Below are 55610 nucleotides of genomic sequence, written 5' to 3' on the forward strand. Positions count from 1 at the left end.
CCATTTATGCCCTTGTCCGGGGCCATAAACGCCAGTGGCACGCAGGCTGACCGTCGCTTCCGCCTCCACCGCTAGTTTCACCTGCCCATAAAGTGTATCCGGGCGTGGCTGCATGCCTTCGGTCAAAACCGTGCCGGCAGGATAATCCCCGTAAACCGCACGGGACGAAAGAAACACCGTCCGCCCCCCGAACCCGCGGATCAACCTTAGGGAGCCGTCAAGATTTGCCGCGCGAAACCCCTCGGGATCATCGCCCTCTCCGCCGCGGAAACGTCCCGGCTCGTGGCGGAAGGCGGCATGAACAAGCACATCGGCGTCGATTGCCGGCGCCTCACCCAGCGTGAAGGGCTGGAAGCCAGCCCCCTCCACCGCGCGGCGGCCAAGAACCGTCACATCATGACCGGCGGCCAGAAGCGCCCTTGTAATGAACGTTCCGACAAAACCCGTCGCCCCGGTGACGGCAACCTTCATGGGGCGGGCATCGTGGACAGGTCTGGAACCTCTCCGCGTTCATACATGCGCCACAAGTCGATAAGGGGGCGCAGCTTGTCTGCCTTGTCGTGATCCTGCCAAGGCTTTTCGTATTGGTAATGGAGGATGCGGATGTCATCCCAACTCCACAATTCCGGCATGGCGAACCAGACATATTGCAGCATGTTGCAGAAGATCGGCAGACCGTGCCAGTCGGGGTAATAGGACTGCAGGAAGGTCTGGTCCGTCCGCCGCCAGAACGCGTCCGGCACGTCCAGCTTTGCAAGCATGTCGTCAAACGTGCCAGCCGAGGGGCGCGCAGTGAACACCCCTGAATTCATCCGGTGAAAATCCGCCAGCCCTTCATAGACATTGGGTGCGGCACAAAACTCCGGATAGTCGAACAGCTTGTCCACGTTCCGCAGCACCAGCGTGTCGGCATCAAGGAACACCACCCGTTCGTAGTCCAGTTGCCACAGGCGCAGCTTGGCAAAATTGTCCAGCGGCGTATGGAACGGGGGCTTTCCGCCCTTGGTGAAGGCGGCCTTGGCATGAAGCGCATCACGTGCATGGGCAACATTGAACGCATCCGACGTGGGCAGCAGATCGCAGCGAACAAGCCGCGCATCCAGCCCCTGCGCTTCGGGCACATCCGTATGCAGCACCACGATATCCGCGGTGGAACCGGTTGCACGGATAGAGTTGATCAGCGCCTTCGCCCCAAGCGCATAATCGGCATTGGTCACCAATGTGACGAAGGCCCGCGAACTTGTCGCGGGCCGGTCGGGATACAGCCCCTCCATTCAGGAGACGGAGCGCAGGCGCTTGCCCTCGGGGTCACGCTCGACCAGTTGAGCAATGTCCTTGGTCCAGGCCGAAACGGCCGGAACGCGCGAACGGTCGATGCGATGGGCATATTTCCTGGCCACGTCCACCACCTCGGACAGCAGGCCTTCGGCCAGAGTGGTCGGTTTCAGCCCCAGCGCAAGGAACTGTTCGTTGTTCACGATCAGGTCGTTTTCCGCCGCTTCCTTGCGGGGGTTCGGAAGGTTGGCGATCTTTGCGCCGGTGATTTTCGAGACCAGTTCGGCCAGATCGCGAACGCGGTGGGTTTCGGTCATCTGGTTGAAGATCTTGACCCGCTCCCCCGCTTTGGGGGCATCGCCCAGCGCCAGTTCCACGCAGCGAACCGAATCCTGAACATGGATGAAGGCACGCGTCTGCCCACCCGTTCCGTGCACGGTCAACGGATAGCCGATAGCGGCCTGGATCAGGAAGCGGTTCAGCACGGTGCCGTAATCGCCGTCATAATCAAAGCGGTTGATCAGCTGTTCATGGCGGCGCGTCTGGTCGGTATGGGTCCCCCAGACGATGCCCTGATGCAGGTCGGTGATCCGCAGCCCGTCGTTCTGGGCATAGAACTGGAACAGGATCTGATCCAACGACTTGGTCATGTGATAGACCGAGCCTGGCTTCGTCGGATACAGGATCTGCTGACTTTTCTTGCCGGTGGGCGTGTCGATCTCCACATCCAGATACCCTTCGGGGATAGGCGCCCCGACCGAGGAATAGCCGTAGACGCCCATCGTGCCCAGATGCACCAGATGCGCGTCAATTCCCGTTTCAACCATCGCGGCCAGCAGGTTGTGCGTCGCGCTGACGTTGTTGTTGACGGTGTAAACCTTGTGACGGTCCGTTTTCATCGAATATGGCGCAGCGCGCTGTTCGGCGAAGTGGATGATCGCGTCGGGCTTCACCTCTAGCAGCCAGCCCTTCAGCCGGTCGTACTCGGTGGCAAGGTTCAGAAGGTGGAAATGGATGCGGTGGCCGGTTTCCTGATGCCAGATGCGGCAGCGTTCCTGGATGGAGTCCATGGGCGTCAGGGATTGGACGCCAAGTTCCGTGTCGATCCAGCGGCGCGACAGGTTATCCACGATATGAACCTCGTGGCCGAGGTTCGAAAGGTGAAGCGATGTGGGCCAACCAACGAAACCGTCGCCGCCAAGAACTGCAATGCGCAAAGTCTTCCTCCCTCTGCACCGAACCAATCGGATGTATCGTCCGCGAACTATGACAGCCGTTACATGAAAGTCTAATGAAGAAACGATCTTCTGTTACAAAGGGCGTTATCCCGCCGGTTGCGCGGTCTCGACCAGCCGCGCGAAGAAGGCTGCACCAAGGGGTGCGATCTCGTCGTTGAAGTCGAATCCGGGATTGTGCAGTCCTGCCCCCGGCCCCGCGCCAAGGAACAGATACGCCCCCGGCCGCGCCTGCAGCATATAGGAGAAATCCTCGGCCCCCATCTGGCGCGGCGTGTCTGCATCAACCTCGGCCAGTTCGGCGGCAACACGGGCGGCGAAGGCTGCCTCCTCGGGGTGGTTGATGGTGGGCGGGTAGCCGCGTTCATAGTCGATATCGACCTCCACCCCGAACGAGGCAGCCTGACCGGCCACGATGTCGCGGATGCGCTGTTCGGCAAGATCGCGCATTCCCGGCGTGAAGGCGCGGATCGTGGCGGTCATCCAGGCTTCCGACGGGATGATGTTGGACGCACTGCCGGCATGGATCTGCGTGACGGAAACGACGACCTGATCCAGCGCCGGAACATTGCGCGACACCACCGTCTGCAGCGCCTGCACCAGCGAGGCCATCGCGATCACGGGATCCACCGTGGTGTGCGGCATTGCGCCATGGCCGCCCTTGCCCCGCAGTGTCACCGTCGCCGTATCCACCGAGGCCATGATCGGACCGGGGTTGGTGAAGAAGACGCCCTTCGGCAGGTTCGGCCAGTTGTGGATGCCAAAGACGCGCCCGATGCCGAAGCGCTCCATGATCCCTTCGGCGACCATCACCTCGGCCCCGCCGCCGCCTTCTTCTGCGGGCTGGAAGATCAGCGCTACGCGGCCCGAAAAGTTGCGCGTTTCGGCCAGATACTTCGCTGCCCCCAGAAGCATCGCCACATGCCCGTCATGGCCGCAGGCATGCATCTTGCCCGGAATGGTGGAGGCATGTGCAACTCCCGTCTCCTCGGCGATGGGCAGCGCGTCCATGTCGGACCGCAAGCCGATGGTAGGGCCGTCCCCCGTCCCGTTAATGATGGCGACGATGCCCGTCTTTGCGATTCCTTCATGCAGTTCGTCCACGCCGAAGTCCCGCAGGCGGGCCGCGATGAAAGCCGCCGTCCGGTGGCAGTCGAAATCAAGCTCGGGATGGGCGTGCAGGTGCCGGCGCCAGGCTGTCATCTCCTCGGCATGGGCGGCGATGCTGTTGGGGACGGGCATGATGGACTCCTGATCCGAGGGGGCTTAGCCAGTGTTCAACCGGAAAACAGAGGAAGCTGCAATGCGTGCCGAAACCGAACTGCGCCGCCTGATCGAGGTAATGGAGCGCCTGCGCGATCCCGAAACCGGCTGCCCCTGGGACGTGGCGCAAAGCTTCGCAACCATCGCCCCCTATACTATCGAGGAAGCCTATGAGGTTGCCGACACGATCGAGCGGGAGGCATGGGACGAACTTCCCGCAGAGTTGGGCGATCTGCTGTTCCAGACCATCTTCCACGCCCGCATCGCCGAGGAAGCCGGTCTTTTCGATTTTGCCGATGTTGCGCGCGGCATTGCCGACAAGATGATCGCCCGCCATCCGCATATCTTCGAGGGTGGCGAGAAACCGGACTGGGAAGCGTTGAAAGCTGCCGAACGTGCGGCCCGAAGCGAAACGCGCGTGCTGGATGGGGTTGCGCTTGGCCTTCCGGCGCTGACGCGGGCGGTGAAGCTTCAGCGCAGGGCGGCGCGTGTCGGTTTTGACTGGCCCTCCACCGATCAGGTGCTGGACAAGGTTGCCGAGGAAATGGCCGAACTGGTCGAGGCGCGGGATGAGAAGGCACAGGCCGATATTGCCGAAGAATTCGGCGACCTGCTTTTTGTCATGGCAAACCTTGCCCGCCATCTGGATGTTGACCCCGAACAGGCGTTGCGGGCGGCGAATGCGAAGTTTACGCGCCGCTTTTCCTTTATCGAAGACGCACTTTCCAAGGACGGACGCACCCCGGCCGAAAGCTCGTTGGAGGAGATGGACGGTCTGTGGAACGATGCCAAGGCAGCCGAACGTGCAACCGCCACGTAACACGTTTGCGATTTAATCGTGCACGAGAGTAATAACCTAGACTTTTAAGCAGTTTTACCTTCTGATCCCCCGCATGCGTCCAAAGGGGGCCATCATGACGACACAGAAGATCATCATCGACGCGGCGCCGGGGCAGGACGATGCAATCGGTCTGCTCGTCGCGCTTGGCAGTTCTGACGAGTTGGAGTTGCTGGGCGTGACCGTTGTCGAATGCCGTGTTCCATTGAAGGCTGCGCTGCACAACACGCGCCGCGTTTGCGAATTGGCCGGGCGGCATGACATCGGCATCTTTGCCGGATGCGACCGCCCCCTGATCCGTGAACCTGCCAGCCTGCAACGTCCGGGCGTGGATACCGGTCTGGACGGTTTCGAGGCGCCCTGCCCTGATGTTCCGGTTCAGGGGCTGCACGCTGCCGATTTCATCATCGAAACGCTGCGTAACGAAGAGCCGTCTTCGGTCACCCTTTGCTGCTTTGGTCCGCTGACCAATATCGCCACGGCGTTGCAACGCGCGCCGGACATCGCGCCCCGTATCCGCGAGATCGTGATGATGGCCGGAAGCCGTTGCGCAACCGGCATCCTTTCCCCTGTGGCCGAGCAGAACGCCTGGATCGACCCCGAGGCGCTGCAACTCGTGCTTGATTCCGATGTCAGTTGCACTCTGCTGCCACTGGATATCGCCCATCAACTGGTTGCATCCCCGCCGCGGCTTGCCGCTTTGCGTGCCATAGGCACCAAACCTGCCAAGGCTGCAGCAGCCTGGGCGGATGTGCTGACCCGCCCCTATCACGAAACCTTCGGGGCCGAAGGAATGCCCCTGCACAGCCCCCCCGTCATCGCCTATCTGCTGCGTCCGTATCTTTTCATGGGAAGGCACGTGAACGTGCAGATCGAAACCCGAAGCGAGCTGACGCGCGGAATGAGCGTCATAGACTGGTGGGGCATCACGCCGCGCAAGCCGAACGCGCTGGTCATGTCCCACGTGGAGGCGAACGGCGTCTTCTCGTTGCTGAACGAAATGATCGCGCAGCTTTAGTTCTGGGGCAGGATCACGGTAAAGACGCTGCCCTTGCCCTTTTCGCTTTCGATACGGAACCGGCCGCGATGCCGGTTCACGATGTGCTTGACGATCGCCAGCCCAAGCCCCGTCCCACCCATCTCGCGCGAGCGGTGGTTGTCCACGCGATAGAACCGCTCGGTCAGGCGGGGAATGTGGATCGGGTCGATCCCCTCCCCACGATCGATCACGTCGATCACGACCGTCGGGCCAAGACGCAGCGTGTCGGTATCGTCCCGCCGCAGATCGATGGTGATGCGCCCGCCCGTGGCACCGTATTTGATCGCGTTCTCGATCAGGTTCTGGAACACCTGAACCATCTGGTCGGGATCTGCCGGAATGACCAGGGGCTCCTGCTGGCCCGTGATCTCCAGCTCGGCCCCGGCCGCCGCAGCGGTTGGCCGCAAGGCCGTCACGGCCCCCGCCACCAGCGCCACGATATCGACAGGCGTCGTGGGGCGAACCCGCTCTTCGCTTTCGACCCGGCTTAGCGAAAGAAGGTCGCGGACAAGCCGGTTCATCCGCTCCGCCTCGCGGGACATGATCGTCAGGAACCGACCCCGCGCCGCGGGATCATCCTTGGCTGCGCCTTGCAGCGTTTCGATGAAACCCAGCAGCGAGGTAAGCGGGGTGCGCAATTCGTGGCTGACATTTGCCACGAAGTCACGGCGGATCGCGCCCACCTGCTCCTGCTCTGTGATATCTTCGAAAACGCACATCACCTGATCTTCGGGCATGGGCGAAACGGTCACGCGATAGGTGGCTTCCCGCGACGGGCCGGTGATAATATGGCGCCCGCACGCCTTCTGTTTATGGCGCAACGTACCTTCGATGGCGTCCAGAAGCCCGGGTTGGCGCATCGTCAGAATATAGTGCCGCCCGATGACGGCTTGTCCGAAAAGATCAAGGGCCGTCTCATTAGCAACTATAATGCGTTCATCGGAGCCGATGATCAGTGCAGGAACCGGGATGCCATCGACCACCATCCGCAACATCCGGATATTGCTGTCATCCGTCGCAGCCACTGTCTTGATACTCTGCATTATCCACCCGAATTCCGGCATCGTTGTTTGCCTTGCGCCGACGCTGCACCATACTTTATCCGCACCGGAACGGTTTGCATCGACAAGTTTGTATCTTTCGTGACACTTTGGGAAAAAAGCTAATTGCGGGGGGAAGCCGGTTGCCTGTCATGTCGCTGGCGGACTACAACCGGAAGACGCGTGCAGCGGACGCTCGCCCGCAGGGAGGAATGATGCGTTCGCCCATATCGGGAGTGAGCCCGCCACCGCTCGGCACGCCCGAGACATGGCTCGTGGTCGAAACTCCCCATGCTTTCATGTATATCGATCAACTACCGCGCCGCCCCTCCATTGTCATGGCACGGTTCCGCGACATGAGCGGATCGCTGGTGGACTGCGTGCGACCCGACTGGATCCTTTGCCCGCTTTTCACAGACTCCTTTGACGCCTTCGACATCCTCCGCCACGTCTCGGAAGCGGAACACCAGCCCAATATAGGTGTCCTGACGCAGAAGTTGCCCAATGGGAGGATGGTGGAGGAGGAGCTGAAAGCCAGAGCCGGCCCCCTGAACGTCAGGATTCTGGCACTTTGACGTCAAGTATGGACCAGCCCCTCACGAAACCGGCGCATGTTCATCCGATAATTCCGCGCTGACAGGCGCAGGCGCGCAATCTCTTCTTCCGAAAGCATCCGCACCACGCGCCCCGGGCTTCCCATCACAAGGGACCCGTCGGGAATCTCCTTCCCCTCGGTCACAAGGGCATTGGCCCCGATCAGGCAGCCAGAGCCGATCCGCGCGCCGTTCATGATCGTGGCGCCCATGCCGATCAATGTGCCATCGCCAATGGTGCAACCGTGAAGAAGCGCGCGGTGGCCGATGGTGCAATCGGCCCCCACCGCAAGCGGGAAATCCCAGTCGGTGTGCAGCACGGCGTTGTCCTGCACGTTGCTGCCCGCGCCGATGCGTATTTCCTCGTTGTCGCCGCGTATGACCGCACCAAACCAGATGCCGACCCCTTCGGCCAGCGCCACTTTCCCGATGACATGGGCGCCCGGCGCGATCCAGACATCGCCCGAGGCGGGGAGGCGTGGCGCGGTATCATCGAGGGTGTAGATCATCTTCGTTCAAACTCCGCATTCATGCCGCGCACCACCTCTGTCAGGTCCGGCTGACGGTCGCGGCGCAGTCGTTCGGCGGTAAGTATAGCACGCAATTGCGCTTCGGCATGATCAATATCATGATTTATCAGAACATAATCATACTCAGCCCAATGCCCGATTTCATCGCGTGATTTGGCCATGCGGTGTGAGATCACTTCCTCGCTGTCCTGCCCGCGCCCGCGCAGACGGCGCTCCAGTTCCTCGATCGAGGGGGGAAGGATGAAGATCGACACGGCGTCGCGACCGAGGGCAGAGTTGCGGATCTGCTGCCCGCCCTGCCAATCCACGTCGAACAGCGTGTCCCGGCCTTCTGCCATCGCCTGTTCGACGGGTGCACGCGGGCTGCCATAGAAATTGCCGAACACTTCGGCATGTTCAAGCATCTGGCCATGGGCGACCATCTCCTGAAACTGCTCGCGCGTGCGGAAAAAGTAATCCTTGCCGTCCACCTCGCCCTGGCGCGGTCCGCGGGTGGTGGCCGAGACGGAAAAGCTGATATCGGGATCCCATGCCATCAGGCGCTTCGACAGCGTGGATTTTCCCGCCCCCGAGGGAGAGGAAAGTATCAAGAGAAGTCCGCGCCGCATCATCTTGTCCGTTCTGGTTCCGTTACCGGCATCTGGCCCCGCCAGTGCAAGAGGTCAAGCAGGATCGACGCGCATGGCCGGCGGGGTGGTGATTAACGAATTGGTTACCATTAACTGTTCATTCATCTTCATGCGGAATTCCCCCTGATTGCTGCTATCTCGGGGCAAGTGGAAGCGTGGACAGAGTTTCGCGTTCAGCGAAAAGGTGTTTGGATGATCGTCGAATTTCCGATGGGCAAAGTTCAGGCAGGCATGGCGAAGCGGCACCAGGCCGTCACCCGCCTTCGCGCCTACTGGCAAAGCCTGCGCCGGAATGGCGATGTGCCGCATCGTTCCGATATCGCTCCTGCGAACATCCCGTGGGCATTGGCAAACACCTTCATGATCGAACGTCGGAAGGTGGGCGTTACCCGCTTCCGTCTTGGCTGCGCTGTTCTGGAAGAGGTGATGGGCATGGATCTGCGCGGCATGCCCTTCCTGTCGCTGATCGACCCTGAAAAGCGCGATGCCTGTACCCCGCAGATCGAGGAGGTGTTCGAAGCCCCCGGCGTCCTTGATCTTTCGCTTGAAGGCGTATCCCCGCCGGGGCGGGCGCGTCTGGGTGCGCGGCTGCTGCTTTTGCCGGTGCGAAGCGAGCGCGGCATCGATCTGGCGCTTGGCTGCATCGAAACCGAAGGGCTGGTCGGCGCCGCTCCGCGCCGGTTCCATCCCGTCCGCGCCGATTTCCAGCACGCTTTCGAAACCCTGCCGGCCGCCGCCGGCTTCGCCGAGCCGGCAACCCCCTTCCAGCCGACCTCGGCCGCTCAGGCAGGCCTGCGGCTGGCCCACCCCGTCGATCATAAAATTTCCAGTATCGACCTAGAATAACAATAAAGATGCGAACGGCCACTGGTTTGTGGAAATAAAGCGTTGACCCTTGCCGGATCCTCCCTTACCTACCAGCGGACGGCAGGTGGGCTGTTGCCCTGTGCATAACCGTTTGGCCGGTGATAACGATCACCCCGACGCGCCCTGCCCCGATAACCAGACGGAGAACCCGACGATGCGGATGAGCGGTGCGAAAATGGTGGTGCAGGCCCTGAAAGATCAGGGCGTCGAAGTTGTCTTCGGCTATCCTGGCGGCGCTGTCCTGCCCATCTATGACGAGCTTTTTCAGCAGAACGACATCCGCCACATTCTTGTGCGGCACGAACAGGGTGCGGTGCACATGGCCGAAGGCTATGCCCGTTCCACCGGCAAACCCGGGGTGGTTCTCGTCACCTCCGGCCCCGGTGCAACGAACGCCGTGACCGGCCTGACGGATGCACTGCTGGATTCGATCCCGCTGGTCGTTCTGTCGGGACAGGTCCCCACCTTCCTGATCGGCACGGATGGCTTCCAAGAGGCGGACACGGTGGGCATCACCCGCCCCTGCACCAAGCATAACTGGCTGGTGAAGGACACGGAAAAGCTTGCCGCGACCATCCACGAAGGATTCCACGTCGCCACGAAGGGCCGCCCGGGCCCGGTGCTGATCGATATTCCGAAGGACATCCAGTTCGCGGAAGGCACCTATGTCGCGCCGGATGCGATCCGCGTGCCCCATTATCAGCCCCGAACCGCGCCCGACATGGATGCCGTGGCGCAACTGGTGCAGATGATCGAAACGGCCGAACGGCCCGTGTTCTATACGGGGGGGGGCGTCATCAACTCCGGCCCCGAGGCAAGCCGCCTGCTGCGCGAAATCGCGGATGCGGCGAACATCCCCGTCACCTCCACTCTCATGGGGCTGGGCGCATATCCCGCCAGCGGCAAGGGCTGGCTGGGCATGCTTGGCATGCACGGGCTGTACGAGGCGAACATGGCCATGCACGGCTGCGACCTGATGGTCAGCATCGGTGCGCGCTTCGACGACCGTGTGACGGGCCGCCTTGCCGATTTCTCGCCCAATTCGAAGAAGGTCCATATCGACATCGATCCTTCCTCGATCAACAAGATCATCCATGTCGATCTTGGCATCGTGGGCGATGTTGGCAAGACGCTGGCCGAAGTGCTGCGCGTCTGGACCGAACGCGGCCGGAAGGTGAAGACCGAGGCGCTGGCCAGCTGGAACCGGCAGGTTGCGGAATGGAAGGCCGTGCGCTGCCTGACCTACAAACCCTCCTCCTCCACCATCAAGCCGCAATACGCGCTTGAACGGCTGGAAGCGCTGACCAAGGACATGGACCGCTATATCACGACCGAGGTGGGCCAGCACCAGATGTGGGCCGCGCAGTTCCTCGGGTTCGAGGATCCGAACCGCTGGATGACCTCGGGCGGCCTTGGCACCATGGGATATGGACTGCCCGCCTCTATCGGCGTGCAGATCGCGCATCCCGACGCGCTGGTCATCAACGTGGCTGGTGAAGCGTCTTGGCTGATGAACATGCAGGAAATGGGCACGGCGATGCAATTCCGTGCGCCGGTGAAGCAGTTCATCCTGAACAACGAACGCCTTGGCATGGTCCGCCAATGGCAGGAACTGATCCACGGCGAACGCTACAGCCATTCGTGGTCGGAAAGCCTGCCGGACTTCGTGAAACTGGCCGAAGCCTTCGGCTGCAAGGGCATCCAGTGCAAGGATCCTGCCGATCTGGACGATGCGATCATGGAAATGATCCGCTATGACGGGCCGGTGATCTTCGACTGCCTTGTGGAAAAGCACGAGAACTGCTTCCCCATGATCCCGTCGGGCAAGGCACATAACGAAATGCTGCTGGGCGAAGCGGAAACGCAGGGCGTCATCGAAACGCACGGCGCGGCACTGGTCTGAGGGGGAACGCCATGAACAAGAGCGCTTATCACATGCGGGACGCCAACGGAGAGATCATCGAGGCGCACACGCTTGCCCTGATGGTCGATAACGAAAGCGGGGTGCTTGCCCGCGTGATCGGCCTTTTCTCGGGCCGCGGTTACAACATCGAAAGCCTTACCGTGGCCGAGGTGGACCATGAAGGCCGCCGGTCGCGCATCACGGTTGTCACCACCGGCACCGCGATCGTGATCGAACAGATCAAGGCGCAGCTTGGCCGCCTTGTTCCCGTGCACGAGGTGCATGACCTGACAGTCGAAGGCCCCGCCGTGCAGCGCGAGCTTGCGCTTTTCAAGGTGGTCGGAAGCGGCGATGCCCGTATCGAAGCGCTGCGACTTGCAGAGATCTTCCGCGCCAATGTGGTGGATTCCACGCTGGAGAGCTTCGTCTTCGAAATGACGGGCACCGCCGAGAAGATCGATGCCTTCGCGGATCTTATGCGCCCGCTTGGCCTGCGTGAGATTGCACGGACGGGCGTGGCCGCCCTGTCGCGCGGCGTTTAACCCTTCAGGATCTGGTCCAGACGGGCTTTTTCCTTATCCGAAAGCGGCTCGGTCGGGCCGGTGCGGCGGCGGCGCAGGTAAAGCGCGGCAATGCCCGCCCCGCCCAGAAGCAGCAGCGGCCCTGCCGCCCAAAGCAGCAGGGTCGTGCCCCGCGCGGGCGGCGAAAGCAGTACGTATTCGCCGTAACGGTCCACGACGAAATCAGAAACTTCAGCGTCGGTGTCGCCCGCCTGCAGCCGCTCGCGCACCAGCAGGCGCAGATCGCGGGCGATGCTGGCGTTGCTGTCGTCGATACTCTCGTTCCGGCAAACGGGGCAGCGAAGGCCGGCACTGATGTCGCGGGCGCGGGCCTCCAGCACGGGATCGGAAAGTATCTCATCGGGCTGCACGGCAAAGGCAGGACCGGCCAGCACAAGCATCACAAGCAGCGCACGGATCATTCGGCACCCACCACGACAGGGGCACGCCGTGCCGCGCCAGCTGCCACGCGATACCGCCGATCTGTCAGGCTGATGATGCCGCCAAGGGCCATCAGGAAGGCACCGCCCCAGATCCAGTTGGCAAAGGGTTTGATATATCCGCGCACGGCATAACCACCCCCATCCTGTGCATCGCCGATCACCAGATAGATGTCGCGCAGCAGGCCGTGGTCGATCCCCGCTTCGGTTGTGGGCATTCCGGCAACCGGATAGATGCGCTTTTCCGGATGCAGGACGGTTACGGTCGCTCCGCCACGCTCCACTCGCATCTCGGCGATGGTCGTGAAGTAGTTGGAGCCTTCGCCCTCCCGCACATCCTGCAACGTGATGGTATAGGGGCCAAGATCATAGCTTTCCCCTTCGCGCAGCACACGAATATCCTCCACCTGCCAGGCAAGAATGGCGCTGATGCCGAAAATGCTGACGGCGAAACCGAAATGGGCGACGGCCTTGCCCCAGTCGGCCCGCGGCAGGCGGCGCAGGCGGCGAAACCTGTCGCCCAGCGCGCCGCGGCCCGTGCGCTGCCACAGGTCGATCAGCACCCCCGCCCCGACCCAAGTGGCAAGCCCGACCCCGATCGGGCCCAGCGCCGACCGTCCGCTTTGCATCGCCCAGACCAGCGCCCCCAGCGCAACGGCAAGCACCAATGCACCGCGCAACGTGCGCAGCGCGCGCCCCAGTTCGGCCCGCTTCCACGGGATCAGCCCCCCGATGGGCAGGGCCAGCGCGATGCCGATCATGAAAGGCGTGAAGGCCGCGTTGAAGAAAGGCGCGCCGACGGAAAGTGTACGGTTCCACACGATCTCGGCGATAAGGGGCCAGATCGTGCCGATGAACACCACGAAACAGGAAACCGTCAGCAGCAGGTTGTTCAGCACCAGCCCGCTTTCGCGGCTGACGGTGGAAAAGACGCCCTTCGCCTCCATCGTGCCGGCGCGGGCGGTGAACAACGTCAACGCGCCGCCCATGAAGATGCCAAGGATGACAAGGATGAACATCCCGCGATCGGGGTCGCTGGCAAAGGCGTGGACGGATGTGATGACACCTGACCGCACGATGAACGTGCCGATCAGCGAAAAGCCGAAGGCGAGGATCGCCAACAGGATCGTCCACGCCTTCAGTGATTCACGCTTTTCCACGACGATCGCGGAATGCAGCAGCGCAGACCCGATCAGCCACGGCATGAACGAGGCGTTTTCGACCGGATCCCAGAACCAGAACCCGCCCCAGCCAAGCTCGTAATATGCCCACCACGACCCCAGCGCGATGCCAACGGACAGGAACATCCACGCCGCCAGCGTCCAAGGGCGCACCCAGCGGCCCCAGGCGGCATCGACCCGGCCCTCAAGCAGGGCGGCAACCGCGAAGGAGAATGGCATGCTCATCCCCACATAACCGAGGTAAAGGAACGGCGGGTGGAAGGCGAGGCCGGGATCCTGCAGCAGCGGGTTCAGATCCTGCCCGTTGAAGGGCGGCACCGCCAGCCGCAGGAACGGGTTGGACGTCAGAAGCATGAACAGGATGAACGCCACCGCGATCATGGCCTGCACCGCCAGAACCCGTGCCCTCAGCCGGTCCGGCAGGTTGCCCCCGAACCACGCCACCAGCGCCCCGTAAAGCGCAAGGATCAGGGTCCACAGCAGCAAAGAGCCTTCATGGTTCCCCCAGACGCCTGAAATCTTGTAGATCAGCGGCTTCAGCGTGTGCGAATTCTCCACCACCAGCTTCAGCGAGAAGTCCGAGGTGACGAATGCATGCGTTAGCGCGGCAAAGGAAAAGCCGATCAGCAAAAGCTGGATCTTCGCCGCCGGACCGGCCATCGCCATCCAGCCGGACCAGCTCTTATGTGCACCCACCAGCGGGATCACCGATTGCAGGGCGGCAACAAACAGCGCAAGGACCAGAGTGAAGTGTCCCAGTTCTGTTAGCATTCAGGGCTCCCTTGCTGCGGCAGCGCGACCTTAAACGGGGATGCGCCGATATTGAATAGCATCCCGCGAAGGTGATCCTATGTTGCGACGGGAACTGCGAAGGAGGATAGATGAAACATTCCTGCATCCTGATCGGCGCTCCGGTCGACAGTGGCCAACGGCGCGCGGGCTGCCTGATGGGGCCCGCAGCTTATCGCGTGGCCGGGCTTGGCGCGACTCTGACCGCGCTTGGTCACGGGGTGGAGGATCGCGGCGACGTCGCCCTGCCCCCGCTGAGGGAGGTTTCGGGCTCCAACGCCGCCGTGCATGACCTTGCCGAAACCGTCGGCTGGACCGAGGCCTTGTCGGCCACCGTCCAGTCCGCCCTGTCCGACGGCGGCTTTCCGGTGGTGATGGGCGGGGATCATTCGCTTGCCCTCGGTTCCGTTGCGGGGGCTGCGGCCCATGCCCACGCGGTGGGGCGCCCGCTGTTCCTTCTGTGGCTGGACGCCCATTCGGATTTCCACACCCCGCACACCACGACATCGGGGAACCTGCACGGAACGCCCGTCGCCTATATCGCCGGGCGCGAGGGGTTCGAAGCCTTCCCCCCGTTCCCCGCCCCGCTGCCGCCGCGCAACATCTGCCTGTTCGGCATCCGGTCGGTCGATCCCGAGGAACATGCTGCCCTTCTGGATCATGAGATCGAGATAAACGACATGCGGGTGCTGGATGAATTCGGGATCGTCGCCCCCCTGCGCTCGTTCCTTGACAAGGTGCGCGAGGCGGACGGGATGCTGCACGTCTCGCTGGATGTGGATTTCCTTGATCCCTCCATCGCACCTGCCGTCGGCACCACGGTTCCGGGCGGCACCACCTTCCGCGAGGCGCATCTGGTGATGGAGCTGTTGCACGAATCCGGCCTTGTCACCTCGCTTGACCTGGTGGAACTGAACCCTTTTCTGGATGAACGCGGGCGCACGGCGAAGATGATGGTGGATCTTGTGGGGTCCTTGATGGGACGCAAGGTTTTTGACCGTCCGACCCGCAGCTTCTGAGGGTCGTTTTACCCGCCGCCATTGTGCCGACTGGCCCCTGCGGCTATAGTCGGCACAACGGAAAAACCAGAAAGCGCGCAGACGTGACCGATACCCCCGACATCCCTGACAACGCTGACGAAAATCCGGATCGCGGCCCGCTTACGCCGCAGGTCTCCATCAGCCAGGAGATGCGGACGGCTTATCTTGATTACGCGATGAGCGTGATCGTCAGCCGCGCCATCCCCGATCTGCGCGACGGGCTGAAACCGGTGCACCGCCGCATCCTGCACGCGATGAACGAAAGCGGGAACGGCCATGACAAGCCCTATCGCAAATCGGCCCGTCCGGTGGGCGACACGATGGGGAAATACCACCCGCATGGCGACAGCGCGATCTATGACGCGCTGGTGCGGATGGCGCAGCCCTTCTCCATGAGCCTGAAGCTGCTGGACGGCCAAGGCAACTTCGGGTCCATGGACGGCGACAGCGCCGCCGCCATGCGCTATACCGAGGTGCGGATGGACAAGCCCGCTGCCTTCCTGCTTGCCGATATCGACAAGGACACGGTCGATTTCCAGGACAACTATGACGGCAAGGACCGTGAGCCCACGGTTCTGCCGGCCCGTTTCCCCAACATGCTGGTCAACGGCGCAGGCGGCATCGCCGTCGGCATGGCCACGAACATCCCCCCCCACAACCTGGGCGAGGTGATCGACGGCACGCTGGCCCTGATCGAAAACCCGGACCTGTCGACCGAAGGGCTGATGGAAATCATCCCTGCCCCCGATTTCCCCACGGGCGGCCTGATCCTTGGCCGGTCGGGCGCGCGCAAGGCCTATCTTGAAGGCCGCGGCTCTGTCATCATCCGCTGCAAGACCCGCGTGGAAGAGGTCCGCAAGGACCGCTATGCCATCGTCATCGACGAGATTCCCTATCAGGTGAACAAATCCTCGATGATCGAGAAGATCGCAGAGATGGTGCGCGAGAAGAAGATCGAGGGCATCGCGAGCGTTGCCGACGAATCCGACCGCGTGGGCGTTCGCGTCGTGATCGAACTGAAGCGCGATGCGACGCCGGACGTGGTGCTGAACCAGCTGTGGCGCTTCACGCCGATGCAAACCTCTTTCGGGTGCAACATGCTGGCGCTGAACGGTGGCCGCCCCGAGCAACTGACGCTGCGCGACTTCCTGACCCACTTCATCACATTCCGCGAAGATGTCGTTGCCCGCCGCACCGCGTTCGAGCTGAACAAGGCGCGCGAACGCAGCCACATCCTGTGCGGTCTTGCCGTTGCAGTGTCCAACGTGGACGAAGTCGTGGCCACGATCCGCGCCTCGGCCGATCCGGCGCAAGCGCGTGAAAAGCTGATGACGCGCCGTTGGCCGGCAGAAGAGATCGCGCCTTATATCCGCCTGATCGACGATCCGACCCACACGATGAACGATGACGGAACCTACAACCTGTCGGAAGCGCAGGCACGTGCGATCCTTGAATTGCGCCTGCAACGCCTGACGGCGATGGGTGTCAAGGAAGTCACGGACGAACTTCAGGAACTGGCCGCGAAGATCCGCGACTACCTGGAAATTCTTGGCAGCCGTGATCGCATCATGTCCATCATCTCGGACGAACTGCGCGAGGTTCGTGACCTGTTCGCCGTGCCGCGCCGCACGGAAATCGCCGACTGGTCCGGCGACATGGAAGACGAGGACCTGATCGAGCGTGAGGACATGGTCGTGACCATCACCTCGGGCGGGTACATCAAGCGCACCCCACTGGCCGAGTTCCGCAGCCAGCGCCGCGGCGGCAAGGGCCTGTCGTCGATGGCGACAAAGGAAGACGATGTCGTCACCACGCTTTTCGTGGCCAATACTCATGCGCAACTTCTGTTCTTCACGACCGACGGCATGGTCTACAAGCTGAAGACATGGCGCCTGCCCCTGGCCAGCCGCCAGGCACGTGGCAAGGCCATCGTCAACATCCTGCCGATCCAGCCCGGCATCTCCATCGCGGCCCTTCTGAAGATCGATGAGCCGGAGGAGGAATGGGACAACCTGCAGCTCGTCTTCGCCACCAGCGAAGGCGATGTGCGGCGTAATGCGCTGTCCGATTTCACCAACGTGATGCGCAACGGCAAGATCGCGATGAAGCTGCCGGAAAACGTGACGCTGGTGAACGTCCGCGTCACGAGCGAGCAGGACGACGTCATGCTTGTCACCGCATCGGGCCGCGCGATCCGCTTCCCGTCCACCGATGTGCGGGTGTTCAAGGGCCGCGACTCCACCGGCGTGCGCGGCATCCGCCTGGGCGAGGATGACAGCGTCGTTTCCATGTCCGTGATCCGGCACTTCGAGGCTGATCCGCAGGAACGCGCCGCTTATCTGAAGATGCGCCGCGCAGCGATGGGCAATTCAGACGAAACCGAGACCGATGAAGAAGAAGCCGATGCGGGCGAGCTGTCGGTGGCCCGCTATGCCGAGATGTCGGCGGCAGAGGATATCCTGCTGACGATCACGGCAAACGGCTCGGGCAAGCTCAGCTCCAGCCACGCCTATCCGGTTCGGGGTCGTGGCGGCATGGGCGTGCGCGCCATCGATAACGGGATGCGCGGCGGGCCTCTGGTCGCCTCCTTCCCGGTGGAGATGGACGACCAGATCATGCTGGCCACGTCCACCGGCCAGTCCATCCGCGTGCCGGTGGACGGGATCAGCTTCCGGTCGCGTTCGGCTGGTGGCGTACGGGTGTTCAACACCGCAGCGGGTGAACATGTCGTATCGGTCGCACGGATCGCCGATCAGGGGGATGAGGAGGAGGGCTGACCCTCCTCCAGATAATCCGCGATGTAATGCTTGTTCGCGAGCGTCATCACGACCGCCAGGAAGGGCGTTGCCAGCGCAAAGCCCAGAAGGCCGAACAGGTATCCCAGCATAAGCTGGAACGAGATTGTCAGCGCCGGCGGCAGGGATACCAGTTCCTGCTGCAGGCGCGGCGTCACAAGATAACTCTCAATCGCCTGCACGAAGATATAAAGCCCGACGATCATCATCGCCGTGTTCATGCCTTGCGACATCCCCAGAAGGATCGCCGGAACCGCCGCCACCACCGGGCCGATATTGGGTACGAAGGTTGCGATGCCAGCCAGAACCGCAAGGATCAGCGCAAGGGGCACACCAAGAACGGTCAGTCCGATAAAGGTCAGCACGCCGATCACCAGCATGGATCCGAACTGCGCCGTCAGCCATGATCGCAGGGCGGCACCGGAATCCAGCAGCATGCGTTCCGCCCGTGGCCGAAGCTCTGGCGCGACAAGCGATTCCATGCCGCGACGATAGATGCCGGGCGAGATCGCCAGATAGATGCCGATAAACGCCACGAGGAACATGTTCCCGAGGATCCCGACCGTTGAGGAGACGGTCGCAAGAGCGCCCATGCCACTGGGGATCATGCTTTCGAAATCCACCCGCTGACTGACCTGCTGCATCCACGGATTCTCGTTCAGCAACTGCTCCAGCCGGTCGATGGCCGAAGGCAGCTGCGTGATAAGCTGGCCGAACTGTTCGAACAGCGCCTGCGATGCGCTGGTAAAGAACAGCAAGATCAGAATCGCGATCAGCAGCGAAAAGACAAGCAGCCCCCAGCCACCGCCAATTCCCGTCTTCCGGCCGATCCATGCGCCTGATCCGCGCAGGAACACGGCAACCAGAATGCCTGCAAAGATCAGCAGTGGAACCTGCGGCGCGAACAGGATGACCAAAAACACGACCGCTGCGATCAGCAGCACCGAAATCCAGCCGCGTGTTGTCATCCCTCTGATACCTCTTCATCTTTTGCTGTTGGAACGTGCGGCGGCCCCGGGGGGTTCCGGCTTCCAGAATCCTGCGGCGCAGAGTAAGACAAGGGCATGACAAAGCAACTTCATATCGTCGGCGGCGGCATGGCCGGATCCGAAGCCGCATGGCAGGCCGCGCAAATGGGCGTCCCTGTCGTCTTGCACGAAATGCGCCCACAAGTCGGCACCTTCGCCCATCGCACCGGCAGCTTCGCCGAGATGGTCTGCTCCAACTCTTTCCGCTCGGATGATGATGAACGGAACGCGGTGGGCCTGTTGCACTGGGAAATGCGCGCGGCGGACGGGCTGATCATGCAAACGGCGGCAGCCCATCGCCTGCCCGCCGGCGGCGCGCTGGCCGTTGACCGCGATCCCTTCGCCGAAGATGTGACTGCCCGCCTTCGCAGCCACCCCCTCATCACGGTGGCCGAGGGCGAGGTGACCGAGCTTCCAGCCGATGGCCAGTGGATCTTCGCGACCGGCCCGCTCACCTCGCCCGCGCTGGCCGAGGCGATCGGCAAGGTGACGGGCGCCCAAAGCCTTGCCTTCTTCGACGCCATCGCCCCCATCGTTTATGCCGACACGGTGGACATGACCATCGCGTGGCGCCAGTCCCGCTATGACAAGGGTGAAACGGAGGAGGAGCGGACGGCCTACCTCAACTGTCCGATGACCAAGGCCGAATACGAGGCATTCATCGACGCAATGATGGCCGCCGACAAGGCCGAGTTCCGCGAAGGTGAGACGGCAGGCTATTTCGATGGCTGCCTTCCGATCGAGGTGATGGCCGAACGGGGCCGCGAAACGCCGCGCCACGGGCCGATGAAACCCGTGGGCCTGACAAACCCGCACAAGCCCGAGGAAAAGCCCTATGCCGTGGTGCAGCTGCGCCGCGACAACAAGCTGGGTACGCTTTACAACATCGTCGGCTTCCAGACGAAAATGAAGTATGGCGCACAGACAGAAGTGTTCCGCATGATCCCGGGCCTGCAGGATGCGAAGTTCGCGCGGCTTGGTGGCATTCATCGCAACACCTTCCTGAACTCCCCCACATTGCTGGATGACCGGATGCGCCTGCGTGCGCAGCCCAATATCCGCTTTGCCGGTCAGGTCACGGGTGTTGAAGGGTACGTGGAAAGCGCGGCGATGGGCCTGCTGGCCGGCCGCATGGCCGCGGCAGAGATTCTTGGCCGGGACCTGCCCCCGCCGCCGCCGGAAACGGCAACGGGCGCATTGATCACCCACATCACCGGCGGGGCCGAGGCGAAGACCTTCCAGCCGATGAACGTGAACTTCGGCCTGTTCCCCCCGATCGAGGCGAAGGGCGGCCGCCGCGGGCGCAAGGACCGCTACAAGGCCTATACCGACCGCGCCAAGGAAGCGTTCGGCGCATGGCTGGCTATGTAACGCGGTTCGCCCCGTCGCCGACGGGGCCGCTGCATCTGGGGCATGCCTTTTCGGCACTGACCGCATGGCAGCGCGCAGGGGACGCAGGGGGCATCGCGCTGCTGCGGATCGAGGATCTCGACCGCTCCCGCGCCCGCGCGGCGTGGGAGGAGCAGATATTCGAAGACCTGCGCTGGCTGGGCCTGGACTGGCCAAAGCCCGTGCTGCGCCAGTCGGACCGGCAGGCGGCCTATGACGCCGCACTGGCGCGGCTTGCACCCTTCACCTATCCCTGCCGCTGCACCCGTGCCGATATCCGCGCGGCGCTGAACGCCCCGCAGGAAGGCGCGATGGGACCGGACGGGCTGATCTATCCCGGCACGTGTCGCCATCGCAGCATGAACGAGGCCGGGCCGGAGGATACGATCCGGCTTGATATGGCCAAGGCGATGCAGGGAGTTGCGGTTTCCTTCACCGAAACGGGCCTGCAGGCGGGGCAATTCAGATACGATGCAAACCATATGGTGCAGCAGGTGGGGGACGTGATCCTGTCGCGCCGCGGCATGGGCGCGGCCTATCATCTGGCCGTAGTTGTGGATGACGCGCATCAGGGCGTGACCGAGGCGGTGCGCGGCGCGGACCTGTTCGATGCCACGCCCATCCATGCACTCCTGGTGCGGCTTCTGGGCCTGCCAGAGGTGCGATACCATCACCACCGTCTGATACGCGACGATCAGGGGCGCAGGCTTGCCAAGCGCGATGATGCCCGCGCCATCGCCACGTTCCGACAAGAGGGCGCAACGCCCGATGATATCCGCCGCATGGTGGGGCTCTAGGTCGCGATCGCGCGCAGCATGCTGGCACGGGCCGCAGGGATCGCCTTGATCTCCAGCCCCGTGAAGACGTGCAGCGTGTTCATCTGTCGGTCTACCACCGCGTGGTCCGAAACCCAGCCCCCCATCACCAGATAGCTGCGAAGCAGGGGCGGCATCGCGCGCAGGGCCTTCTGCATGTCGGGCCGGTGGTCGCGCAGGCGGCGGGCAAAGCGGAACACCCTTGGGGCTTTCACACGCGGCAGCCAGCGCTTTGGTGCAAGGTGCCCCTGCCGCAGCAGTGCAAAGCTGTCCTGATACATCTCCGGCTCCACCCCGCGGAAGGACGAACAGCCGAACAAAAGCTGCGCGTCCGAGGAGGAGACATATCTTGCCATAGCGCCCCATGCGATCCGCAGGATATCCGGGTCCCGCCGCTCGGGCGCCACGCAGAAGCGGCCCATCTCGATCATGGTGCCGTCAAAGCCGTTCAGGCCCGCCAAGCCATAGAACTGCGCCGAATAACTGCGGTCGATCTGTCCCGGCGGCAGGCGCAGCAGGCGATAGCAGGCAACAAGCTCCTCGCCCTCCTCGATCAGGATATGGGTGCAGATGTCGTCAAAGGCGTCGCAGTCAGGCTCTGCCAAGCCGAAGGCACGCGTCCGCAGGGCCTGTGCGCGGGCGATATCGCCAGATCCGGCGGCCTCGCGTGCCCTGTACCGTCCACGAACCAGCATCCCGTCCTCCTTGGAGTTCCCTCCGCGCTTGCCTACATAATGCTTCAACAGGTCATGCCTTCAAGGCGTGACGCCCGTGCGACAGCTTCAGGAGATGCAGATGGTCGAAAAAATCATCAAAAGCGATGCCGATTGGCGCGAACAACTGACCGACGAGCAATATCGGGTGACGCGCAAGCACGGCACCGAACGCCCCGGCAGCCACGAGGATCTGCCAACCGAGGCCGGAACCTTCACCTGCATCTGCTGCGGTGCCCCCTTGTTCGAACAGGAAACGAAGTTTGAAAGCCATTGCGGCTGGCCCTCGTTCTATGCCCCGGCAGATGAAGAAACTGTAGGCATGTCACGTGATGATTCTTTCGGAATGCAGCGGATCGAAGTTCACTGCAACCGCTGCGATGCCCATCTGGGGCATGTCTTTCCCGACGGGCCGCAGCCGACAGGCCTGCGTTACTGCATCAACGGTGTGGCGTTGAATTTCGCACCGAAGGATTAATCGTCGATCACCTGGTCGGCCCGCATGCGGCCGACCGATCCGAACAACTGGCGCAGGAAGGTGCTGCCTTCGATCCCGCTGTTGGTCACGCGGCGCGACAAGGGAACGATGCGCCCCTGCTCCAGCCCGAAGCGTTCGACATTGCTGACGCGGCCCTGGCCGTCGAAGCTGATCGCCACCACCTCGCGGTCCACTTCCTTGCGGGAAAGGCCGAACGTGCGGAAGCGGCTTTGGATGTAATACCAGCCGTTTTCGTTCAAAAGCGCCGTGGTGGCCGGACGGCCGACGGCCTCTGCCACCTGGTCACGCGTTGCGCCGATCTGGATGGATGCAAGATCCTGATCCATCGGGACATAGCCGTGGTTGCGATAGATCGGGGCACAGGCGACCACGGATATCAGGGCAAGCCCGGCAACCGTGTTGCGAAGCAATGCCAATTTACGTGCTGCCAAAGCCATGCCCACCCCTTGCCTTGCGGGCCGTGGGCCCATATCGACCATTGGCTTAACAGAAGGCAGCGCCCCTGTTCAAGAAAGGAAGCGCACAGATGCACGACGAACCGCAGAACCACATCCTTCGCGTTGCGACCCTGCCCACCCGCAAGCCGCACCGCTTCCGACTGCGCCCCACCGACGCGGAACTGCGCCGCATGGCACAGGATCTGAAGATCACCTCCATCTCCGGCCTTGTGTTCGAAGGGGATATCCGCGCCGAAGGCCGTGAAGACTTCCGGCTGGAGGGAAAATTGAAGGCGGTGGTGGAACAGCCCTGCGTTGTCACGCTGGCCCCGGTGAAAACGCGGATCGACACCCGGCTTCACCGCAAATACATCGCCCGCTTCACCACCCCCATGGCCGACGAGGCCGAGATGCCGGAGGACGACACGCAGGAACCCCTGCCCGAGGTGATCGACCTGCTGGCGGTTGCTTCAGAAGAGCTGGCCCTGTCGCTTCCGCTTTACCCGCGGGCCGAAGGGGCCGAACTGGGCGAGGCTGTTTTCGCCCCTCCGGGAGCGGAACCGTTGAAAGATGCCGATCTTCGCCCTTTTGCCGGGCTTCAGGCCTTGAAAGACAAGCTGAAGGATGGCAATTAGGCGCGAGGATTGGGGCTTGCATCGCGAGAAGATTTCGCTATGTTCCGCGCCTCATCGAACAGGTAATCGCTCCCTTCGCATTTGCGGCGGTTGTCGGTTTCAAAGGTAACACAAGGGGCCGCGTCCCCTCATAAAGCTGAGGTCGAGACAATGGCTGTCCCGCAGAACCGCGTCACGAAATCCCGCCGCAACATGCGCCGTTCGCATGATGCACTCGTTGCCGGCAACCCGGCAGAGTGCTCCAACTGCGGCGAACTGAAGCGCCCGCACCACGTTTGCGGCGCTTGCGGCCACTATGATTCGCGCGAAGTCGTCGCAACGTCGACCGACGTCGATCTGGACGACGACGCGGCATAAGCCGCGCCCTCGCGCCGATTTTTCCGATGTCGCTCGAAACGAAGACCCCGGCGATCGGCGCAACGCGTAAGATCGTCATATCGGTCGACGCCATGGGCGGCGATCGGGGTCCGGCTGCCGTTGTGGCCGGACTTGTCGCATCTGCCGAGAAGAACCCTGAAATCAACTTCATCGTCCATGGCGATGAGGGTGAGATCAGGCGTCTTCTTGATAAGCGCAAGACGCTGGCAGGGCGCTATGAAGTTCGTCACGCCCCCCGCGTCGTGACGATGCAAGACAAGCCAAGCCAAGTGATGCGCAGCGGTCAGGACACCTCGATGTGGTCCACGATCGAATCCGTTCGCTTGGGCGAGGCGCATGCGGCCGTTTCCTGCGGCAATACCGGCGCGCTCATGGCTGTGTCCATGCTGCGCCTGCGCAAGATCCCGGGCGTGAACCGCCCCGCGATCGCGGCCCTTTGGCCTTCTCGCAATCCCGGCGGCTTCAATGTCATCCTCGACGTCGGTGCCGATGTGCGCGCCGATTCCGAAGACCTGCTTCAATATGGTCTGATGGGCGCATCCTATGCCCGAAACGGGATGGATCTTCAGCGCCCCCGCGTCGGCCTGCTGAATGTCGGCACGGAAGAACACAAGGGCCGCCCCGGCATGAAAGAGGCCTATGACCTCATGGCGGCCAATGCCGAGGGCGGCAGCTATGACTTTGTTGGCTTCGTGGAGGGTGGAGACATCCCCGCCGATCGCTGCGACGTGATCGTGACTGACGGTTTCACCGGAAACATCGCCATCAAGACGGGCGAAGGCACTGCCAAGATCATCTCGGACTTCCTGCGCGACGCGTTCCGCGCGACGTTCCTGTCCAAGATGGCGGCGGTTCTCGCTCTTGCTTCGTTGAAACGCCTGCAGAAGCGGATCGACCCGCGCCGCGTGAACGGCGGCGTTTTCCTTGGCCTGAATGGCACGGTCGTGAAAAGCCACGGTGCGGCGGATGCCACGGGTGTATCCTCGGCCATCAAGCTGGCGTTCCAGCTTGCCAAGTCCGGATTCAATGACCGGTTGGCAGCGCAGGTTGCTTCGGCCGCTGCGGCAGTGCAGGATGCCGCGATAATCACGAAGGACGGAACCACCGGATGACTTTGCGTGCCGTTGTCAAAGGCGTCGGGCACTATTTGCCCGAACGTGTCGTTCCCAACTCGGAGTTCGAAGCGCGGATCGATACCTCGGATGAATGGATCCGCAGCCGCACCGGGATCGAACGGCGCCACATCGTTGCCGAAGGGCAAACGACGACGGATATCGCTGCGCGCGCCGCGCGTGCGGCTTTGGCCGATGCCGGACTGACTGTTGCCGATATCGACGCGCTGATCGTCGCCACCTCCACCCCCGATCTGACCTTCCCCTCTGTCGCCTCCATGGTTCAGGGAGAGTTGGGGATGGAGCAAGGCTTCGCGTTCGACGTTCAGGCGGTGTGCGCCGGCTTCATCTTCGCGCTGACCAATGCAGACGGTCTGATCCGTTCGGGTCAGGCGAACCGCGTGCTGGTCATCGGAGCCGAGACATTCTCGCGCCTGATGGACTGGGAAGACCGGACAACCTCGGTCCTGTTCGGCGACGGTGCGGGCGCGCTGGTGCTGGAGGGTGCCGAAGGCGAACGGGGCATTCTGGCCTCCGACCTGCACAGCGACGGGCGCTTCCGTGATCTGCTTTACGTTGATGGCGGCACCTCCACCGGTACAACCGGCCACCTGAAGATGCAGGGGCGCGAGATTTTCCGCCACGCGGTGGAAAAGCTGGCCGCAACTGCCCATACCTCGCTGGAGAAGGCGGGCCTGTCGGCAGATGATGTAGACTGGATCGTGCCGCATCAGGCCAACCTGCGCATCATCAGCGCGACGGCCCAACGCATGGGCCTTCCGATGGAAAAGGTTGTGGTGACCGTTCAGGATCACGGCAACACGTCTGCCGCCTCCATCCCGCTTGCGCTTTCCGTCGGCAAGGAACGTGGGCAGATCAAGCAGGGCGATGTTGTGGTGACCGAAGCGATCGGCGGCGGCCTTGCCTGGGGATCAGCCGTCATTCGCTGGTAAGACAACCTGAGGTTGTTTGCTTGACAGGGATGGGGTCCCGCCCCATCCTTTCAAGAAAGTCCAACGGGGGGAACCATGGGCGGTAAAACTCTGACTCGAATGGATCTTAGCGAAGCGGTGTTCCGGGAGGTCGGCCTGTCACGCAACGAATCCGCGCAGCTGGTGGAAAGTGTGCTGCAGCACGTTTCCGACGCGCTTGCCGCTGGCGAGCAGGTCAAAATCTCCAGTTTCGGCACGTTTTCCGTGCGCGACAAGGCTGCACGTGTGGGCCGGAATCCCAAGACCGGGGATGAAGTGCCGATCAGCCCTCGCCGCGTGTTGACGTTTCGTCCCTCGCACCTGATGAAGGATCGTGTCGTCGCGGGGACGAAAAAGTAGCACGAGGACTGAATGGAGAAATCGGCCGAAGCCTTCCGCACCATCAGCGAGGTGGCCGACATCCTGCAAACGCCGGCCCATGTGCTGCGCTTTTGGGAAAGCCGCTTTCCGCAGATCAAGCCGGTCAAGCGTGCCGGAGGGCGCCGCTATTACCGCCCATCGGATGTCGCACTTCTGACCGGCATCCGCCGCCTGTTGCATGATGACGGCATGACGATTCGCGGCGTTCAGAAAATTCTGCGCGAACAGGGGGTCCGCCGGGTGGCTGAGATGGGCCGGCAGGACGAAGCGGCATTCATCGAACTTGCCGAAGATTCGTTCGTTGCCGAGGTGCACCCCTTCCCGCAACGCGGCCCTGCCCCGACCCGAGATACGACACAAGATGCCGGCTGGACATTCTCCCCCGCGTCCGAAGATGAAGAGGATGCTTCCGTGACCGAGGAAGAGTTTTTTGCCCGATCCGGCACCGAGGACATCGTCGAAGATGGCCCGCCCCCGCCGCTGGGCCTTGCCGATGCGGCGCTGGCGCGCGAACGCGCCCAACGCCTGCGTGAAGCGCCGGAAAACCAACCGGCCCTGCCTTTCCTGATCCTGCGTTTGCTGGCGCTGGAACCCGGCACGCTGCCTTCGGCTGTGCTGGATGACATGCACGATCGCCTGTCGACGCTGCGCCGCCGGATGGATGAAAGATAACCTCGATTTTTCCTGCGGTTTCGTCTTGCTCCTGCCGTGGAACTTGGTATGTATCCGCCCAGTGTCGGGCCGTGGCGCAGCCTGGTTAGCGCGTCCGTCTGGGGGGCGGAAGGCCGCGAGTTCGAATCTCGCCGGCCCGACCAAAACAGAAAAGCCGTCCGCAATCGCGGGCGGCTTTCTTCATATTCGGAGTCTTGCATGATCGGTGTCCTTCCTTCGCAAATGCTGCGGCAGATGATCGAAAAAGGAACCATCGCTGCGGAACAGCCGATTCTTCCCGAGCAGGTGCAACCGGCAAGCCTTGATCTGCGCCTTGGCCATCATGCCTATCGCGTGCGTGCCAGTTTCCTGACCGGCCACGGCCGCACCGTGTCCGAGCGTCTGGAAGAATTCGAGATGCATCGCATTGATCTGACAGATGGCGCGGTGCTGGAAAAGGGATGCGTTTATGTCATCCCGCTGATGGAACGCCTGGCCCTGCCCCCCCATGTTTCGGCGGTGGCGAACGCCAAAAGCTCTACCGGCCGGCTTGATCTTCTGACGCGGACCATCACCGACGGCGGCGTGGAGTTCGATCGCATCACCACGGGCTATGAAGGCCCCCTTTACGCCGAGGTTTGCCCACGGAGCTTCTCTGTACTGGTGCGGCCGGGCATGCGGTTGAACCAGCTGCGCTTGCGTTGTGGACAGGCGGTTCTGACGGATGCCGAACTGTCGGCCCTTCACGACCGGACACCGCTGGTCGATGGCAAGGCAATGATCTCTGACGGGCTGGGGTTTTCTGTTGATCTGCGGCTTGACGGGCCCGCAGGCTATCGTGCGAAACCCCATACCGGCGTCGTCGATCTGGCGCGCATCGGACATTATCCGGCCGCGGACTTCTGGGAAGAGGTGCACGCGACCGAGGGGCGTATCATCCTTGACCCGGGCGCGTTCTACATCCTTGTCAGTCGTGAGGCTGTTAGCATTCCGCCCGACCATGCTGCCGAAATGGCCCCTTATCTGGCGATGGTTGGGGAATTCCGCGTCCACTATGCCGGCTTCTTCGACCCCGGTTTCGGCCATGGGACGGGCAGCGGTTCACGCGGTGTGCTTGAGGTGCGGTGCCATGAAGCACCCTTTGCGCTTGAACACGGGCAGATCGTGGGCCGACTGGTTTATGAACGCATGAGCGAAGCACCGGACCTGCTTTATGGGGCCGGCATCGCCTCGAACTATCAAGGCCAGGGGTTGAAGCTGGCCAAGCATTTCCGCTAACGCAGGCGGCGCGTGATCCGCGAAAGCTTGCGCGCCCGCTGCGCCATCTTCTGCATCTTTTGTGCCTTGGCACGCTCCTCGGGTGTCATCTGCGCGGGGTCCTTGCCCCTGCGCGAGGCATAGTCGATCCCTTTGGTCACGACCTTGCCCATCACCATCCCGATGAGCATTCTTTGCAGCATCCTGAACATCATCGTCAGTCCTCGCCCTGTTGCGATTCGTCCGCCGCTGAGTCCATCATGGCCGGAGCGGGTCGATTATCAAGCAATCCTGCCTCGCGAAGTTCCTTCACACCTGGAAGATCGCGCGCACTCTCCAGCCCGAAATGATCAAGGAACTGTTCGGTCACAACAAAGGTGGCCGGACGGCCCGGCGTCATGCGGCGGCGGCCAAGGCGGATCCATTCAAGTTCCAGCAACTGGTCCAGCGTTCCGCGGCTAACAGCCACGCCGCGGATCTCTTCGATCTCGGCCCGGGTGACGGGTTGGTGATAGGCGACGATTGCAAGCGTTTCGATGCCTGCTCGCGACAGCTTGCGCGTTTCTACTACGTCCCGCTGCATCAGGAATCCAAGATCGGGCGCAGTGCGAAAGGCCCAGCGATCCTGCACACGCACCAGCCGCACACCCCGGCCTTCATAATGCTTTCGCAGATTGGCAAGCGCCTGCGCGGCGTCTGCCCCTTCTGGCAGGCGCGCGGCGAGTTCCGCCACGGACACCGGCTCGGCCGAGGCGAAAAGCACCGCTTCCACCATCCGTTCCTGTTCGGCGATTGGAATACCCGTCATGCCCGCCGCCTTATCAGGATGGGGGCGAAGGTGCCGCCCTGACGCAGGTCGATCTGCCCACGCTTCGCCATTTCCAGCACGGCCGAGAAATGCGCAGCCGTGACCGAGCGGCGGCGCATCGGATGCGTATCCCAGCCCGGCGGAAGCCAATCGGCCAGATCCCCCCATTCGCCGAAAAAGCCAAGCATGTCGCGCATCCGGTCCAGCGCCTGCTCCATCGTAAAGACATTCTGGCGGTCCATGACGAAGGGGCGGAATTCGTCCTTCGTGCGCAGCCGCGCATATGCGCGCATCAGGTCGATCAGGCTTGCGGACCAATTGGTGCGCCGATGCTGCGTCACCTCCTCCTCCTGCCCCCGAGCGAAGAAGTCGCGCCCCTTCTGGTCACGCGCCATCAGCTGGGCTGCCGCCTCGCGCATCGCCTGCAGCCGTTCAAGCTGCCATGCCAGATGCGTTGCCAGCTCTTCTGCCGAAGGTCCCTGTTCTGCCGGATCCGGCGGAAGAAGCAGGCGCGATTTCAAATAGGCAAGCCATGCCGCCATAACCAGATAATCGGCGGCCAGTTCGATCCGAAGGCCCTTTGCCCGTTCCACGAATGCCAGATACTGTTCGGCCAGTTGCAGTACAGAGATGCGGCGCAGGTCCACTTTCTGCGTGCGCGACAGCATCAGCAGCAGGTCAAGCGGCCCCTCAAACCCCTCGACATCCACGATCAGGGATTCGTTCGCCAGCCGGTCGCTGACGCTCAGCGGATCGTTCTGCATGGACTTATGCGCCCAGAAGCGCGGCAAGTTCCGCATCGAAGGCGCGAAGATCCACGCCCTCAGGTGCCCGGCGCGCCGCCATTGCCGCCTCGCCGCGGCGCTGCGCGGCGATGTTCATGGTTCCGGCTGCCGCCGCCACTGCCCGGCGGGCGGCCATGCCACCATTGCAGTGCAGCACCACGTCGCAGCCCGCGGCGATAGCCGCCGAGGACCGATCGGCCACAGAACCGGAAAGCGCCTCCATCTCGATATCATCGGTCATCAGCAGACCATCGAAGCCGATATCCTGCCGGATCAGGTCGATCATGGTGGCCGAGCACGTGGCTGGCGCATCATCGAACACAGAAAACACGATATGCGCCGTCATCGCCATCGGCAGGTCCGACAGCGCGCGGAAGGGCGCGAAATCCCGCTCCAACTCCTCCGCCGAAGCCGTGACGGTGGGCAGATCGCGGTGACTGTCGGCAGTGGCCCGGCCATGTCCCGGCATGTGTTTCACAACCGGCAGAACGCCCTGCGCCAGATGCGCATCCGCCGCCACGCGCGCCAGATCGGCCACCACTTGGGGATCGGTGCCGTAACAGCGGTTGCGCAGGAAGGGATGGGTCGCATCCCCCGCAACATCGGCAACAGGCGCGCAGTTGGCATCGATCCCAACAGCGCGCAGTTCCGCCGCAATCAGCGTGGAACGGATCTGCATCGCCCGCACGGGATCGCTGGCCCGTTCCACCATATCAAGCGCAGGCAGATACTCGCGCCAGTGCGGGGGGCGCAGGCGCTGCACTCGTCCGCCCTCCTGGTCCACAAGGATCGGCGCGTCGCGGCCAACAGCCTCGCGCAGGTCCGCCGTCAGCCGGCGAAGCTGGTCCGGTGTATCGACATTACGCGCGAAAAGAATGAAGCCGAACGGGTTCGCATCGCGGAAGAAAGCCTTTTCTTCCGCGCTTAGTGCTGTTCCATCGCAACCGAAGATCGTGGCGCCGTATGGCAGGGTCATTGCGCCACGATTGCGATACAGGCCGCGTTCTCTGCCAGCAGCGCAGAGCAGAAACGGCGCGCATCCGCAGCATCCTCGAACCCCGTAGCGCGCAGCCGATAGAAGGTATGGCCGTTGCTGACGGCCTTCTGCACCAGAAGCGATTTCGCGCCGATCAGGTTGCCGAACTTGCCCGTCAGGCGCGTCCATTCCTTCCGCACCTGTTCCTCGGTATCGAAAGCGCCCAGCTGCACCAGATGATCGCCGGGCTTCACCGCCGATGCCGGTGTTTCCTTCCCAGCTGCCTGAACGGGCGCCGCAGGGGCGCTTGCGGCCACGGCCGAAGCCGGGCGCAGCGGGGGACGGGGCGACCGTGTGACCGCACCCGGAGGCGCAGGAGGCAGAACCTCCTCATCCTTCAACTCGGGGGGGATCAGCGTGGGATCGATGGCAGGGGGCGTGATCGCGATCTCCTGGATCGGCTCGCCCTCCACGGTGGAGGCAAGGCCCTGTTCCTCGGCGTCCTTCGCGGGCGTCGGCGGGGGTGAGGGCAAGGCTGCCGGCATCAGCACAGCACCGGTCGCACCAGTCGCCTCGGCCACGGCTTCCATGATCTCCTGGGGCGGTTCCTCGCCCTCAAGGCCCGGGCCGTCGCCAACGTCAAGCTCCACCGGACGCGGGGCGAGCATCAGTTCCTGCGGCAGGGCACCAGCGGCCCCCGTGGCCGCGATCGCATTGACCGAAAGGCCCTGATTGTCGGCGATCTGGCCACCCGGATCATCGGGGGTGATACGCATCGGGCCTTCAAGGGCGCGCACAACAGGCACGCCGCGCACATCACGCACCGTGGTGTGATAGCCCCACCATGCAAGCGCAACCACCATCGCGACCGAACTGACCGCCCCGGCAATGTTTATCACTCGTTGAAACCGGAAGCTGCGCCGCGGAACATAGTCCGCGGCTTCGAAATCGTCGAAGTCCACCTCAGCCATGTCACTGCCCCAATGCGGCGTCTGCCCACCGCGATCTTGCCTGTTCATCACGACCGGCGGGTGCCTTATCAGCGCATTTCTTCAACCGGCGTGACCCCAAGGATACCCAATCCGTTGGAAATCACAACGCCCGTCGCCCGCGCCAGTCCGATTTTCGCCTGTGCCATGGCCGGATCGTCCTGAACGAACCGCAGCGAGGGTTCATCGTTGCCCCGGTTCCACAAGCCGTGGAAGTCGGATGCAAGCTCGTAAAGGTAGAAGGCGACGCGATGCGGCTCGTTGCTGCGGGCGGCGGTTTCCACCAGACGCGGCCATTCGGCCAGCTTCTTGATCAGCGTGATCTCTGCCTCGTGCCCGAGGGCCGAGAAATCGGTGGCAGCCAGCGTCAGGTCATCAACCTCCACGCCCGCCTCGGCCGCCTTGCGCAGGACCGAGTTGATGCGTGCATTGGCGTACTGGACATAGAAGACGGGGTTATCCTTCGATTGCTCCAGCACCTTGTCGAAGTCGAAATCCAGCGGTGCGTCGTTCTTGCGCGTCAGCATCACAAAGCGGGTGACGTCCGCGCCCACCTGGTCCACCACGTCGCGCAGGGTCACGAAGGTGCCCGCTCGCTTCGACATCTTGAACGGCTCGCCGTTCTTGAACAGCTTCACGAGGTTCACGAGCTTCACGTCCAGCGGCACGCGGCCGTTCGAAAGGGCCGCAACGGCCGCCTTCATCCGCTTGACGTAACCGCCATGATCGGCGCCGAAGATGTCGATCAGCAGATCGAAGCCGCGTTCCACCTTGTCGAAGTGATAGGCGATATCGGGGGCGAAATACGTCCACGATCCGTCGGATTTCATCACCGGCCGGTCAACATCGTCGCCATGCAGGGTGGAACGGAACAGCGTTTGCTCGCGCGGCTCCCAGTCCTCGGGTGTCTTGCCCTTCGGCGGCTCCAGAACCCCTTCATAGATCAGGTCCATGTCGCGCAGCCGTTGCAGCGCAGCCTCGATCTTGCCGGTGCCGTAAAGCGCCTTTTCCGAGGAATAGACATCCATTTCCACGTTCAGCGCAGCCAGATCCTCGCGGATCATCTGCATCATCTGCGTCGTCGCGAATTCCCGCAGATCCGCCAGCCAGACGCTTTCGGGCTGGTCCAGCAGGCTGTCGCCATACTTTTCCTTCAGTGCCTGCCCCACGGGGATCAGGTAATCGCCCGGATAAAGGCCCTCGGCAATCTCCGGCTCCTGCCCGTTCGCTTCGCGGTAACGCTCATAGGCCGAACGTGCGAGCACATCGACCTGCGCGCCGCCATCGTTGATGTAATACTCGCGCGTGACGTCATAACCGGCGAAGGCCAGCAGCTTTGCCATCGCATCGCCCACGACCGCGCCACGTGTATGGCCAACATGCATCGGGCCGGTGGGGTTTGCCGAAACGAACTCCACGTTCACCTTTACGCCCTGCCCCATGGCGCTGCGGCCATAATCCCCCTGTTGCGACAGGACGGCGGCAACCAGTTGCTGCCATACGCCCGTTTTCAGGCGGATGTTCAGAAAGCCGGGACCGGCCACCTCCACCTCTGCCACCCGCTCGTCCGTGCCAAGGCGCGCGGCCAGCGCTTCGGCGATCTTGCGCGGTGGCAAGCCGGCGGGCTTGGCCAACACCATCGCAGCATTGGTGGCCATGTCGCCATGTGCCGGATCACGCGGAGGTTCCACCGCGACGTTGGCCAGATCCAGCCCCTCGGGCAGATCCCCTGCCGCCTGCATCGCGGCGATCGCCCCGGTCACGACGGTGCGGAGTTCGGTAAAGAGGTTCATGTCATTGTCCTGTCTGTCGCCTCCGGAATTGCCAGAGGCGACGGACGGGGTCAATGCTTACAGCTTCAGCGACAGGACAGTGGCCATCGACAGCTCGCCAAACCCGTTGAAGCGGGTGTTGGTTGCAGCGGAATAAGCGCCCATCCCCTGAAAGACGACGAAGTCGCCTTCCTCGATATCCACCGACAGCGGAAGTTCGCCCGGCAACCGATCCACGGAATCGCAGGTCGGGCCGAAGATGATGCGGTCGGACTTGTCGCCCTCGCGCAGTTTTCCTTCAGGGGTCATCACCTCGATCCGGTCGATGACGCCAATCATCGGCAGCTCGGTCAACGAACCATAGGTCCCGTCGTTCAGGAACACATGCTGCCCGTCACGCACGGCTTTCACGCGCGCGGCAAGGGTGAAGGCATCGCCGCAAAGGCCGCGGCCCGGCTCGCACACCAGCTGCGGGCGGTTGTCGCCGAACGCCTCGGTCGCGGTGCGGTCGATCAGATCGAAGATCGCGTCCAGATCCGGTGAAACGGCATTCAGCCTGTGGTTCGGGAAGCCGCCACCCACGTTCAGCCGCGCGATCGTCACGCCCGCGCCCTGCGCAATCTCGGCCGCGGCAGAGATGTAGCTGCCCCATGCCGCAGGATCCGTGCATTGCGTGCCGGGGTGGAAGGTGATGGACGGCACGAAACCCGCTTTCGCCGCCGTTGCCAGCAGTTCCGCCGCAAGCTCCACCGTGGCGCCGAACTTGGCCCCGAAGTTATAAGCGGCGCCCGCCACCGGCAGCTTGAACCGGACGGAGATTTCGGTCCCTTCCGCCGGCACCAGTTCGATCAACTTGGCAAGTTCCGACGCCGAATCGACGCTGTAGCTTTTTACGCCCAGCTCCACCGCCGTGCGGATTTCATGCCGCGCACGAACGGGGTTGTTGTAATGCAGCGCCGCCTCGGGGGCGAGGCGACGGATCAGCCGCATCTCGGCCGGGGAAGCCACGTCGAACCCGCGCACGCCTGCGGCGGCAAGGTTCTCGATCACGACTTCCTCGGGGTTCGACTTCACCGCATAGGTGACCATGCCCGGAAAGCCGTCAATGAAGCGGCGGGCCATCCCCTGCAGTACAGAGGGAGAGAAGAACAGAACCGGCGTTTCGGGCTGCAGCGTCCGGATATATTCGGCCGGCGAAGTCCAGATTGTTTTCGAGAGTCCCATCGGCGTTTCCTTTCTGCCAACAGAAGCGGCCCCGCCCCCCGAATGTTCCCGGAAGCGACACCTGCGAGGTTTCGAAGAACCAGGCCAGGTGCGTATGAGCCGCCCTTTTCCTGAAAACAAGGCCGCCCCTATGCAGCACATCGAAGCGTTTGCAAAGCGTTTTTTCGCCCCCTTCGCAAAAAGCCGCTTTCGCCAATCCTGACAGGGCGGAATGTCGGTTTCACGACAGGCTTTTCACCGGCGGCGAACGCCTGTATCCCTGCGCGGACAGTGAAGAAGGGGGCCGGAAGATGGCGATGGAAAAGACGTTCAACGCAGCCGAGGCCGAGGCCCGCCTTTCGGCGATGTGGGAAGAGATGGGGGCGTTCCGCGCCGGTGCCAATGCATCGCGCGAAGAAACCTTCTGCATCATGATTCCCCCGCCCAACGTGACCGGCAGCCTGCACATGGGCCATGCCTTCAACAACACGCTTCAGGACATTCTGGTGCGCTGGCACCGGATGCGCGGGTTCGACACGCTTTGGCAGCCGGGCACCGACCATGCCGGCATCGCCACGCAGATGGTGGTGGAACGCGAACTGGCCCGCACCCAGCAACCTTCCCGCCGCGAACTGGGCCGCGAGGCGTTTCTGGACAAGGTCTGGGAATGGAAGGACAAGTCCGGCGGCACCATCGTTGGCCAGCTGAAGCGCCTCGGCGCATCCTGCGACTGGTCGCGCGAAGCCTTCACGATGTCCGGCAACTTCCCCGAGGCCGTCGCCAAGGTCTTCGTGGAGATGTATCGCAAGGGCCTGATCTATCGCGGCAAACGTCTCGTCAACTGGGACCCCCATTTCGAAACCGCCATTTCGGACCTGGAGGTGGAGAACATCGAAACCTCAGGCCACATGTGGCACTTCAAGTACCGCCTGGCGGGGGGCGAAACCTACGAATACGTGGAAAAGGACGAGGACGGAAACGTCATCCTGCGCGAGGTGCGGGACTACATCTCCATCGCCACCACGCGGCCTGAAACGATGCTGGGCGACGGCGCCGTCGCGGTTCATCCCTCGGATAATCGCTATGCTTCCATCGTGGGAAAGATGGTGCACCTGCCGCTGTGCGACCGCCTGATCCCGATCATCGCCGACGAATATCCCGACCCCACTTTCGGATCTGGCGCGGTAAAGATTACCGGCGCGCATGACTTCAACGACTATCAGGTGGCAAAGCGCAACGGCCTGCCGATGTATCGCCTGATGGATACCCGCGGCGCGATGCGCGACGATGGCGCCCCGTATGCCGAGGCGGTGGCGCGTGCACGCGAGATCGCCGCCGGTTCGCCCACCGATGAAACCGAGGTGGACGGCCTGAACCTCGTTCCCGCCAAGTATCGCGGTATGGACCGGTTCGAGGCGCGCAAGGCCGTGATCGCCGACATCAACGCCGCCGGCCTCGCCGTGACGGAACTGGTCAAGTCCATCGACGATGAAACGGGTTCCGAACATCTGACCCGCGTTCCGGTGGTGGAATCCAAACCCATCATGCAGCCCTACGGCGACCGGTCGAAGGTCGTGATCGAACCGATGCTGACCGACCAGTGGTTCGTGGATACCGACAAAATCGTCGGCCCTGCGCTGGATGCCGTCCGCAATGGCGACACCCAGATCCTGCCGGAGCGGGACGCCAAGGTGTATTTCCACTGGCTGGAGAACATCGAGCCGTGGTGCATCAGCCGCCAGCTGTGGTGGGGCCACCAGATCCCGGTGTGGTACGGCCCGCGCCGCATCCCCGAGGAAGAGGGCGTCGCCCCCTTCGACTGGTCCGAAACCGTCTCCTTCTGCGCCGCAACCGAAGAGGAAGCGCGCCAGCAGATGCTGGATTACTATGGCGAGTTCGCACTGGTACCCGCCGCCAGCCGCGAAGAGGCCATCGGCAACAGCGCCGAGCAGGTGCCGGGCATCAACGCCGTCAGCTACTGGCGCGATCCCGACGTGCTGGACACGTGGTTCTCCTCGGGCCTGTGGCCCATCGGAACGCTCGGCTGGCCCGAAGAAACGCCGGAACTGCAGAAGTACTTCCCCACCACCACACTGGTGACCGGCTTTGACATCATCTTCTTTTGGGTTGCCCGGATGATGATGATGCAACTGGCCGTGGTGGATCAGGTGCCCTTCAAGACGGTGTATGTCCACGCCCTTGTCCGCGACGAAAAGGGCAAGAAGATGTCCAAGTCCTTGGGCAACGTCCTCGACCCGCTGGAGCTGATCGACGAATACGGCGCCGATGCCGTGCGCTTCACCCTTTCGGCGATGGCCGCGATGGGGCGCGATCTGAAGCTTTCAACCGCCCGCATTGCCGGATACCGCAACTTCGGAACGAAGCTGTGGAACGCCTGCCGGTTCGCCGAAATGAACGGCGTCTGGGAAGGGCATGCGACACAAACTGCCGCACCGCAGGCCACGGCAACTGTGAACCGCTGGATCATCAGCGAAACATCTGCCGTTCTGGCCGAGGTGAACGCGGCCCTGGAGGGCTATCGCTTCGATGTGGCGGCCAATGCGCTTTATTCGTTCGTCTGGGGCAAGGTGTGCGACTGGTATGTCGAATTCGCCAAGCCGCTGTTCGATGGCGATGCGGCGGACGAAACGCGCCGCACCATGGCCTGGGTTCTGGACCAGTGCATGATCCTGCTGCACCCCATCATGCCCTTCGTCACCGAAGAGCTTTGGGGAACCACCGGCACCCGCGCAAAGCCGCTGGTCCACACCGACTGGCCCGACTTCACCGTGACCGACGCCGAAGCCACGGCAGAGATGACGTGGGTGATCTCGGTGATCGAGGGCGTGCGCTCTGCCCGCGCGCAGGTGCGTGTGCCGGTCGGGCTGCGGCTTGATGCGCAAGCGATCGGCATGGACGCCGCCGCCCGCGCGGCATGGGACCGGAACGCGGCCCTGATCCAGCGCCTTGCCCGCATCGAAAGCCTGACCGAGGCTGCCGACATCCCGAAGGGCGCGATCACCGTCGCGGTGGAAGGGGCCACCTTCGCCATCCCGCTGGAGGGCGTCATCGACATCGCGGCTGAAAAGGCGCGTTTGGAAAAGACCCTTCAAAAGCTGGAAAAGGACATGAACGGCCTGCGCGGGCGGCTGAAGAACCCCAAGTTCATCGAATCCGCCCCGGATGAGGTGGTCGAGGAAGCCCGTGAGAACCTTGCCCTGCAAGAGGCGGAGGCTGCCAAACTTGCCGCCGCCCTCGCCCAGCTTTGATCCTGCGAAAGGCGCCCCCCAGCGGGCGCCTTTCCATCACCCCAAGGGTCCCGCCGATGCCGCGCTTTACGCCCCTGATCCGCTCTCTCCCGTCCACCGTGCCTTTCGTTGGGCCTGAAACGCAGGAGCGTTTGCGCAAGCACCCCTTCGCCGCGCGTCTCGGGGCGAATGAAAGCCGCATAGGCCCGTCGCCCGCCGCGATCGAAGCGATGGTGCGCGCCACGCAGGACGTCTGGAAATACGGCGATCCCGAAAACCATGACCTGCGCGAGGCGCTGGCGTCGCATCACGGCATCAAACCGTCGAACGTCGTGGTGGGCGAAGGGATCGATGGGCTTCTGGGCCTGCTTGTCCGCCTGTTGATCCAGCCGGGCGATGCGGTCGTCACCTCGGAGGGGGCTTATCCCACCTTCAACTTTCATGTCACGGGCTTTGGCGGGGCGCTGCACAAGGTGCCCTATGCCGGCAATCACGAGGATCCGCAGGCGTTGGTCGCCCGCGCGGCAGAGGTGGATGCCAAGCTTCTTTATCTTGCCAATCCCGACAACCCGATGGGCAGCCACCATCCGGCATCGGTTGTGGAACACATGGTCGCTTCCCTGCCCGAGGGTTGTCTGCTGATCCTGGACGAAGCCTATGTGGAATTGGCGCCGGAAGGCACGATCCCCCGCATCGATGTCGATGATCCGCGCGTCATCCGGATGCGCACCTTTTCCAAGGCCTATGGCATGGCCGGTGCACGGATCGGTTATGCCACGGGTGCCGCCCCACTGATCGAGGCGTTCAACAAGGTGCGCAACCATTTCGGCGTGAACCGCATCGCGCAGACCGGCGCCTTGGCCGCGCTGGCCGACATAGAATGGCTGGCGCATGTACGCGCACAGGTGGAGGCCGGACGGCAGGCGCTGTCGAAAGCCGCGCGGCAGAACGGGCTGAATCCCCTGCCCTCGGCGACCAATTTCGTTACGATGGATTGCGGTGCGGATGGTGCCTTCGCCCGGCGCGTTCTGCAGGAACTGATCGAACGAGGCATCTTTGTGCGGATGCCTTTCACGGCCCCGCAGGACCGCTGCATCCGCGTCAGCATCGGCCTGCCGGAGGACCACGATCTGTTTGCAGCCGCCCTTCCGGCCGCGCTGGCCGCCGCGCGTCAGCCCTGACGCGCCGGCCCGATCGGGCGTGGCGCCCCTTCAGGCGGATTGGCGACGGTCAACGCGGGCCCGTTGGCAGCCGCATGTTCGGCAATGGCCGGCGCATGATCGGAAACCGGGCGGCGGAACACCAGAACATGCTGAACAGTGACCGTGCGTCGCATCCAGCCGCTCTTATCCTCGGCCGGCAGGCTCTCGGCGCGCACATATTCCCAGCCGTCGCGTCCCATGCGGTTCATCACGCCCGCCAGTGCCAGAGAAAAGCGCTCTGCAGCACTGCGCACGCCGCGCGCTTTCTCGCCCTTCGCCGGTGCGGGAATGACCTGGTATTCAAAGCGCGTCATGGGTGTCTCCTCGTGGCCCTATGGGGGCAAATAGCCCTGCGCGCGGCCAAAGCCAAGCGCGCAGGGCGTCACGGGCCGGTTACAGGGCAACGCGGCGCATCGCCTCGCGCTGGGCCGACAGTTCTTCGGAAACAAGGAAGGCCAGTTCCAGCGATTGGCTGGCGTTCAGGCGCGGATCGCAGGCAGTGTGGTAGCGATCCGACAGATCCTCATCCGTGACGGCGCGCAGGCCGCCGGTGCATTCGGTCACATCCTGCCCCGTCATCTCGAAATGGACGCCGCCGGGGACGGTGCCTTCAGCGCGGTGAATGGCGAAGAAGTCCTTCACCTCGGCCAGCACGTTGTCGAAAGGCCGCGTCTTGTAGCCCGAGGCAGACTTGATGGTGTTGCCATGCATCGGATCGCAGGACCAGACAACGTTCGCCCCTTCTTCCTGCACGGCCTTGATCAGGCGCGGAAGGTGGTCCCCCACGTTGCCCGCACCGAAGCGCGCGATCAGGGTCAGGCGGCCAGCCTCGTTTTCGGGGTTCAGCTTGGCCATCAGGACCTTCAGATCCTCTGCCGTGGTGGACGGGCCGCATTTCAGGCCGATCGGGTTGATCCCGCCGCGGCAGAATTCCACATGCGCCCCATCGGGCTGGCGCGTGCGGTCACCGATCCAGATCATGTGGCCCGAACCCGCAACCGGATTGCCCGAGATCGAGTCCACCCGGCAAAGTGCTTCCTCATATTCCAGAAGCAATGCTTCGTGGCTGGTATAGAATTCCACAGAGGACAGCGTATGCGCCGTATCGGCATTGACGCCCGCAGCCGTCATGAAGTCCAGCGCATCGGCGATGCGGTTGGACACCTCGCGGTAACGTTCGGCCTTGTCATGTTCGGCAAAGCCCAACGTCCAGGAATGAACGCGGTGGATATCGGCGAAGCCGCCGGTCGAAAATGCGCGCAGCAGGTTCAACGTGGCCGCAGCCTGAGTATAAGCCTGCAGCATCCGCTTGGGATCGGGCACCCGCGCCTCGGCCGTGAAGTCGAAGCCGTTGATGATGTCGCCGCGATAGGACGGAAGCTCCTGCCCGCCCACAACCTCGGTCGGGGCAGAACGCGGCTTGGCGAACTGACCGGCCATGCGGCCCACTTTCACCACCGGCACCTTCGCGCCATATGTCAGCACGACGGCCATCTGCAGCATCACGCGGAAGGTGTCGCGGATATTGTCGGCACGAAACTGCGCAAACGCCTCGGCACAGTCGCCACCCTGCAGCAGGAACGCCTTGCCGGCGGCAACATCGGCCAGCTGCGCCTTCAGGCGCCGCGCCTCGCCGGCGAAGACCAGGGGCGGATAAGCGGCAAGCTGGCCTTCAACCGCCGTCAGGGCGGTCTGGTCGGGATAGTCCGGCATCTGGATGCGCGGCTTTGCGCGCCAGTCGGATTTCGTCCAGCCTTTGTTCATCTTGCCTCTCCACCACGTCGCGGGTTGAGCCCGCTATAGATCAGATCGGCACGGAATGCCAATGCCGGACGTTGACGGCGGGCGCCGCATGGGGCAAGCCTCGTTCATGCTGCGTATCTCCGACATAACATATTCGATCGAAGGCCGACCGCTTTTCGAAAACGCCTCGGCCACCATCCCGACCGGCCACAAGGTCGGCCTTGTCGGGCGCAACGGCGCGGGCAAGACGACGCTGTTCCGCCTGATCAAGGGCGAACTGGCACTTGAAGGGGGCGAGATTTCGCTTCCGACCCGTGCCCGCATCGGGGGCGTCGCGCAGGAGGTTCCGTCCTCCTCCACCTCGCTTCTGGATACGGTGCTGGCCGCCGACACCGAACGCGCCGCCCTTCTGGCCGAGGCGGAGACGGCAACCGATGCCAGCCGGATCGCCGAGGTGCAGACCCGTCTGGCCGATATCGATGCATGGTCGGCCGAAGGGCGCGCGTCGTCCATCCTGAAGGGGCTTGGCTTCGATGCAGAGGCGCAGCTTCGCCCATGCTCCGACTTCTCGGGTGGCTGGCGGATGCGCGTGGCACTGGCCGGCGTTTTGTTCGCCCAGCCCGATCTGCTACTACTGGACGAACCGACCAACTATCTGGATCTTGAAGGTGCGCTTTGGCTGGAAAGCTATCTTCAGAAGTATCCTCATACTGTCCTGATCATCTCGCACGACCGGGGGCTGCTGAACCGCGCGGTACAGGGCATCCTGCATCTCGACTCGAAGAAGCTGACCTATTGGACTGGTCCGTATGACCAATTCGCCCGCCAGATGGCCGAACGACGTGCCGTTCTGGCTGCCGAGGCGAAGAAGCAGGAAGCCCGCCGCGCCCATTTGCAAAGCTTCGTGGATCGCTTCAAGGCGAAAGCCTCCAAGGCCGTTCAGGCCCAGTCCCGCGTGAAGATGCTGGAAAAGATGGAGACGATCACGCCCCCCGAGGAGGCAAAGAAGCAGGTCTTCACCTTCCCCGAACCCGAAGAGCTTTCACCGCCGATCATCAACCTTGACGGTGCTTCGGTCGGGTATGACGGCAAGCCGGTTCTGCGCCGCCTCAGCCTGCGGATCGACCAGGATGACCGCATCGCGCTTCTGGGCCGCAACGGCGAAGGAAAATCCACACTTTCCAAGCTTCTGGCGGGTAAACTTCAGGCGCTGGATGGGCGGATGACGCGGTCATCCAAGCTGCGGATCGGTTATTTTGCCCAGCATCAGGTGGATGAGCTGTTCGTGGATGAAACGCCGCTGCAGCACCTGCAGCGGATGCGTCCCGCCGAAGGGCAGCCCCGCCTTCGCGCACGGCTGGCTGGTTTCGGACTGATGGCAGATCAGGCGGAAACCGCTGTCGGTCGGCTTTCCGGCGGACAAAAGGCGCGCCTGTCGCTGCTGCTGGCCACGCTGGACGCACCGCATCTGCTGATCCTTGACGAACCGACCAACCACCTTGACATGGAAAGCCGCGAAGCCCTGACCGAGGCGCTGAACAGCTATTCCGGTGCGGTGGTTCTGGTCAGCCACGACATGCACCTTCTGTCGCTGGTGGCCGACCGGCTTTGGCTGGTGAAGGACGGCGCAGTGTCCGCCTTCGATCAGGATCTGGAGGCTTATCGCCGCCTTTTGCTGACCGGGGACGAACCCGCAGCGCCACCCAAGCCGGAAAAGAAGAAGGTCAACCGCGAGGATTTGACCGCCCTCCGCTCCGAAGTCCGCAAATGCGAGGAGCGAGTCACGAAGCTGAACGACATGCGCGAAAAGCTGGCTGTGAAACTGTCTGATCCCGCGCTGTATGAACGCCCCGACGAAGCTGCCGTGTGGCAAAAGAAATATGCCGAGGTGATGGAAGGTCTGGACCGGGCCGAAGATCTTTGGCTGCGGGCGCAGGAACGTCTGGAGGCGGCCGGCTGAGCCGCCTATATCCTTGGCCATGGAAGCATTCGACATTGGCCGGCTTGGGTATCTTGTTCTGCTGCTGGCATTTGTCGGCAGCTGGATCTTCGTGGAGTTTCGCAGCCGCATGGGGGCCGCTTTGCGCATCGCGGCGGCCTGGGGCCTGATCTTTCTGGCCGTTGCCGCAGGCTATGGCCTTTGGAACGAAATGGGGCCGACCCTTGCCCCCCAGCAGCAGGTTGGCGAGGGCGGCGAGATTGCGATCCCGCGCGCGCCGGACGGGCATTACTACGTCACCCTGACAGTTGAAGGGCGCGACATCCGCTTTCTTGCCGATACCGGCGCCAGCCAGGTTGTCCTCTCCGCCCGCGACGCCAAAAGGCTGGGGATCGAGCCGGACGCGCTGGATTATCTTGGCACCGCCTATACCGCCAACGGCCCCGTCCGAACCGCGCGGGTGGAGTTACAGGACGTCCGCCTTGGCCCGTTCACCGATCCGCGCCTTCCCGCTTTCGTCAATTCCGGAGAGATGGACGGATCGCTTCTGGGGATGAGTTATCTTGGCCGGTTCGATATCAGCATCGCGGGTGACCGCATGATCCTGAGCCGTTAAAGCGCCGCAAAGGCTTGCGGGTAAAAGATACGTCCCGTGGCCGGTATTTCCGCCTGCGGCTTCACCATGAAGAAGGGTCCTGCAAAGGCGCAGGCATATCCGGTGGCAAGATCGGTGCTGAACCCGAAGCGGGAATAGTATGCCGGATCCCCCAGCACGAAGATCGCGTCGCATCCTGTGTCGATGGCCTCGATCAGGGCGGCGCCGATACCCTGCCGCTGCCACATCGGTGCAACAGCCAGCGGTGCAAGCGCGCAGGCCGAAAATGGCGCATCAAGGTGCGAAAGCATCAGGTACCCGACAATCTCGCCCTCCACCTCGGCCACCAACGCCTGTGCCACGGCGCCGTCACGGCGCAAGGCAGCCACCAGATCCGCTTCATCCGGCCGCCCGAAAGCGTCGATCAGAAGTTTACGGATTTTCCGGTCGTCCTCAGAAGCTTCCGGGCGGATCTTCATTCGGCACCCGAACGTTCTGCCTTCTTTTCCCACCGGCCCGATTCCTCGGACCAATATTGTGCGGTGACGCCCGCCTGTACCACGGCGCGCCACTGATCGCGTGCGCGGGCCAGCGCGATATTGTCAATCCCGTCGAACAGCACCCACAGGCGATCAAGCGGCGCCGCTTCCTCGGGCGTGAAGTCGGCACTGCCCGCGACCATCAGGCAGTTGGCACCGTTGCCGATCGGCCCCTGACCCAGCAGCACCGGCTGGTCGGCATCATGGGGCCCGCCTTCGCGCCCGTGGGGAAGGAAACTGTCATCCTGCGATGTCCAAAGTGCCTCATCCAGCCGGTCCAGCGTTCCGGGATCGCCGCGAAGCATCACGCGCCAGCCTGTGGCCAGCGCGCGCGACAGCAAGGTGAAGGCCGTCTGCTCCACCGTGGAGTGGGTGAGGTGATAAAACATCACCGGCACCGATCAGCCCTCGAAGCGGTCGCGGATCAGGCGGTTCAGCGCCAGAACGCCCCAGCCGGTCGCACCTTTCGGGCCGAATGCCCAGTCCCCCTTCAAAGCGGCGGTGCCGGCGATATCAAGGTGGATCCACGGCACCTCGTCCTTGACGAACCGCTTGAGGAACTGCGCGGCGACGAGGGAACTGCCGGCGCGCCCACCGCCCACATTGCGCATATCGGCCACACGCGATTTCAGCGCCGCGTCATAGGCGTCCCCCATCGGCAGGCGCCATGCGCCCTCGCCCTCGGCCTTGGCGGCGGCAAGGAACGCCTCGCACAGCGCGTCATCATTCGAAAACACGCCGGTGTTTTCAAAGCCAAGCGCCACGATAACAGCGCCGGTCAGCGTCGCAAGATCGATCATGGCGACAGGCTGGAAGCGTTCCTGAGCATACCAAAGCACATCGGCCAGCAACAGGCGGCCTTCGGCATCGGTGTTGATCACCTCGATCGTGTCCCCCTTCATGGAGGTGACAACGTCGCCCGGACGTTGCGCCCGGCTGCCGGGCATGTTTTCCACCAGCCCCACAAGGCCCACGACATTGGCCTTGGCCTTGCGAAGCGCCAGCGTGCGCATCACGCCCGCAACGGTGCCCGCGCCGCCCATGTCCATGGTCATGTCTTCCATGCCCGCCGCAGGCTTGATCGAGATGCCGCCCGTGTCGAACACCACGCCCTTGCCCACAAGCGCCAGCGGGGCTTCTTCCCCCCCGCCGTTCCAGTGCATCACCACGACCTTGGTCGGCGAGGCAGAGCCCATTCCCACCCCCAGAAGCGCGCCCATGCCAAGTTCGGCAAGCTGCTCCTCCTCAAGGATCTCCACCTCCAGCCCCAGTTCCTGCATGGCGGCAAGACGGGCGGCGAAGTCGTCGGTGGTCAGGATGTTGGCAGGTTCATTGACCAGATCGCGGGTAAAGAAGATGCCTTCGGCCAATGCGGCAAGCGGCGCAGCCTCGGCGGCGACCGCCTCGGGCCCGTTCACCATCAGCGTCACGGCCCCGAACTCCTCACCCTTGGTGGTTTTGCGGTCGATGAACTGATAGGCCCGCAGGGCGAGCCCGAAGGAAAGTTCGGCGGCACGCGTCACCGCATCGGCCAGCACCAGCGCCCCATCGCGGCCAAGCGAGCGGCCGATCAGCGCACCTGCCTTGCGGGCGGCAGTGATATCGTCCTTGCGGTCCAGCCGGATCACCTGAAGCGCCGAAGCGGCAAGCCCGGCGGGAAAGGCAAGCTCCAGCCCCTCACCCGGTTTCAGCCGCGCGAAAGCATCGGATGCGGCAACGCGCTTCAGCGCACCGCGGGTCAGCCGATCCACCCGCCGCGCGGCGATGCCCATCTTGCCGTCGCCCCCAAGAAACGCAATCACGCGGCCCGGTGCGTCGGCGATGCTCTCGACATCCGTGTCGACAAATTGGATGGTCACGGGGGTTGTCATCGGCATCTCCATCGAAGGCAAGGTTCCGCGTGACCGTATCCCGAGGTCGGGAAGATGGCCAGATACCAGTTTTCCCCACCGCGCGATTGGGGTAGCGTGCCGGAAAACAGCAAGAAGCATGAGGGCAGCCGTGGCAAGATTCGACAGGTACATGCTGTCGCAACTTCTGCAGCTGTTCGGATTCTTCTCACTTGTTCTTGTGGCGGTGTACTGGATCAACTCGGCCGTTGGCCTGTTTGACGATCTGATCGGCGATGGGCAGTCAGCGCTGGTTTTTCTTGAGTTCTCGTTGCTGACACTGCCGAATGTGATCCGGCTGGTCCTGCCCATCTCGGCCTTTGTGGCCACGGTTTACGTCGTGAACCGGCTGGCCTCGGAGTCGGAGCTTGTGGTGATGCAGGCCACCGGCTTTTCCGCCTTCCGGCTGGCGCGGCCCGTGGTTCTGTTCGGGCTGATCGTGGCGGCTATGATGCTGGTCCTGATGAACGTTCTGGTTCCCCTGTCGCGCACCGTCCTGGCCGATCGCACCGCCGAGGTTCGCGACAGCCTTGCCGCGCAGTTCGTGAAGGACGGGGAATTCCTGCATCCGGCCGACGGACTCACGCTGTATATCCGCGAAATCGCCCCGAGCGGAGAGTTGGACGGCCTGTTCCTGCGCGACGGCCGCGGGCCGGCCGAGGTGATCTATACCGCGGCAAGTGCCTTTCTGGTGCGCACCGATACGGGGCCGAAGCTGGTGATGGTGAACGGGATGGCCCAAACGCTGGAGGCAGGCCGCCTTGCCGTGACCCGATTTGCCGACTTCACCTATGACATCGGCGCGATGCTTGAACCCGCGCAGCGCAGCGCCCGCCGCATGAACGAACTTTCAACCTCCGCCCTTCTGCATCCGACCGAGGCAGCGCAGACCGAAACCCGCTCCACCCGCGCCGAGATGATCTTCGAGGGGCATGACCGGCTGGGCCAGCCGTTTCTTGGCCTCGCCGCCAGCCTGATCGGCTTTGCCGCGCTGCTGCTGGGCGCCTACAGCCGGTTCGGGCTTTGGCGGCAGATCCTGTTCGCGGTTCTGCTGCTGATCGTGGTGCAGCTTGTGAACACGGTCGCGGGGTCCGCAGGGCCGCAATTCGCGGGCGGCTGGATCCTGGCCTATGCGGCACCGCTGACCGGCTGCATGCTGGCCGTCATACTTCTTTGGTGGTCGCAACGGCCAAGGCGGCGGGCATGATCCTCAGCTTCTATATCGCGCGTCGCTTCCTGCGGATGGTCACACGGGTGTTCCTGATCTTCTTCGGGATCCTGCTGCTGATCGACATGCTGGACCAGATGCGCCGCTTTTCCGACGATGTGGGAATCAGCGGTGCCTTCGGCCTGTCACTGCTGCATGTTCCGGCCAGCATCTATACGATCCTGCCCCTGATCGTGATCCTCGCCGCCATCGCCCTGTTCCTTGGCCTTGCAAGATCCTCGGAACTGGTGGTGATGCGGGCGGCAGGGCGCGCGGGCTTGCGCATTCTGGTCGCGCCCACCATCACCGCCTTCCTTCTGGGCATGGTGATCGTGGCCGTGATGAATCCGATCGTTGCCGCCACGTCCAACCGGTACGAGGTGGTGGTGGCGCGGCTGGCGCAGGAAACGTCGCAAACGCTTTCGGTTTCCGGCGAAGGGCTTTGGCTGCGGCAGGGAAGCGCGCATGGCCAGACCGTGATCCATGCCGACCGCGCAAATGCCAATGGCACATCGCTGAGCGGCGTGACCGTGATGGACTTCGACTCCGAAGGGCAGCTCCTCGGACGTATCGGGGCTGAAACCGCGCAGCTTGGCGCGGGCGAATGGCGTCTGACGGGGGTGAAGCGCTGGGATCTTTCCGAAGCCACGCCCGAGGCAAGCGCCCGCATCCTGGACACCCTCGCCCTGCCCTCGGACATGACGCGTGAGACGATCCGCGAAGGGTTCCGCGCACCCTCTGACATCGCGATCTGGAAGCTGCCGGATTATATCCGCGGGCTTGAAGATGCCGGCTTTCAGGCCCGCGAACACCGCGTCTGGTTCCAGAGCGAGCTTTCCCTGCCCGTGTTCCTTGCCGCCATGGTGCTGATCGCCGCCGGTTTCACGATGCGTCATGCGCGGCTGGGACGCACTGGCAACAAGGTTCTGCTGGCGCTTCTGGTTGGCTTTGGCGTGTTCTTCCTGCGCAGCTTCGCGCAGATCCTTGGGGAAAACGGACAAATACCCGTGCTTCTGGCGGCGTGGATCCCATCTATTGCCGCAGTGTTCGCCTCTCTGGGGCTTCTTTTGCATCTGGAGGATGGCTGATGCGCCTTCGTGCCGCCCTGTTCGCCTTGGCCCTTTCGTCCCTGCCCGCAATGGCGCAGCAGGATCAGGCCACCCTGGTCGCAGACGATCTTCACATCCGCAACGACAACGTGCTGACCGCCTCGGGGCATGTGGAGGTGTTCTATCAGGGTCAGCGCCTGCGGGCCCAGCGGGTGGAATATGACCGCGGACGCGACAGCCTGACCATCAGCGGCCCCATCACGCTGGATGATGGCAAGGGAACCGTGGTTCTGGCGGATCAGGCCCAGCTTTCGGGCGATCTGCGCGATGGGGTCCTGCGCTCGGCCCGCGTGGTGCTGAACCAGCAGCTTCAGCTTGCCGCGAACGAGGTCAGCCGCATCGGCGACCGCTATACCCGCCTTGGCCGTTCCGTCGCCTCTTCCTGTCAGGTGTGCGCCTCCAATCCCACGCCGCTGTGGGAGATCCGCGCGAGAGAGATCATCCATGACGAGCAAACGCGCCAGATCTATTTCGACCGTGCGCAGCTTCGCTTTGCGGGCGTGCCCATCGCTTATATCCCCCGCCTGCGGATGCCCGACCCCACGGTGGAGCGGATGCGCGGCGTGCTGCAACCTTCTCTTCGCACCACCTCGGATTTCGGGACGGGCCTGAAGATCCCGTATTTCCTGCCGCTGGGCCCATCGCGCGACCTGACGCTGACGCCGTATCTGGCAACAAAGAACGCCCGCTCGCTGGACATGCGCTATCGCCAGGCCTTCAACGCCGGCTGGATAGAGGTGAACGGTGCCGTTTCGCGCGACAGGTTGCAGGAAGGCACACGCAGCTATCTTCTGGCGACGGGCCAGTTCGCGCTGCCGCAGAACTACACCCTTGATCTGCGCGTCGATACCGTCAGCGATGCTGCCTATTTCTATGATTACGGACTGGACCAGCGTGACCGTCTGGAAAGCAGCGCCGAAATCTCGCGTACGCGCCGGAACGAACACATCTCGGGCCGGATCATCAACTTCCATTCCATCCGCGACGGAGAGCCGAACTCCACCATCCCCTCGCTTGTGGGCGAGGCGACGCTGCACCGCCGCTTCACCGGCGGCCCGCTGGGCGGCGAGGCAGGATTGCAGGTCCAGCTTTACGGCGCGGGCCGCAGCTCGGACAATCCTTTCGATACGGACCTGGACGTGGACGACATCGCCGATGGGCGCGACACGCGGCGGGCCTCCCTGCACCTGGACTGGCGGCGCAACTACGTCCTTCCCGCAGGCATCCTTGGCACGACGCTGGGGGAACTTCGGACCGACATCTACAACATCGATCAGGACGCCGAATATGCCGGAACCACCACCCGCGTGACCGGCGCACTGGGGGCGGAACTGCGTTGGCCATGGGTCAAGGCGGGTACCAATGGCGTCAGCCAGATCATCAGCCCGGTGGCGCAACTTGTCTGGAGCCCGAATGACACGAAAGACATTCCGAACGAGGACAGCACGCTGGTCGAATTCGATGCGTCCAACCTGTTCGCGCTGAACCGCTATTCGGGGTTCGACGAATATGAACGCGGGGCACGACTGAACCTTGGCTTGAACTATACCCGCCTTGCCCCCTCGGGGTGGAGCTTTGGCACCACCGTCGGCCGCGTCTTCCGCGAACGCGATCTGGACCAGTTCAGCGAAGCCTCGGGCCTGAACGGCAAGAACAGCGACTGGCTGGCCGAGTTCCAGATCATGATGAGCGAGGGGCTGATCATCACCAACCGTACGCTTTTCGATGATGATCTGTCCGTCACGAAGTCCGAACTTCGGATGCAGGCCTCGTTGGAGCGGTTCGATCTGGCGGCCGGCTACGTGAAGATCCTTGCCGATGCCGGGGAGGATCGCCAGCGCGGTCTGTCGGAAATGACGGTCGACGCCCGTTACCGTTTCACCGATGCATGGGCCGCGCGGGCCACCTCGCGCTACGATTTCGACGCGGATCGCGCCGTGCGCGCGGGCATAGGCGCCGAATTCCGCAACGAGTGCCTTGCGATGGAGCTTTACCTCTCGCGTAAGTTCGCATCCTCGACTAGTGTGGACCCCAGCACGGAGGTGGGCCTTTCGGTCGATCTTCTGGGTTTTGGCAGCAACAAGCGGCCCGGCCCCGCCGGCACCTGCCAGGGCTGATCCCCCGAAAGCAGACAAGAGAAGACAGAATGCATCGCTACACCCTTCCTCTTCTTGCAGCGGCCCTTATCGCGGGGCAAAGCACGCCGGTGCTGGCGCAAAACCTGTTCGCGCCGAATGTAATCGTGAACGGCAGCGCCGTGACAGAGTGGGAGCTTCAGCAACGCATCCGCTTTCTGACCCTGCTGCGCGCCCCGGGCGACATCCCGCAGGTCGCAAAGGATGGCCTGATCGAGGATCGGCTTCGGCTGGATGCCGCACGTCAGGCCGGCATCACCGTCTCGGACGCCGAGATCGAGGATGGGATGGTCGAATTTGCCCAGCGGGCTGATCTTACCGCCGAGCAGTTCATCTCGCAGATCGAGGCCGCGGGCGTTGACCGGGCCACCTTCCGCGCCTTCGTGGAGGCGGGCGTGCTGTGGCGCTATGTGGTGCGTGGTCGTTTCGCCAACCGCGTTGTCATCAACGATGCCGATATCGACCGCGCCGTGGAAGCGCAGCGTCAGGCCCCGAACATCCGCGTCCTGCTGTCAGAGGTGATCCTGCCCGTCCCACCCGGGCAGGAAGCGCAGGCGCTTGCCGCCGCCGAAGATATCGTTCGCCGCGTTGAGGCTGGTGCAAACTTTGCGGAATTCGCACGGCAATATTCCGCATCGCGCACGGCAGATAATGGCGGTGCGCTGGAATGGTTGTCGCTGGCTGAACTTCCGCCGGGGCTGCAGCCCGTGTTTCTTGGGCTTGATGCGGGCGGCGTGACGCAGCCGCTTCAGTTGCCGAATGCCATTGCCATCTTCCAGCTTCGCGCCAAGGAAGAATCTGCCCCGACGCAGCGCCCGACTGAAGTGGACTATGCCCTCTATCCGCTGCCGGCGGCCAATGCCGCCGAAGCGGCGGCGACGGTGACGGCCCGTGCAGATACCTGCAACGATCTTTATGCAGCCGCACGCCGCAACGGGGTTCCGGTGCAGCGCGGAACGCAAGCGGAAAGCCAGCTTCCCGCCAATCTGGCACCGGCGATCGCCAGGCTTGACCAGTATGAAAGCGCGGTCGTGAACGGCAGCGCCCCGTCGCTGGTCATGCTTTGCGCCCGCCGCCCAATTCAGGATCAGGCCGTGGATCGGGACGCCATCCGCCAGCAGTTGACCAACCAGCAGCTGAACGCCCTGGCGACGGTTTACCTGAGCCAGCTGCGCGACAACGCCATCATCCGCACGCCGTGAAGCCCGTCGCCCTGACCTGCGGCGAGCCTGCGGGCATCGGCCCCGAACTTGCCGCCAAGGCCCGCGCCATTCTGGGGGCGGAGGTGCCGTTCTTCGTGATCGGCGATCCGCGCCATCTGCCGGGTCCCTTGGCCAGCATCTCGGCCCCGGCCGAAGCGCTGGAGGTATCTGCGAACTATCTGCCGGTGCTGCCGCACGCCTTTGCCGCCCCCGCCACGCCCGGCCAGCCACACCCCGGAAATGCTGCCGGCGTGATCGAGGTGATCGCGCGGGCCGTTGCGCTGGCACAGGCGAACGAGGTGTCAAGCATCTGCACGGCGCCCATCTCCAAAAAGGCGCTGAAGGACGGCGCGGCGTTTGCCTATCCGGGCCACACCGAATACCTTGCTGCACTGGCGGGGGTGGACCGGGTCGTGATGATGCTGGCGGCGCCGGGCCTGCGGGTGGTGCCGACCACGATCCATATCCCCCTGGCGGAAGTGCCGGTAGCCCTGACGCCGCAGCTTCTGGAAGACACACTTCGTATCACCCATTCGGCGCTGATCCATGACTTCGGCATTTCTGCCCCGCGGATCGCCGTGGCGGGACTTAACCCACATGCAGGTGAAGGCGGCACCATCGGGCGGGAAGAGGCGCGGATTGTTCCCGTGCTGGAGGCGCTGCGGTCCGAAGGCATGCACCTTGTCGGCCCGCTGCCTGCCGACACCATGTTCCACGCAGCCGCCCGCGCCCGCTATGACGCAGCGGTGTGCATGTATCATGATCAGGCGCTCATCCCGATCAAGACCATCGCCTTCGACGATGGCGTGAACGTGACGCTTGGCCTGCCGTTCATCCGCACCTCTCCCGATCATGGGACAGCGTTCGACATCGCCGGAAAGGGTGTAGCAAATCCTTCCAGCCTTATCGCGGCCTTGCGAATGGCCGCAACAATGGGAACCACCCGTGAGCACGATTGACGGCCTGCCACCGCTGCGCGAAGTGATCCGCACGCATGATCTGGTGGCAAAGAAACAACTGGGGCAGAACTTCCTGCTGGACCTGAACCTGACCGCGAAGATCGCGCGAATGGCGGGCGATCTGTCCGGATCCGACGTGATCGAGGTGGGGCCCGGACCCGGCGGCCTTACACGCGGGCTGCTGGCCGAAGGCGCGCGCCGCGTTCTTGCGATCGAAAAGGACCCCCGCTGCCTTCCCGCACTTGCGGAAGTTGCCGAAGCCTATCCCGGCCGGCTGGAGGTCATAAATGCAGACGCGCTTGCCATTGACCCTACAGACCGGCTGACCGGCCCCATCAGGCTCGTTGCAAACCTTCCCTACAATGTCGGGACGGAACTTCTGGTGCGCTGGCTGACGCCGAAAGAGTGGCCGCCCTTCTGGGAAAGCCTGACGCTGATGTTCCAGAAAGAGGTTGCCGAGCGGATCGTGGCCAAGCCCGGTTCCAAAGCCTATGGACGGCTGGCGCTTCTGGCCCAGTGGCGGACGGATGCACGCGTGGTGATGACCCTGCCGCCGGAAGCCTTCACGCCGCCGCCCAAGATCCATTCTGCCGTTGTACACCTGAAACGGCTGGACGAGCCGCGTTTTCCCGCCGATGCTGCCGTCCTGTCGCGGCTGACGGCGGCGGCCTTCAACCAGCGGCGCAAGATGCTCCGCTCCAGCCTGAAGGGCGTTGCCCCGGATATCGAGGATCGCCTGCACGCGGTGGGCATCGCACCAACGGACCGGGCCGAGGATATTCCGCTGGAAGGCTTCTGCGCCCTCGCCCGCGAAATCGCCAAATGAAAAAGCCGCCCCGAGGGGCGGCTTTCCTTATTCCACAGTCTCGCGCGGGCCGGCACCTTCGGGCGCGTCTTCCGGCTTCTTGCGAGGACGGCGCGTGTTGGTGCGGCGCGGCGCTTCCCCTTCAGCGCGCGGCGCGCGGGGTGCACGCGGACGGCGCGGTTTTTCGGCTGCAGGCGCTTCAAGCTGCTCGGCCGGCAGATCAAGGCTGGCCTGCTCGGCCGGGGCCTCGGCCTCTGCGGGATCGGGTTGCACCTCGGCCTGCGGAGCGGGCGCTTCCTCTTCCCGCTCGCGGCGCGGATCGTCTTCACGGTCACGGCGCGGCTGCTGGTCGCGGTTGTCGTCGCGGCGCTGGTTATGGTGCTGCTGGTTCTGCGCGTGCTGCTGCTGGCGCGCCTCCTGCTCGGCCGCCATTTCGCGCTGCGCCTCGCTCAGCATGCGCGTGTAATGCTCGGCATGTTGCAGGAAAGCTTCTGCTGCAACCCGATCATTCGAAAGCTGGGCATCACGCGCCAGAACGAGGTATTTCTCGATGATCTGCTGCGGCGTGCCACGCACCTTCCCCTCGGGGCCGGAGCTGTCGAACACGCGGTTGATGATATTGCCCAAGGGGCGCGGGCGGTTCGATTTTGAACGCGAGCGGGACTTGGAGGATCGCATAGTGTCCTTGTATCCGATTATCTGGCCTTGCCTGAGTCTTGCTGCGCATGCTGGCACCCGAACAACGGGCGAGCCACAAGCGGACTGTGCTGCATCGGCGTGACCGCGCGGGCGCTGATAACCAGTTGCCCGCCGCGTGTAGATCACTAATCACCCAAGGGGCAGTCTGGCAAGACCTGTTTGCCGCCAATAGTGAATTAATCGCGCCTTTCGCGGGGGAAATCGCGATTGCGGGCCGAAACGACCCGACTTCTTCCATCAAGGTCGTCATGAACAGCCACTTCGTCAAGCCCGTGGCTGCGGAAAAGATCGCAAACCGCCCGCCCCTGCGTCGGCCCGATCTCCACCAACAGGCGACCGTTCGGGGAAAGATGATCCGCAGCGCCTGCCGCGATGGCGCGATATGGATCCAGACCGTCGCCGCCGGGCGTCAGGGCCATGCGCGGCTCCCACTCCCGCACCTCGGGGGCAAGGCCCTCCATCTCGTCCTCTGCGATATAGGGCGGGTTGGAGACGATCAGATCGAAACGACCCTGCACGCCCGCAAACCAATCGGCCAGCAGAAACGTCGGGTGCAGGCCAAGGCGCGACGCGTTCTCGCCCGCAACAGCCAGCGCACCGGGGGACAGATCGGTGGCGGTTGCCGCCGCCCCCGTTTCGGCCATCAGTGTCAGGGCAATGGCGCCAGAACCCGTGCCAAGATCAAGAACGCTGCCAAACGGTTCCGCAAGCGCCAATGCGACCAGCGTTTCCGTTTCCGGGCGCGGGTCCAGCACTTCCGGGGTAATCCTGAACCGCCGGCCCCAGAACATCCGCTCGCCGACGATCTGGGCGACGGGCTGGCGGGCGGCGCGGGCCGTCAGCGCGATGTCGTACCGATGGGCGGCGTGAGTGCCCACCTCGTCCTGCATGTGCAGCACCAGCCGGTCGGGGGCGAATCCCATCATGTGGGCCAGCAACCAGCGGGCATCGCGGGCAGGTTCGTCGATCCCCGCCTTGGCCAGGCGCGCAGTGCCCGCGCGCAGGGCCTCCGCGACGATCACGCCTCCATCTCGGCAAGTTTGGCGGCCTGATCGTGCGAGATGAGCGCGTCGATCACCTCGGTCAGGTCGCCGGCCATGATCTGCGGCAACGCATAAAGGGTCAGGTTGATGCGGTGGTCGGTCATCCGGCCCTGCGGGAAGTTGTAGGTGCGGATGCGCTCGCTCCGGTCGCCGCTGCCAACCTGCGCCTTGCGATCGGCGGCGCGGGCGGTGTCGGCCTTGTCCCGCTCCATTTCGTACAGCCGGGCGCGCAGCACCTGCATCGCGATGGCGCGGTTCTGGTGCTGGCTTTTTTCCGAACTGGTGACGACGATGCCCGTGGGTATGTGCGTTATCCGGACGGCAGAATCGGTTGTGTTGACGTGCTGCCCCCCCGCCCCCGAAGCGCGCATGGTATCGATGCGGATGTCGCTGGCGGGGATGTCAATCTCCACCTCCTCCGCCTCGGGCAGCACGGCAACCGTTGCGGCCGAGGTGTGGATGCGCCCTCCTGCCTCTGTC

55 protein-coding genes and 1 tRNA gene (2 of these 56 only partly in view) are annotated in these 55610 nt (G+C 63.4%); 29 read left to right on the forward strand and 27 right to left on the reverse strand.

Annotated elements, in window-relative coordinates; translation table 11 throughout:
• The 4 genes from JX25_RS06165 to JX25_RS06180 all read right to left on the reverse strand — a co-directional run.
• Positions 1–471: the 5' portion of an NAD-dependent epimerase/dehydratase family protein gene (locus JX25_RS06165; RefSeq protein ID WP_128254180.1), read on the reverse strand. 336 nt of this gene lie to the left of the window's left edge; 471 of the gene's 807 nt are visible here — the first part of the coding sequence; the start codon lies at positions 469–471; the stop codon falls past the left edge of the window.
• Entirely contained in the window at positions 468–1274 is an 807-nt protein-coding gene (locus tag JX25_RS06170; RefSeq protein ID WP_128254181.1) for a glycosyltransferase, read from the reverse strand. The genes JX25_RS06165 and JX25_RS06170 overlap by 4 nt, the downstream gene beginning before the upstream one ends.
• Positions 1275–2492: an NAD-dependent epimerase/dehydratase family protein gene (locus JX25_RS06175; RefSeq protein WP_128254182.1), complete on the reverse strand. Its 1218-nt coding sequence runs from the start codon at positions 2490–2492 to the stop codon at positions 1275–1277. It abuts the gene before it with no gap.
• A 105-nt stretch (positions 2493–2597) separates the two neighbouring features.
• Positions 2598–3752 (reverse strand): M20 aminoacylase family protein, encoded by a 1155-nt coding sequence (locus tag JX25_RS06180; RefSeq protein ID WP_128254183.1) that lies wholly within the window; start codon positions 3750–3752, stop codon positions 2598–2600.
• A 61-nt stretch (positions 3753–3813) separates the two neighbouring features.
• Here JX25_RS06180 and mazG point away from each other — a divergent pair, with 61 nt between their 5' ends.
• Both mazG and JX25_RS06190 read left to right on the forward strand, forming a co-directional pair.
• Complete coding sequence (gene mazG, locus JX25_RS06185) at positions 3814–4593, forward strand: nucleoside triphosphate pyrophosphohydrolase (protein ID WP_128254184.1); 780 nt, start codon at positions 3814–3816, stop codon at positions 4591–4593.
• A gap of 94 nt (positions 4594–4687) precedes the next feature.
• Complete coding sequence (locus JX25_RS06190) at positions 4688–5629, forward strand: nucleoside hydrolase (protein ID WP_128254185.1); 942 nt, start codon at positions 4688–4690, stop codon at positions 5627–5629.
• Here the strand turns inward: JX25_RS06190 and JX25_RS06195 are convergent.
• The gene (locus JX25_RS06195; RefSeq protein WP_241557936.1) at positions 5626–6645 is read right to left on the reverse strand and encodes an ATP-binding protein; all 1020 of its coding nucleotides are present in this window, start codon (positions 6643–6645) and stop codon (positions 5626–5628) included. The two genes, JX25_RS06190 and JX25_RS06195, sit on opposite strands and share 4 nt — an antisense overlap.
• Before the next feature lie 260 nt (positions 6646–6905).
• Here JX25_RS06195 and JX25_RS06200 point away from each other — a divergent pair, with 260 nt between their 5' ends.
• Positions 6906–7265, forward strand: coding sequence for a hypothetical protein (locus JX25_RS06200; RefSeq protein ID WP_206611523.1), 360 nt, complete (start codon positions 6906–6908; stop codon positions 7263–7265).
• Between the two features lie 2 nt (positions 7266–7267).
• Here the strand turns inward: JX25_RS06200 and JX25_RS06205 are convergent, their stop codons facing one another.
• Together JX25_RS06205 and gmk are read right to left on the reverse strand one after the other, a co-directional pair.
• On the reverse strand, positions 7268–7792 hold the full coding sequence (locus tag JX25_RS06205; RefSeq protein ID WP_128254187.1) for a gamma carbonic anhydrase family protein: 525 nt from the start codon (positions 7790–7792) through the stop codon (positions 7268–7270).
• Complete coding sequence (gmk, locus tag JX25_RS06210; protein ID WP_128254188.1) at positions 7789–8424, reverse strand: guanylate kinase; 636 nt, start codon at positions 8422–8424, stop codon at positions 7789–7791. The genes JX25_RS06205 and gmk overlap by 4 nt, the downstream gene beginning before the upstream one ends.
• A gap of 210 nt (positions 8425–8634) precedes the next feature.
• On the opposite strand from gmk, the gene JX25_RS06215 reads away from it, so the two are divergent.
• The 3 genes from JX25_RS06215 to ilvN all read left to right on the forward strand — a co-directional run bounded on the left by JX25_RS06215 (position 8635) and on the right by ilvN (position 11754).
• Positions 8635–9288 (forward strand): PAS domain-containing protein, encoded by a 654-nt coding sequence (locus JX25_RS06215; RefSeq protein WP_128254189.1) that lies wholly within the window; start codon positions 8635–8637, stop codon positions 9286–9288.
• A 181-nt stretch (positions 9289–9469) separates the two neighbouring features.
• On the forward strand, positions 9470–11212 hold the full coding sequence (locus JX25_RS06220) for an acetolactate synthase 3 large subunit (protein WP_241557865.1): 1743 nt from the start codon (positions 9470–9472) through the stop codon (positions 11210–11212).
• Positions 11213–11223: 11 nt separating this feature from the next.
• Positions 11224–11754: an acetolactate synthase small subunit gene (gene ilvN / locus JX25_RS06225; protein WP_128254191.1), complete on the forward strand. Its 531-nt coding sequence runs from the start codon at positions 11224–11226 to the stop codon at positions 11752–11754.
• Here the strand turns inward: ilvN and JX25_RS06230 are convergent.
• Together JX25_RS06230 and JX25_RS06235 are read right to left on the reverse strand one after the other, a co-directional pair.
• Positions 11751–12194: a cytochrome c-type biogenesis protein gene (locus JX25_RS06230; RefSeq protein ID WP_128254192.1), complete on the reverse strand. Its 444-nt coding sequence runs from the start codon at positions 12192–12194 to the stop codon at positions 11751–11753. The two genes, ilvN and JX25_RS06230, sit on opposite strands and share 4 nt — an antisense overlap.
• On the reverse strand, positions 12191–14164 hold the full coding sequence (locus JX25_RS06235; RefSeq protein ID WP_128254193.1) for a heme lyase CcmF/NrfE family subunit: 1974 nt from the start codon (positions 14162–14164) through the stop codon (positions 12191–12193). The genes JX25_RS06230 and JX25_RS06235 overlap by 4 nt, the downstream gene beginning before the upstream one ends.
• A 110-nt stretch (positions 14165–14274) precedes the next feature.
• Here JX25_RS06235 and rocF point away from each other — a divergent pair, with 110 nt between their 5' ends.
• Together rocF and gyrA are read left to right on the forward strand one after the other, a co-directional pair.
• On the forward strand, positions 14275–15201 hold the full coding sequence (gene rocF / locus JX25_RS06240; protein ID WP_128254194.1) for an arginase: 927 nt from the start codon (positions 14275–14277) through the stop codon (positions 15199–15201).
• Between the two features lie 101 nt (positions 15202–15302).
• Entirely contained in the window at positions 15303–17999 is a 2697-nt protein-coding gene (gyrA, locus tag JX25_RS06245) for a DNA gyrase subunit A (RefSeq protein ID WP_421780790.1), read from the forward strand.
• On the opposite strand, the gene JX25_RS06250 is transcribed toward gyrA, so the two are convergent.
• Positions 17975–18985, reverse strand: a complete 1011-nt coding sequence (locus tag JX25_RS06250; protein WP_128254196.1) for an AI-2E family transporter — start codon at positions 18983–18985, stop codon at positions 17975–17977. The two genes, gyrA and JX25_RS06250, sit on opposite strands and share 25 nt — an antisense overlap.
• Before the next feature lie 96 nt (positions 18986–19081).
• On the opposite strand from JX25_RS06250, the gene trmFO reads away from it, so the two are divergent.
• Positions 19082–20416, forward strand: coding sequence for a methylenetetrahydrofolate--tRNA-(uracil(54)-C(5))-methyltransferase (FADH(2)-oxidizing) TrmFO (gene trmFO / locus JX25_RS06255; protein ID WP_128254197.1), 1335 nt, complete (start codon positions 19082–19084; stop codon positions 20414–20416).
• Positions 20401–21231 (forward strand): tRNA glutamyl-Q(34) synthetase GluQRS, encoded by an 831-nt coding sequence (gene gluQRS / locus JX25_RS06260; protein WP_128254198.1) that lies wholly within the window; start codon positions 20401–20403, stop codon positions 21229–21231. The genes trmFO and gluQRS overlap by 16 nt, the downstream gene beginning before the upstream one ends.
• Here gluQRS and JX25_RS06265 read toward each other — a convergent pair.
• The gene (locus tag JX25_RS06265; protein ID WP_128254199.1) at positions 21228–21944 is read right to left on the reverse strand and encodes a GNAT family N-acetyltransferase; all 717 of its coding nucleotides are present in this window, start codon (positions 21942–21944) and stop codon (positions 21228–21230) included. The genes gluQRS and JX25_RS06265 overlap by 4 nt on opposite strands.
• Before the next feature lie 100 nt (positions 21945–22044).
• Between JX25_RS06265 and msrB the strand changes: the two genes are divergently transcribed.
• Positions 22045–22440 carry a peptide-methionine (R)-S-oxide reductase MsrB gene (msrB, locus tag JX25_RS06270; RefSeq protein WP_128254200.1) on the forward strand — a complete coding sequence of 132 codons (396 nt, stop codon included), beginning with the start codon at positions 22045–22047 and terminating at the stop codon, positions 22438–22440.
• Here the strand turns inward: msrB and JX25_RS06275 are convergent.
• A complete protein-coding gene (locus JX25_RS06275; RefSeq protein WP_128254201.1) occupies positions 22437–22898 on the reverse strand; it encodes an outer membrane protein assembly factor BamE in 462 nt (153 codons plus the stop codon). The genes msrB and JX25_RS06275 overlap by 4 nt on opposite strands.
• 89 nt (positions 22899–22987) lie before the next feature.
• Between JX25_RS06275 and JX25_RS06280 the strand changes: the two genes are divergently transcribed.
• The 8 genes from JX25_RS06280 (at position 22988) to JX25_RS06315 (ending at position 28304) form a co-directional block, all read left to right on the forward strand.
• Positions 22988–23533, forward strand: a complete 546-nt coding sequence (locus JX25_RS06280; protein ID WP_128254202.1) for a YceD family protein — start codon at positions 22988–22990, stop codon at positions 23531–23533.
• A gap of 150 nt (positions 23534–23683) precedes the next feature.
• Positions 23684–23890 (forward strand): 50S ribosomal protein L32, encoded by a 207-nt coding sequence (gene rpmF, locus JX25_RS06285; protein ID WP_128254203.1) that lies wholly within the window; start codon positions 23684–23686, stop codon positions 23888–23890.
• 26 nt (positions 23891–23916) lie between these two features.
• Positions 23917–25023, forward strand: coding sequence for a phosphate acyltransferase PlsX (gene plsX, locus JX25_RS06290; RefSeq protein WP_128254204.1), 1107 nt, complete (start codon positions 23917–23919; stop codon positions 25021–25023).
• The gene (locus JX25_RS06295) at positions 25020–25976 is read left to right on the forward strand and encodes a beta-ketoacyl-ACP synthase III (protein ID WP_128254205.1); all 957 of its coding nucleotides are present in this window, start codon (positions 25020–25022) and stop codon (positions 25974–25976) included. The genes plsX and JX25_RS06295 overlap by 4 nt, the downstream gene beginning before the upstream one ends.
• A 75-nt stretch (positions 25977–26051) precedes the next feature.
• Positions 26052–26354 carry an integration host factor subunit alpha gene (ihfA, locus tag JX25_RS06300; protein ID WP_128254206.1) on the forward strand — a complete coding sequence of 101 codons (303 nt, stop codon included), beginning with the start codon at positions 26052–26054 and terminating at the stop codon, positions 26352–26354.
• 12 nt (positions 26355–26366) lie between these two features.
• On the forward strand, positions 26367–27047 hold the full coding sequence (locus tag JX25_RS15070; RefSeq protein ID WP_241557866.1) for a MerR family transcriptional regulator: 681 nt from the start codon (positions 26367–26369) through the stop codon (positions 27045–27047).
• A 65-nt stretch (positions 27048–27112) separates the two neighbouring features.
• A tRNA-Pro gene (locus JX25_RS06310) sits at positions 27113–27190 on the forward strand.
• 55 nt (positions 27191–27245) lie between these two features.
• Positions 27246–28304 (forward strand): 2'-deoxycytidine 5'-triphosphate deaminase, encoded by a 1059-nt coding sequence (locus tag JX25_RS06315; RefSeq protein ID WP_128254207.1) that lies wholly within the window; start codon positions 27246–27248, stop codon positions 28302–28304.
• Here the strand turns inward: JX25_RS06315 and JX25_RS06320 are convergent.
• From JX25_RS06320 to JX25_RS06350, 7 genes are all read right to left on the reverse strand, one after another.
• On the reverse strand, positions 28301–28498 hold the full coding sequence (locus JX25_RS06320) for a hypothetical protein (RefSeq protein WP_128254208.1): 198 nt from the start codon (positions 28496–28498) through the stop codon (positions 28301–28303). The two genes, JX25_RS06315 and JX25_RS06320, sit on opposite strands and share 4 nt — an antisense overlap.
• Positions 28499–28500: 2 nt before the next feature.
• Complete coding sequence (gene scpB / locus JX25_RS06325; protein WP_128254209.1) at positions 28501–29091, reverse strand: SMC-Scp complex subunit ScpB; 591 nt, start codon at positions 29089–29091, stop codon at positions 28501–28503.
• Positions 29088–29855, reverse strand: a complete 768-nt coding sequence (locus JX25_RS06330) for a segregation and condensation protein A (RefSeq protein WP_128254210.1) — start codon at positions 29853–29855, stop codon at positions 29088–29090. Before JX25_RS06330 ends, scpB begins: the two co-directional genes overlap by 4 nt.
• Before the next feature lie 4 nt (positions 29856–29859).
• The gene (gene nagZ, locus JX25_RS06335; RefSeq protein ID WP_128254211.1) at positions 29860–30852 is read right to left on the reverse strand and encodes a beta-N-acetylhexosaminidase; all 993 of its coding nucleotides are present in this window, start codon (positions 30850–30852) and stop codon (positions 29860–29862) included.
• A complete protein-coding gene (locus JX25_RS06340; RefSeq protein WP_128254212.1) occupies positions 30849–31823 on the reverse strand; it encodes an SPOR domain-containing protein in 975 nt (324 codons plus the stop codon). The genes nagZ and JX25_RS06340 overlap by 4 nt, the downstream gene beginning before the upstream one ends.
• 68 nt (positions 31824–31891) lie before the next feature.
• Positions 31892–33634, reverse strand: coding sequence for an arginine--tRNA ligase (gene argS, locus JX25_RS06345; RefSeq protein WP_128254213.1), 1743 nt, complete (start codon positions 33632–33634; stop codon positions 31892–31894).
• 57 nt (positions 33635–33691) lie between these two features.
• Positions 33692–34837, reverse strand: coding sequence for a type III PLP-dependent enzyme (locus tag JX25_RS06350; RefSeq protein ID WP_128254214.1), 1146 nt, complete (start codon positions 34835–34837; stop codon positions 33692–33694).
• A 290-nt stretch (positions 34838–35127) separates the two neighbouring features.
• Here JX25_RS06350 and JX25_RS06355 point away from each other — a divergent pair, with 290 nt between their 5' ends.
• Positions 35128–38085, forward strand: coding sequence for a valine--tRNA ligase (locus JX25_RS06355; protein WP_128254215.1), 2958 nt, complete (start codon positions 35128–35130; stop codon positions 38083–38085).
• Between the two features lie 56 nt (positions 38086–38141).
• On the forward strand, positions 38142–39245 hold the full coding sequence (locus JX25_RS06360) for a pyridoxal phosphate-dependent aminotransferase (RefSeq protein ID WP_128254216.1): 1104 nt from the start codon (positions 38142–38144) through the stop codon (positions 39243–39245).
• Here JX25_RS06360 and JX25_RS06365 read toward each other — a convergent pair.
• The gene (locus JX25_RS06365; RefSeq protein ID WP_128254217.1) at positions 39236–39580 is read right to left on the reverse strand and encodes a DUF4177 domain-containing protein; all 345 of its coding nucleotides are present in this window, start codon (positions 39578–39580) and stop codon (positions 39236–39238) included. The genes JX25_RS06360 and JX25_RS06365 overlap by 10 nt on opposite strands.
• Positions 39581–39659: 79 nt before the next feature.
• Positions 39660–41030, reverse strand: a complete 1371-nt coding sequence (locus JX25_RS06370; RefSeq protein WP_128254218.1) for a class II 3-deoxy-7-phosphoheptulonate synthase — start codon at positions 41028–41030, stop codon at positions 39660–39662.
• Positions 41031–41136: 106 nt separating this feature from the next.
• Between JX25_RS06370 and JX25_RS06375 the strand changes: the two genes are divergently transcribed.
• Together JX25_RS06375 and JX25_RS06380 are read left to right on the forward strand one after the other, a co-directional pair.
• Positions 41137–42969 carry an ABC-F family ATP-binding cassette domain-containing protein gene (locus tag JX25_RS06375; RefSeq protein ID WP_128255199.1) on the forward strand — a complete coding sequence of 611 codons (1833 nt, stop codon included), beginning with the start codon at positions 41137–41139 and terminating at the stop codon, positions 42967–42969.
• 19 nt (positions 42970–42988) lie between these two features.
• Positions 42989–43564: a retropepsin-like aspartic protease family protein gene (locus JX25_RS06380; protein WP_128254219.1), complete on the forward strand. Its 576-nt coding sequence runs from the start codon at positions 42989–42991 to the stop codon at positions 43562–43564.
• Here the strand turns inward: JX25_RS06380 and JX25_RS06385 are convergent.
• The 3 genes from JX25_RS06385 to JX25_RS06395 are packed head-to-tail and all read right to left on the reverse strand — an operon-like array spanning position 43561 to position 45953.
• Positions 43561–44022 carry a GNAT family N-acetyltransferase gene (locus JX25_RS06385; protein ID WP_128254220.1) on the reverse strand — a complete coding sequence of 154 codons (462 nt, stop codon included), beginning with the start codon at positions 44020–44022 and terminating at the stop codon, positions 43561–43563. The two genes, JX25_RS06380 and JX25_RS06385, sit on opposite strands and share 4 nt — an antisense overlap.
• Positions 44019–44471 carry a DNA polymerase III subunit chi gene (locus JX25_RS06390; RefSeq protein WP_128254221.1) on the reverse strand — a complete coding sequence of 151 codons (453 nt, stop codon included), beginning with the start codon at positions 44469–44471 and terminating at the stop codon, positions 44019–44021. The genes JX25_RS06385 and JX25_RS06390 overlap by 4 nt, the downstream gene beginning before the upstream one ends.
• Before the next feature lie 12 nt (positions 44472–44483).
• The gene (locus JX25_RS06395) at positions 44484–45953 is read right to left on the reverse strand and encodes a leucyl aminopeptidase (RefSeq protein WP_128254222.1); all 1470 of its coding nucleotides are present in this window, start codon (positions 45951–45953) and stop codon (positions 44484–44486) included.
• A 130-nt stretch (positions 45954–46083) separates the two neighbouring features.
• Between JX25_RS06395 and lptF the strand changes: the two genes are divergently transcribed.
• Genes lptF through rsmA form a run of 6 tightly spaced genes read left to right on the forward strand, consistent with a single transcriptional unit; the run spans position 46084 to position 53409 of the window.
• Positions 46084–47178: an LPS export ABC transporter permease LptF gene (lptF, locus tag JX25_RS06400; RefSeq protein ID WP_128254223.1), complete on the forward strand. Its 1095-nt coding sequence runs from the start codon at positions 46084–46086 to the stop codon at positions 47176–47178.
• Complete coding sequence (gene lptG / locus JX25_RS06405) at positions 47175–48266, forward strand: LPS export ABC transporter permease LptG (RefSeq protein ID WP_128254224.1); 1092 nt, start codon at positions 47175–47177, stop codon at positions 48264–48266. Before lptF ends, lptG begins: the two co-directional genes overlap by 4 nt.
• Complete coding sequence (locus tag JX25_RS06410; protein WP_128254225.1) at positions 48266–50404, forward strand: LPS-assembly protein LptD; 2139 nt, start codon at positions 48266–48268, stop codon at positions 50402–50404. Before lptG ends, JX25_RS06410 begins: the two co-directional genes overlap by 1 nt.
• Positions 50405–50433: 29 nt before the next feature.
• Entirely contained in the window at positions 50434–51624 is a 1191-nt protein-coding gene (locus JX25_RS06415) for a peptidylprolyl isomerase (RefSeq protein ID WP_128254226.1), read from the forward strand.
• Positions 51621–52583: a 4-hydroxythreonine-4-phosphate dehydrogenase PdxA gene (pdxA, locus tag JX25_RS06420; protein WP_128254227.1), complete on the forward strand. Its 963-nt coding sequence runs from the start codon at positions 51621–51623 to the stop codon at positions 52581–52583. The genes JX25_RS06415 and pdxA overlap by 4 nt, the downstream gene beginning before the upstream one ends.
• Entirely contained in the window at positions 52570–53409 is an 840-nt protein-coding gene (gene rsmA, locus JX25_RS06425) for a 16S rRNA (adenine(1518)-N(6)/adenine(1519)-N(6))-dimethyltransferase RsmA (protein ID WP_128254228.1), read from the forward strand. Before pdxA ends, rsmA begins: the two co-directional genes overlap by 14 nt.
• A 27-nt stretch (positions 53410–53436) precedes the next feature.
• Here the strand turns inward: rsmA and JX25_RS06430 are convergent, their stop codons facing one another.
• The 3 genes from JX25_RS06430 to prfA all read right to left on the reverse strand — a co-directional run.
• Entirely contained in the window at positions 53437–54066 is a 630-nt protein-coding gene (locus JX25_RS06430; protein WP_128254229.1) for a DUF4167 domain-containing protein, read from the reverse strand.
• A gap of 197 nt (positions 54067–54263) precedes the next feature.
• On the reverse strand, positions 54264–55109 hold the full coding sequence (prmC, locus tag JX25_RS06435; RefSeq protein WP_128254230.1) for a peptide chain release factor N(5)-glutamine methyltransferase: 846 nt from the start codon (positions 55107–55109) through the stop codon (positions 54264–54266).
• Positions 55106–55610 carry the 3' end of a peptide chain release factor 1 gene (prfA, locus tag JX25_RS06440; protein WP_128254231.1) on the reverse strand. Its footprint extends 551 nt past the window's final position, so the window shows 505 of its 1056 coding nt (coding positions 552–1056); the start codon falls outside the window, past its right edge; it ends in the stop codon at positions 55106–55108. The genes prmC and prfA overlap by 4 nt, the downstream gene beginning before the upstream one ends.

Origin of the sequence: Falsirhodobacter deserti (genome assembly GCF_004015795.1) — a bacterium.
Taxonomy (GTDB): Bacteria; Pseudomonadota; Alphaproteobacteria; order Rhodobacterales; family Rhodobacteraceae; genus Falsirhodobacter; species Falsirhodobacter deserti.

Excerpts from the sequence above, each read along its gene's own strand:
- JX25_RS06365 (WP_128254217.1), bottom strand. The coding sequence starts at position 39,580 with ATGACGCGCTTTGAATACCAGGTCATTCCCGCACCGGCGAAGGGCGAG.
- JX25_RS06275 (WP_128254201.1), bottom strand. The coding sequence starts at position 22,898 with ATGGCTTTGGCAGCACGTAAATTGGCATTGCTTCGCAACACGGTTGCC.
- JX25_RS06395 (WP_128254222.1), bottom strand. The coding sequence starts at position 45,953 with ATGACAACCCCCGTGACCATCCAATTTGTCGACACGGATGTCGAGAGC.
- JX25_RS06265 (WP_128254199.1), bottom strand. The coding sequence starts at position 21,944 with ATGCTGGTTCGTGGACGGTACAGGGCACGCGAGGCCGCCGGATCTGGC.
- JX25_RS06430 (WP_128254229.1), bottom strand. The coding sequence starts at position 54,066 with ATGCGATCCTCCAAGTCCCGCTCGCGTTCAAAATCGAACCGCCCGCGC.
- trmFO (WP_128254197.1), top strand. The coding sequence starts at position 19,082 with ATGACAAAGCAACTTCATATCGTCGGCGGCGGCATGGCCGGATCCGAA.
- argS (WP_128254213.1), bottom strand. The coding sequence starts at position 33,634 with ATGAACCTCTTTACCGAACTCCGCACCGTCGTGACCGGGGCGATCGCC.
- JX25_RS06180 (WP_128254183.1), bottom strand. The coding sequence starts at position 3,752 with ATGCCCGTCCCCAACAGCATCGCCGCCCATGCCGAGGAGATGACAGCC.
- JX25_RS06205 (WP_128254187.1), bottom strand. The coding sequence starts at position 7,792 with ATGATCTACACCCTCGATGATACCGCGCCACGCCTCCCCGCCTCGGGC.
- ilvN (WP_128254191.1), top strand. The coding sequence starts at position 11,224 with ATGAACAAGAGCGCTTATCACATGCGGGACGCCAACGGAGAGATCATC.
- JX25_RS06360 (WP_128254216.1), top strand. The coding sequence starts at position 38,142 with ATGCCGCGCTTTACGCCCCTGATCCGCTCTCTCCCGTCCACCGTGCCT.
- JX25_RS06350 (WP_128254214.1), bottom strand. The coding sequence starts at position 34,837 with ATGGGACTCTCGAAAACAATCTGGACTTCGCCGGCCGAATATATCCGG.
- nagZ (WP_128254211.1), bottom strand. The coding sequence starts at position 30,852 with ATGACCCTGCCATACGGCGCCACGATCTTCGGTTGCGATGGAACAGCA.
- JX25_RS06215 (WP_128254189.1), top strand. The coding sequence starts at position 8,635 with ATGATCGTCGAATTTCCGATGGGCAAAGTTCAGGCAGGCATGGCGAAG.
- JX25_RS06190 (WP_128254185.1), top strand. The coding sequence starts at position 4,688 with ATGACGACACAGAAGATCATCATCGACGCGGCGCCGGGGCAGGACGAT.
- JX25_RS06330 (WP_128254210.1), bottom strand. The coding sequence starts at position 29,855 with ATGCAGAACGATCCGCTGAGCGTCAGCGACCGGCTGGCGAACGAATCC.
- JX25_RS06315 (WP_128254207.1), top strand. The coding sequence starts at position 27,246 with ATGATCGGTGTCCTTCCTTCGCAAATGCTGCGGCAGATGATCGAAAAA.
- JX25_RS06375 (WP_128255199.1), top strand. The coding sequence starts at position 41,137 with ATGCTGCGTATCTCCGACATAACATATTCGATCGAAGGCCGACCGCTT.
- JX25_RS06340 (WP_128254212.1), bottom strand. The coding sequence starts at position 31,823 with ATGGCTGAGGTGGACTTCGACGATTTCGAAGCCGCGGACTATGTTCCG.
- gmk (WP_128254188.1), bottom strand. The coding sequence starts at position 8,424 with ATGATGCGGCGCGGACTTCTCTTGATACTTTCCTCTCCCTCGGGGGCG.
- JX25_RS06295 (WP_128254205.1), top strand. The coding sequence starts at position 25,020 with ATGACTTTGCGTGCCGTTGTCAAAGGCGTCGGGCACTATTTGCCCGAA.
- rocF (WP_128254194.1), top strand. The coding sequence starts at position 14,275 with ATGAAACATTCCTGCATCCTGATCGGCGCTCCGGTCGACAGTGGCCAA.
- plsX (WP_128254204.1), top strand. The coding sequence starts at position 23,917 with ATGTCGCTCGAAACGAAGACCCCGGCGATCGGCGCAACGCGTAAGATC.
- JX25_RS06355 (WP_128254215.1), top strand. The coding sequence starts at position 35,128 with ATGGCGATGGAAAAGACGTTCAACGCAGCCGAGGCCGAGGCCCGCCTT.
- JX25_RS06280 (WP_128254202.1), top strand. The coding sequence starts at position 22,988 with ATGCACGACGAACCGCAGAACCACATCCTTCGCGTTGCGACCCTGCCC.
- lptG (WP_128254224.1), top strand. The coding sequence starts at position 47,175 with ATGATCCTCAGCTTCTATATCGCGCGTCGCTTCCTGCGGATGGTCACA.
- JX25_RS06230 (WP_128254192.1), bottom strand. The coding sequence starts at position 12,194 with ATGATCCGTGCGCTGCTTGTGATGCTTGTGCTGGCCGGTCCTGCCTTT.
- JX25_RS06195 (WP_241557936.1), bottom strand. The coding sequence starts at position 6,645 with ATGTTGCGGATGGTGGTCGATGGCATCCCGGTTCCTGCACTGATCATC.
- JX25_RS06415 (WP_128254226.1), top strand. The coding sequence starts at position 50,434 with ATGCATCGCTACACCCTTCCTCTTCTTGCAGCGGCCCTTATCGCGGGG.
- ihfA (WP_128254206.1), top strand. The coding sequence starts at position 26,052 with ATGGGCGGTAAAACTCTGACTCGAATGGATCTTAGCGAAGCGGTGTTC.
- JX25_RS06370 (WP_128254218.1), bottom strand. The coding sequence starts at position 41,030 with ATGAACAAAGGCTGGACGAAATCCGACTGGCGCGCAAAGCCGCGCATC.
- mazG (WP_128254184.1), top strand. The coding sequence starts at position 3,814 with ATGCGTGCCGAAACCGAACTGCGCCGCCTGATCGAGGTAATGGAGCGC.
- gluQRS (WP_128254198.1), top strand. The coding sequence starts at position 20,401 with ATGGCTGGCTATGTAACGCGGTTCGCCCCGTCGCCGACGGGGCCGCTG.
- JX25_RS15070 (WP_241557866.1), top strand. The coding sequence starts at position 26,367 with ATGGAGAAATCGGCCGAAGCCTTCCGCACCATCAGCGAGGTGGCCGAC.
- JX25_RS06250 (WP_128254196.1), bottom strand. The coding sequence starts at position 18,985 with ATGACAACACGCGGCTGGATTTCGGTGCTGCTGATCGCAGCGGTCGTG.
- JX25_RS06385 (WP_128254220.1), bottom strand. The coding sequence starts at position 44,022 with ATGAAGATCCGCCCGGAAGCTTCTGAGGACGACCGGAAAATCCGTAAA.
- JX25_RS06200 (WP_206611523.1), top strand. The coding sequence starts at position 6,906 with ATGCGTTCGCCCATATCGGGAGTGAGCCCGCCACCGCTCGGCACGCCC.
- scpB (WP_128254209.1), bottom strand. The coding sequence starts at position 29,091 with ATGACGGGTATTCCAATCGCCGAACAGGAACGGATGGTGGAAGCGGTG.
- JX25_RS06390 (WP_128254221.1), bottom strand. The coding sequence starts at position 44,471 with ATGTTTTATCACCTCACCCACTCCACGGTGGAGCAGACGGCCTTCACC.
- JX25_RS06235 (WP_128254193.1), bottom strand. The coding sequence starts at position 14,164 with ATGCTAACAGAACTGGGACACTTCACTCTGGTCCTTGCGCTGTTTGTT.
- JX25_RS06220 (WP_241557865.1), top strand. The coding sequence starts at position 9,470 with ATGAGCGGTGCGAAAATGGTGGTGCAGGCCCTGAAAGATCAGGGCGTC.
- JX25_RS06320 (WP_128254208.1), bottom strand. The coding sequence starts at position 28,498 with ATGATGTTCAGGATGCTGCAAAGAATGCTCATCGGGATGGTGATGGGC.
- JX25_RS06170 (WP_128254181.1), bottom strand. The coding sequence starts at position 1,274 with ATGGAGGGGCTGTATCCCGACCGGCCCGCGACAAGTTCGCGGGCCTTC.
- rpmF (WP_128254203.1), top strand. The coding sequence starts at position 23,684 with ATGGCTGTCCCGCAGAACCGCGTCACGAAATCCCGCCGCAACATGCGC.
- msrB (WP_128254200.1), top strand. The coding sequence starts at position 22,045 with ATGGTCGAAAAAATCATCAAAAGCGATGCCGATTGGCGCGAACAACTG.
- JX25_RS06410 (WP_128254225.1), top strand. The coding sequence starts at position 48,266 with ATGCGCCTTCGTGCCGCCCTGTTCGCCTTGGCCCTTTCGTCCCTGCCC.
- JX25_RS06380 (WP_128254219.1), top strand. The coding sequence starts at position 42,989 with ATGGAAGCATTCGACATTGGCCGGCTTGGGTATCTTGTTCTGCTGCTG.